Here is a 56,133-nt window from a genome sequence, read left to right on the forward strand (position 1 = left end):
CCACCAGACCGGCGCAGCCGACCAGGACGGCCACCGCGCAGCCCACCAGGACCGCGCAGCCCACCAAGTCAGCACAGCCCACCAGACCGGCGCAGCCGACCAGGACGGCCACCGCGCAGCCCACCAGGACCGCGCAGCCCACCAAGTCAGCACAGCCCACCAGACCGGCGCAGCCCACCACCGCCGCGCCGAAACCGGCGCAGCCGACGAAGACGGCCACCGCCGCGCCGAAGCCGACGAAGTCGACACCGCCGCCCTCGCGTCCCAACCCCTACACCCCGCAGCAGGTGTGCGGAGCCGGCTTCGCCGTCCAGCGCTCCGGCTCCTTCAACGGCGGCACCACCTACCAGCTCTACAACTCCGCCACCGGCTCCAACTGCGTGGTCACCATGAAGACCGCCAGTGTGGGCACCGCCACCTCGGTCTGGGCCACCCTGGAGGTCCAGGGCGGCGGGAGCAGGACCGACCGAGGCAACTTCGAGTACTACGCGGGCCCGGTCATCCTGCCCGCCAAGGGCAAGTGCGTCCGCTTCTCCGGCGGCGGCCCCGGCGGCAGCACCGGCGCCGACTGGGCGAACTGCGGATGAGACCCGGGGGACGGCCGAGTCCTCGGCCGTCCCCCGGGTCCGTCCCGGCTCCCGGCCGGGTCTCTCCGCCCTGCGGGCTCAGCCCTGGCTGTTCAGGTCGCGCAGGGTGCGGGCCAGGTCCTCGCCGATCTCCTCGAACCGCCGGCGGGCGCTGTCCATGTCCAGGGCGACCGGCTCCCCGCCCGTCGCCTCCCTCAGCAGCTCCTCGTTCTGGCGCTGGGCGGCGTCCTGGGCGGCCCGGACGGCCTCGGTCGCGGCCTCGGCGATCGACTGGCTGTCCAGGCGCGTGATGCGCGGGTCGAAGGTGATCTGCTGGATCCGGCCGGTGCCGTCCACCAGGGCCCGGGCCAGGCCGTCGGCGCCGAAGCCCTCTCCCGTGACGGCCGCCAGCTCGCCGTAGACGCCGCCGAGCCGGCCCAGCGTCTCCTCGCTCCGCCGTACGACCTCTTCCAGGTCCTCCAGGCTCTCCAGCTTCAGGTCGTCGGCGTTGAAGTTCGTCACTTGTACTTCTCCGGGAGTTCTTTCTTGGGCGACAGCCATTCGAAGCCCGCGTGCGGCGGGAGCTGGGGCTGCTGGCCGGGCTTCTGGACGGGAGGCTCCTGGAAGGGCGCCAGTCCCTTGATGTCGATCTTGGCCTTGGTGAAGTCGATCTTCGCGCCCTCGGTGGGCTCCAGGTTGAACGCCTGCAGCCACGCCTTGCCGGAGAAGTAGATCGACATGCTGCTGGCCCCCGCGGCGACGACCTTCCCGAGCGCGGCGGTCGAGGCGGCGATGACCTTGCTGGCCATGACGCCGAGCATCCGCAGGTTGAGCGCGGCGTTGCCCGCGTAGGGCGTCGCGAGCATGGCGGCGGCGATCGAGGCGAGGAAGAGCAGGGTCCCGGCGACCTTGGCGATCGCCAGCCAGTAGGCGCGGTAGGAGTCGCCCAGCTCGTCCACGATCCCGGCGATCGTCTTGATGTAGGCGCGCAGGCTCTCCAGCGCCTCCTGGTAGCGCTGGACGGCGTCGTCGAAGGCGTCACGGTCCTCGGCGATCCAGCCGTCCTTGTTCTTGTTCAGCAGGGCGGCGGCGTAGCTCTTGTTGGCGGTGTCCAGGCGCGCGTGGATGGAGTCCCAGTTGTTGTAGATGTCGGCCATCCCCGGCACGTTGGCGACCGCGGTCGTCGCGATCGCCACGCCCGCCCAGACCGTGGGCGCCAGCCGGGCCCCCTTCTCCAGGCTGCTGAGCACCTTCGTGGAGTTGACGAGCACGCCTCTGGCGCTCTTGCCCGCGGTCAGCGGGCTCGGCTTCTTACCCGGTGGTACCGGCATGTCGGCTCTTCCGGGTCACGTGTAGACGACGGTGCTGTTGTCCTCGGCGCGCTGCCAGTTGATCCTGGCGTTGTCCAGCGTCTCCTGCCAGGACTCCAGCACGTCCACGGCCTGCATGAACTTCTCCCTGACGTCCTTCTGCACGTCGCGGTAGCGGAGCCCGACCGCCACCTCCCCGACGAGGCCCCAGCCGAGGCCGTCCAGGTTGGTGCTGTCCACCATCCGGCGCAGCTCCGTGACCTTCGGAAGGACGTCCTCGCCTATCTCCTTGCGGATCCCCTGGATCGCCTTCGACGTGACGTACCTGTCCTGAGTCATGCTGCCTCCCCGATCAACAACCGTTCCGGAATATCTCCTATCACCCCGTCCTGGCTGTCCCGCGCCCCCATCTGGCCTGTTCAGCATGGTTTCGATGATCGGAAACTTCGCGGACAGCCATTGTTCACCCGTCACACCGGTGCGGCCGTCCGGTGATCACGCTTCTATGCTGTGGGCTACCGCGCACCCGGCGAGGCGGAGGTGGGATGCAGACCCGTCGCGATCTTTACCAGGCGTACAAGCTGATGACCCAGCGCCTGGGAATGGCCCTGCTCCAGGGCGAACCGGACCTTCCCGAGTCGCCGATGCGCAGGCACAACGTGGCGATGTTCGGCAGCGTGCTGGTCGCGGTGCTGGTGACGGCCGTCTTCGGCATATTGGGGCTGCTGTGGCCCGGCAACGCGACCAAGCTCACCCAGCCGGGGACCCTGATCGTGGAGGAGGAGTCGGGCGCGACCTTCGTCTACAGCGCCCCGCAGGGGAAGATGATCCCCGTCGACAACGTGACCTCCGCCCGGCTGCTGCTGGGTGAGGGGGAGGTGAAGGTCCGCACGGTCACCGCGGCCTCGCTCGCGGGGTTCCCGCGCGGCGCGCTGGTGGGCATCCCGGGCGCCCCCAAGTCCCTGCCCGCCCACGACCGCCTGGTCCGCACCCCCTGGTCGGCCTGCGTGGTGGAGGGGGTGGACGCCAACGGCGAACGCCGCCCGTACACCTCGCTGGTCGGCGGCCTCGACATCGGCGGCAGGCCGATCGGGGCGGACACGGGCATGGTCGTCGAGGAGGGCGGCCAGGTCTGGCTGCTCTGGTCGGACCAGCGGATGCGGGTGCCGGCCAAGAGCATGCCGGCGCTGACCCAGGAACAGCCCCGCCAGGTCCCCTCCGCCTGGCTCAACGCACTGCCCATCGGACCCGACTTCGAGAGCCCGTCCATCCCGGGTCTCGGCACCGCGGCGCGCGGGCCCGACGGCAGGAGGTCCGCGGTCGGCAGGGTGTTCACCGTGCCGTCGATGACCGGCGGGGCCCCGAAGTGGTACGTCCTGCTCGCCGACGGCCTGGCGGACCTCACGCCCACCCAGGCCGCCCTGCTGCTGGGGGACCCCGCCATCAAGAAGGCGTACGGCCGCACGAAGCCGTTGCCGGCGGACCTGGCCCCCGCGGAAGCGAACGGGATGAAGCGCTCAGCCACCAAGCTGGGCGGCGAGGAGCTCCCCCCGACCATGCCGAAGATCACCACGGCGCCGCCGACGAGCCCGCTCTGCGCTGTCTACGCCAACACCGAGCGTGGTTCGGCCCGGGCGGCGCTGACGGTGGGCAGCACGGCGCGGATCCCTCCGCCCCCGAAGGGCTGGTTCAACCAGGAGGTGGTCGACCAGGTGGTGCTCCCGCCGGGCCGCGGTGCCCTGGTGGGCCTGCTGCCGGGCAACGGCAGGATGGACGCGATCGGGCCGCTCTTCCTGATCAGCGACCAGGGGCGCCGGCACTCCGTCCCGTCCGCGGACGTGCTGTCGATCCTCGGCTACACCCCGCAGGAGGTCGCCCCGCTGCCGGCGCATCTGGTGCGGCTGATCCCCGAGGGCCCGGTGCTCGACCCGGCGGCCGCGAGGGCTCCCATCCAGGTCAGCCAGCCGGCGCCGGTCCGCTCCCCGGGGGCGCAGGGATAGCCCCACCGGGCGGGCACGGACCCGCGGACCGGTGATGGGCGGGCCCGCGTTCCGGCGCCCGCCCCCGGCTCCCCGGTGCCCGCCCCCGGCTCCGTCCCGGACGGGGCGGGGCGGGGCGGGCACCGGATCTCAGGCCGGGCGGCCGCTCAGCCGCGGTCCGACCGTCGCGTGGGCCCGCCCATGCGCTCGTCCATCGACCGGGCGAAGCTCTCGTACGCCTGCGACAACTGATCTTCCGTCTTGGTGAAGTCGATCGGCCCCTGTGGGAGTGGCATGTCCTCCCCCAGCGCACCGCTCAGCAGCTCGCGGGTCTGACGCTCGCCGTCCTCCTGAGCCTGGCGGAAGGCCTTCGTCAGCTCATCGGCCAGCTCATGGCTGTCCAGGCGCATCACGCGCGCGTTGAGCTCGATCTTCTCCACGTGGCCGGACCCATCGATGATCACACTGATCAGGCCGTTGGCGCCCGTTCCCGTGCCGCGGATCTCCCCGAGCTCCTGCTGGACGTCGGCGAGACGCTCCATCGCCTTCTCGGCTTCCTTCCCGATTCTTTCCAGACTTTCCAGATCAAAATTATCGGGATCAAACATCCGCGCCCCCAACCGAACCGTGTGTGATCAAAAGTAACTCAAACCACTCCTGACATGGAAGAAATTAACCGATAGTGTCCCGACAGCGTTAACAACACACCATTAATAAGCAACACCGGGCGAAACGTTCAGTGATACGGACCGGAGGATCGTCACCCCATGGCCCAGGACAAGTACGTCACTTCCTCCGCCATCGCGAACATCCAGCGGAACCTAGGCGAGCGGGTCATCCCGGGACTCCATGAGCTCAAAAAGGACATCGACTCCACCGATGTGGGCTTTCCGGGGTTCGGGCTGCTCGGCATGTTGATGGGCAGTAAATACGCCCAGACGCAGGACGACATCAAGCAGATGGTCGACGACGCCGTCACCACCGTCGACGCCTGGATCTCCGCGCTGGAGACCGTCAAGAAGAACTGGCGCGCCGCCGAGGACGCCAACACCGTCGTCTACCGGTGACGACCGGGAAGAAGGAGGGGACAGATGTCCTTCCCCCTGGCCACAGTGGCCATCGAGAGACTCAAGGCCGCCGCCAAGCTGGACCCCCGGCTCTGGTTCGCGGTGGCCATCGTCACCCCGGCGCTGGCCAACGTCCCGGGCATGGGTGACGCCAAGGCCAACTGGAACGGCCTGGCCAAGGATCTCGAGGTGAAGTACCCCAGCATGGTCGGCAACGCGGTCTTCCTGTCCCGCGGGAACTGGATCGCCGACGACGCCGAGTCCTTCCTGCACGCGACCGCGGTGTTCGGCGGCGAGCTGCAGCGGCTCAGCGGCATCTGTTACAACATGGAGGGCCAGCTCGACAAAGTACGCGGCGCCTACTACGACTACTGGCTGGGAGTCGTCAAGATCGCCGGCGTGGCCCTCCTCTTCGCCCTGACCACCACCGCGCTGGCGGCCACCCCGTGGGGGCTCCAGGCGAGGCTGATGATGACCAAGCTCGCCATCACCGAGAAGATCCTTCTCGCCAAGATGTCGGGGCTCCTGGTGACCCATCTCCAGCTGTCGGGCGACACCCTGGTCAACCTTCTCAAGTCGATGAGCGACCTGTTCAACATCAAGCCCACCGACGGCCTCAAGATCGACTTCAGGCAGGCCGTGATCTCGACGCTTCCGCCCTCCCAGTGGGTGGCCCCCAAGCGCGACGTCCCCGCGCCGTACCAGGTGCCCCCGGCCACGCCTCCGGCCACGCCTCCGAGCACTCCTCCGACCACACCCCCGAGCACGTCCTCGACCACACCTCCGGCCACTCCTCCGACCACGCCCGCCGGCGGCCGCTGACCCCGCCCGCCGACCGGCCCGCGGCCGGCTCGGGGCGGCCACTCGGCGGGCCGCCCCGAGCGGGTGTCACCAGCCGAAGTCCGGCATCAGCGACGGCGTCTCCACCTCGGGCGTCTTGGGCAGGGGGGCGGTCAGCCCTCCGGTGCTCGGATCGTAGTTGAGGGCCTGGGTGAACTCGGGGGTCTTCCCCTGGACGGCGGCCACACCGGGCAGTGACTGGCTCTGCTGGTTGTAGAGGATGGCTATGGCGTTGACGATCCCGGTGATCTTCCAGACGCCCTTCGTGTGCGCGTTCACGATCCGCTGCATGGTGGCCCCGAGCCTGAGCGTGATGCCCAGCGCCTGGCCCTCGGCGGTCGCCGCGAAGGCCGCGGTGGCGCGGGCCAGCGAAACATACGTCGCGAGCCCCGCCAGAACCGTCGCGATGCCCTGGCAGACGACCGCACCCCAGAAGTAGATCTCCGCCGCCACCTCGAGGCTGCCTCCCACGCCCTTGCGGCGGCTCTCGAACAGCGCGAGGTTGGTGTCGAACTCGTTGAAGGCCTTCACGAACGTGTCGTAGGAGGTGCCCACCCACTGCTTGTTGCTGCCGATCTCCCTCACGAGCCGCCCCATCTCCTGCCGGAGGAGGGCGATGTCACCGCCCGCGGCCTGGACCGGGTCGATCATCGGGGGGCGCACCTCCGCGGGCTTGGGATCGGGCTTGGCGCCGGGCTTGAGGAAGAGGGAGGCAGGGCTGGCGAGCGGCTGGACGTGGACGGGCGACCTGTCGTTCCACTGCCCCGCGGCCCGCTCCATCTCGGGCGAGTCGCCGCTCAGCAGCCCCATCTGGAACGTGATGGGCCGCGCGTACGGGATGACGACCGCGGCCATCGCGGCCAGGGCGGTGGCGCCTATGTACATGGCCGGAGCTGAGTCGTACTTCCCCATGGATGTCCCTCCCTACTCGATCACCGCGGGTGCGACGTCGCCGTCGCCGCCCCAGACGCTCTCGTCCTCCGAGAGCCAGGTGGAGCGGTCGCGGTCCTTGTCACCCTCGCCCATTCCGCCGGCCATCGGGGCCATCGGCATCATCGGCATGCCGCCGGCGCCCAGACCGGCCCCCAGACCGCGCCCCAGACCCGCGCCCAGGCCCGCTCCGGCGCCCGCGCCGGTGCCCACCCCCCCGGCGAAGGATCCGACGCCGGCGCGGTTGCCCGTGCCCAGGCCCCCGGTGGACGAGCCGTCCGTCCCCGGCGCCCTCAGGTCCGAGATGTTCGGTGTCCTCGGCGTGTTGAGGGCGTCCGCGATCGACTGCTTGGGGTCGTATCCGGCGAGCTGGGTCTTGAGGGGGTCGTCCAGCCCGTTCCTGCCCTGCGTGCCGTCGTCGAAGTTCGGGGGCTTGGGCAGGTCACCGGCACCTGGAGGCTTCGGCAGATCGTCCTCGCTCGGAGGCTTGGGCAGATCGTCCTCATTCGGAGGCTTCGGCAGATCGTCCTCGCTCGGAGGCTTGGGCAGGTCGTCCTCATTCGGAGGCTTGGGCAGGTCGTCGTCATACGGAGGCTTCTTCAGGTCATCCAGGCCATCGTCATACGGAGGCTTCTTCAGATCATCCAGAGGCTTCAGCAGGTCGTCCTCACTCGGAGACTTCGGAAGATCGCCGAACTTGGGGCCGCCCAGACCCTTCGGATCGAATTTCGGAGTCTTGATGCCCCCGGCGGGGAGCTCGGGGCCGCCCTTCTCCTCCGGCGGCGCCGCGGAACTGGCCTTGTGGGCCTCCTTGGCGTTCGCCACCACACCGTCGAGGGCCCTCTTCCAGGACTCCAGCACATCCTTGGCCTTCGTCAAGGCGTCGGCGGCGCTGTCACGCACCTCGCGGTGCGCCACGTTCAGACCTCCGCCGACGACGCCGAAGGTGAGCACGTGCATGTCGATGGCCCTGGTCCTGCCGCTGAGCTCCGTCATGACCGGAGCGCGTTTACCCATGCTGTCACCGAGACCGATGACCTTGTCGTGCTGCATCTCGAACCCGGAGTCCATCATGCGCGGGTCCACGACACCGGGTTTCGTGTTCGCATTCGGCAGGCCGTAGGAGCCGTAGGGATTGGCTCCGGAGGGGGTGGCTCCCGAGGAGCCGGAGGAGTCGGTCACAGTGCCCTCCACCACGGGGACGGGCCCCGCGAAAGCTGATCGCGTCGATCATGCAGACTACGTCAGCCTTCCGGAGGCCGTACAGGGCGACAAGCCACCAAATAAGGACTTAACGCTCTATATAGGACATAACTCATATGAGTACATGTAAGTTAGCCTCACCTTACGGATTACACATATATCGGATATATATGCAATTGTAATCAAATGTTAACTTGATCAGCCGGTGATGCTGTGACACTTGATCGCTACTGTGGTTTTTCGTCGTCATCGCCTGACCATCCGGGGGCGGGCGAGTGCGAGCAGATCACGTGGAGGTGACCGTGGCGCAGCAGACACAGGTAAGCGAAGCCGACCTGGTGGCGGCCATCAACTGGATCGAGGAGTCCGCAGTGCGGATCCGCGACATCCAGAAGAAGCTTGACACGGCGGGCGCCGAGCTCAAGGTCAACTGGGTGGGCCAGTCGCACGCGGCGTTCGACAAGGTCCACCGGCTGTGGCACCAGCGCATCGACGTCATCCTGGGCAGTCTCCAGACTCTCGCGGAGAACATCGGGTCGAGCAACAAGAACTACGCGGCGTTCAACCAGGAGCGGGAGCAGGCGATCAACCAGATCGAGGCGCTCATCAACGCCGCGGCTCCCGCTCAGTACGGCAAGTGAACACCTCCCCACGCTGCTCTTCGATGACGAACGGAGACCATGATGGTTGATTTCGACGTTACAAAGGTCAACTTCGGCGGCCTGGAGACCGGTGAGGGCGCCTTCCAGTCGGCCTTCAACAGCCTCGTCGGCGAGCTGGAGGACCTGGAGACCAAGCTCCTCCAGAAGACCGCGATCTGGCAGGGCGCCGCGCAGGAGTCCTTCAACGCCACGCGGACGCTCTGGCAGACCGAGGCCAAGGGCCTGTCCGACATCGTGTCGCTGATGGCCAAGAACATCAGCATCACCCGGATGAACATGCAGGACGTCGAGCGGGTCAACGCCGCGATGTTCGACGGCAAGTGATCGAAGGCACATCCGTGCAGCCCTCTCGGCCGCCGAAGGCTGGGAGGGCATGGGGCGTGACCATGAACGGGGAGTTTAGACATGGGTCGCGATGGTGGGATCGAGGTCGCCCACAAGGCCGTCAAGGACGCCAAGATCGACCTCGAGGAAGTACTCAAGATACTCAGCCCCGATCCGAAGGACCGTAAGGCGACCCCCGTCTTCTCCCAGAGCGGGCCCATCCAGCAACTGCTCCAGGACCCCGCGGCGATCGGCGGTTTCTGGCCCGCCGCCCAGGGCTTCCAGACCAGCGTGCGCAACGCCGGGAGCGCGGTCGGCAACTCCTACGTGGAGATCACGACGCAGCTCACGAACGCGATCGGACTGCTCAAGGTGGCGCTCACGCGCCTTGAGACCGCCGAAAAGGCCGGGACCGAGCACGCCGGACAGGCGCAGGTCTGACAGGCGCGGACTGCTCATGCACGACGGGACAGGCAGCATGCCGGTCCGAGGGGACGGGTGAGGCACCGTGGCCGCCAAAGAACTGCCGATCAAGCAGAAGATCGACACATCCGAATTCGACGGCGTCACGCTGGACACGCTGAAGTCCGCGCTCGGCAACGCCAAGCCCGAGCTGATCGAGAGCGCGGCGGGAGAGTTCAGGACGGCGATGGCCAACCTGAAGACCCTCATCGAGTCCCTCGACCGGCACCTCAAGGCCTTCGACGAGCACTGGACCGCCGGCGAGGACGCCAAGGTGGTCAAGGCCCAGCTCCGGCGGATCCGCGAGTCGGCGCAGAACGTGGTCGACACGGTCGTGGCGCCCAATCCCCCCGGGAAGATGGGTCCCTTCGCCCCCCAGGGCATCGCCCCGGCCATGGAGATGTACAGCACCACCCTGAGGGCGTTCAGGGGCGATCACATACCGGATAAAGCGGATAAGGACGTCTCCTTCCTCGAAGGCGCCTTCCAGGGCGGGATGGCCGGCGCCGGCGCCGGCGCCGGCGTGGGGTTCTTCGTCGGCGGGGTCGGCGCCGTGCCCGGGGCGGTCATCGGCGCCGTCGGCGGCACGATCGTCGGTGGCGTCACGTCTCTGTTCACCGACGGGCCCTTCCAGAACATGTTCGGCGAATCGAAGGCCGAGCAGGACCTGAAGGCCGCCAGGGAACACCTGAAGAAGTTGACCGCGGCCACCGCCCAGGTCAACGAGGCCTTCCCGGTCTCGGTCAAGACCGACATCCCGGAGTTCACCCCGCCCGACCTCACCATCCCCCCCGTCCCGCCCACGGGGGACAAGTACGGACCCAACGGCACCGGCTCCTACCCCCCGGGCGGCGGGCAGCCGTACGTCCCGGCCTTCACCATGAACGGCCTCCCGCCGGGCTCCGGGCCGGGCGGGCTGGACGGCGGCCCCGGCGTCCCGGGAGGCGAACTGCCCGGTGGCGGTCTGCCCGGTGGCGGCCTGCCGGGCTGGAACGACCCGGACGGGAACGGCCCCGGCCAGAACGGGCCCGGCTGGGACGACCCCACCGGGAACGGGCCCGGCCAGAACGGACCAGGTCAGAACGGACCAGGCCAGAACGGCCCCGGCGCGGACGGCGGACACCCCGGCGGCCCGGGGACCGGCGGGAACGGCACCCGTCCGGGCGGGGACTCCGGGCAGGACACCAAGCTGGCCGGCTACAACGCGCAGCTCAACGACCTCGCCGGCCAGCAGGGCCACCTGGGCGACACGGGCCGGCAGAACCTGCTGGGCGGCACCGGCCAGCAGGGCTCCTCGGGCAACGGCTCGGCGAACACCGTCACGGGCGTCGGATCCTTCCCGCCGGGGGGCGCCGGCGGTCACGGGGCCGGCGGAGCGGGAGCCGACGCCAGGGGCATGGGCGGCACGCGCGCCCTCGGCGCGGGCACCGGATCGACGGTGCCCGTCGTCCCGCACAGCGCCTCCAAGGCGGACGAGGACAGCGAGGAGCGCTCGCGGACCACCTGGATGCTGGAGGACGAGGACCTCTTCATGAGCGACAAGCCCGTGACGTCGCCCTTCATCAACGGGGCTTCGAAAGGTAAGGCATGAGCAGGAACGACGATTTCGGCGACCCGCCCCCCGAGCTGGAGCTCGCGAAGAGCTGGCCCGGGCTCGTGGAGGCGAGCGGCGCCGACATCAAGGCCGACCACGGGCGGATCAGGCAGATCGCCAAGGCGCTGCGGAGCGAGCTCGACGCGCTGCACGGCCAGAGCCCGGCGTCGATGAGCGCCACCTGGAGCGGCCCCGGCACCCTCGGTGAGATCTCCGGGCTCGGCAACGTGGGCCCCTCCGACACCGGGAAATGGCAGACGGCCGAATACTTCGGCCAGAACGTCGCCCAGAGCTACACGGTGCTGAGCGGCAAGTACTACAAGCTGGTCGAGCACTACGAGGCCCTGGTCGCCGCGGTCGAGAAGGCCGTCGGCAACTACGAGAAGGCCCACGGCGGCGACAGCACGGGAGGCCAGGGCGGCGGTAACGCCGCCGCGGGCGCGCGCGGCTGGGAACCGCTCAGGATCTACTCGGCTCTTTACGGCATCGACGAGGGGCAGCTGACCAGGGCTCAGGTCGAGGCCAAGCTCCAGGCCACCGATCCGGACCGGCTGGAGCGGGCCGGGCAGTCCTTCCGCACCGCCGCGGAGATGCTCGGCTGCAAGTCGGGCGGCAACGGCGGCGGCGAGCTGGGGATCCAGGCCGCGATCAGCAAGAACGCCAAGGAGCTGTCCGAGGCGTGGAACGGCAAGGGCTCGGCCAATGTGCAGGCCGTGCTCCAGAGGCTCCACGGCACGGCGGGAGCGCTCGGCGACGCGATGCTGGGTACCGGCGTGGCGCTGTCCTGGTACGCCGGTCGGCTCAAGCACTACCGCGACACCGTCCCGCCCCTGCTCCTGACTCCCGATCTGAACAGCACCCCCGGCCTGAAGATCGACCCGACCTACACCCTCCCCACGCCGAACACCAGCACCACCCCCTCCGGCACCACCCCCTCCCCGTACGCGCCGCCGTCCCTCCTCCTCCAGCCGGACCCGAACGAGCCGGCCCGGGCCCACCTGCGCAAGTTCAACGAGGAGATCAACACGATCAACCAGTCGATCTCCGAGGGGCTGGCCTTCGATCTCCCCGCCATCGACCCGATCGAGTTCGCCCCGAAGACCCAGCAGAAGCCGATCACCGTGGGCGACGTGAGCCCGACCGACAAGGATTCGGGCGGGGTATGGAACGGCGGCTCCCACAACTCCTCCGGCGGCTCCGGTGGGTCGGGCGGCACCGGCTCCGGCGGCTCGGGCGGGTCGGGCGGCACCGGTGGGTCGGGCGGCTCGGGCGGCCAGGACGGCTCCGGCGGTTCCGGTGGGTCGGGTGGCTCCGGCGGCTCGGGCGGTTCCGGCGGTCAGGACGGCTCCGGCGGCTCGGGCGGTCAGGACGGCTCCGGCGGCTCGGGCGGTCAGGACGGCTCCGGCGGTTCCGGTGGCCAGGACGGCTCGGGCGGCCAGGACGGCTCCGACGACGGCCGGCAGGACGGGACGGCCCCGGAGGCGCCCGCCGTCATCGGCGGCACCGACCAGCAGTCCCAGCAGACCGAGCTGGCCAACGCCCACCAGAACCCCTGGACCGGGCCGAACCCCAACGGCCAGACGGGGCCGAACACGCTGACCAACACCGGGACGGGTCCCAACACGCTGACCAACACCGGGGTGATCCCGCCCATCCGGGAAGGCGGCCCGACCGGTCTCCGCCCCGTCCTCGGCCCCGGCACGATGTTCGGCGGCCAGGGCGGCGGCGCGGCGGCCGCGGCGGAGCTGGGCGTCCTGCGGGCGGGCATGCCCGCGACGGGCTCGCCGTTCATGCCGTTCATGCCGGGGGCCGGCGCCCACGACGAGGGAGCACAGGAGCGCGACCGGACGGTCTACGACCCGGAGGGCGACGTGTGGATCTCCCAGAACCAGACCATCCCTCCCCTGATCTGCTGACCGGGACGAGATGCACCAGGAAGGACAGCGCTTCGGCGACCTGCTGGCCGACAGCGGGCGGCTGCTCTCGGAGCTGGAGAACCTGCAGGATCTGGCGGAACAGCCGCTCCGAGGCAGCGGCCAGGCGGCGGACGGGCAGGTGAGCGCCGTGGCCGGCCCGGACGGACGGCTGTGCGAGCTGAACCTCAACCCGCGGGTCATGCGGATGGCCTCAGAGGATCTCGCGAGGGAGATCCTCACCGCGGTGAACGCCGCTCTCGACGACCTCCGTGCGGGCCTGCCCGACCTGGACGCGGTGACGGCCATGGACCCCGCGGCGCTCGCCGAGAGCCTGGACGGCGTCCACGACGACGTGGTGCGCCGCCTGGAGGAGTTCGCCTCGGGGATCGAGCTCACCGTGCGGCGTCTGGAGGAGCGTTGAGCACCGGCGACGGCGTGATCGTCTCGCACGCCGACCGCCGGAGCGGAGGCATGGGGCTCTCGGCGGCCGGCGCGAGCCAGGCGGAGGGGGTCCGGACCCTGCGCGCCTACCTTGAGGGCGAGGGCGACCCCTGGGGGGACGACGAGCTGGGGAGCATGGTCGGCGCCGCCTACCGCGAGGTGACCCGGCAGGCGCTGGAGGTCTACGACTCACTGGTCGAGCACCGTGTGACGACGGGTGAGAACATCGAGACGACATCGGCGAACTACCGATCGGTCGAGCAGCGGAGCGAGGAGGAGACCGCCCGGCTCCTGCGGGCCGTCCAGCAGGCCTGAGGCCCGCCCACCGCCGGCGGCCGCCGGACCCGCGGGCCGGTCCCACCGATCTGAAAAACGACCACCGCCCGCCAGGGCCGAGGGCCGCCCGCCGCCGACCGCACGGGCCGGTCCCGTAGGTCTGGGCCCGCCTACCGCCGCAGGTCGGCGGAGGACAGCAGCACACCGGCCTGGCTGAAAGGGTTGAGCGCGACACCGACGCCGGGGGGCAGCAGGCCGGCCAGATCGCCGCCGCGGATCCGCTGCCAGCCGGTGGCGCCCTCGGGGAGCTCGCCGGGCAGGTGGGCCTGGGCCGTGTAGACGAACGCCGCCCGTCCCTCACCCGTGTTGAACACGGGGATGCCTCCATCCGGCCCGGCGGCCACGATCACCTGGGCCGCCAGGAGCAGGGGGACGATCTCCTCCCCCGTGGCGTAGCCGGCCGAGCTGAGCTGGACGGCGCCGTCGACGGGGTCGGTCGGCTCGGGGTAGCCCAGCGCCACCGGCGAGGGCCGGTAGTTCGGATTGTGCCGGAACTCTCCGGTGATCTCGCCGCGTTCGTCGGCCCGCCACGCGCCGACGACGCCGTACGGCGGGACCTCGCCCCCGGGGTCGAAGAACGGGTCGACCGCGTAGAGCCACGTCCCGGGGCTGCGCCGGGCCCGTTCGCGCAGTTCGTCGGTGAGCGGCGGGGGCGGTGGGGCGTCGTTCACTCAGATCCTCCTGGTCATGCCCGAGGGTAGCCCGGGTAAGGGTCGTAGTGCGGATTGGGGATGAAGTTCTCCGGCGTTTTGGGCACCCCCTCCGGCCAGGCGCCGGAGATGTATCGCCGGTGCACGCCTCCGGGGAAAGCGATCTCCTGTTCGTGGTGCAGGCGGGCGCCGTTGTTTCCGTAGGTGGAGAAGGTGTCACGGACGTCGATCCCGCCGGGGGCGTCCACCTCGTAGACGTAGCGCCGCGGGAGGACGTTGTCGATGTCCTGGCGCGTGCTGGTGCCCACGAAGGCGGAGGGCCGGTTTCTGTTGACGTAGTCGTCCAGATTGGTCATGGAGGTGTCCCGCGGGAGGAAGCCCTGCTCGAACACCTCCTCCGGCGGCCTGTTGTCGGCCCGGTAGACCGGCTGGCGGTCCCTGCGCCAGATCGGGTACGGGACGATCGACTTCACGTCGACGTTCTTGTCGGCGGCCGACTCCAGATAGTTGTCGGGGCCGCGCAGGGGCGTGGGCGGGCGCTTCGGGGGCTGCGGGCCGGGGGCGGCCTGCTGCCGGGCGGAGGACTTGCGCAGCAGCTTGGAGGCCTGTCCGAACAGCCGGAGCGCGCTCCGTTTCAGCAGGTCGACGATCCGGCGGACGGCCTGCCGTACGGCCAGGCGGGCGCCGCCCACCACGGCGGGGATCGCCGTGAGAGAGGCTCCCGAGGTGGGTCCGGCGGCCGTGACGAGCCGGGACATGTTCACCGCGAACCGGACGATGATGACGATCAGCGCCACTTTCAGGGCGAGCACCGCCATGGCCGTGATCTGCAGGGCGGAGCCGATGAGCATGGCGGCGCTGACCGCGTCGCCGTTGCGGCCCGAGTTCTTCTCCCAGTCCCGCTCGAACGCCCTGACGTCGCCGCCCTCGTTACGGGAGACGGTCCGGACGGCGTGCGCGTCGGCGGCCGCCGAGGCGCGCGCCAATGTCGTCCCGCACGAGATCCACTGCTGCCCGGACTCGTGCATCTTGTCCTCGTCGCACACCGGCCAGGGCACTCCGACGATGTTGGCGAAGGCGGCCAGCTCGGCCGGCGGTTGCAGCGCCAAGTGACGTACGGCCTCAGAGGTCCAGGCGGCGGGCGATGCGGTCGAGCTCGCCCATCGCGTCCTCGAAGGTCCGGTTGTAGGCCGCCTCCGCCTCTCTGACCTGGCCGAGCGCCGCGTCGGGGTCGTTGACGTATCTCATGGGATTGGCCTCCTCCCCGAACGACTCCTCCATGACCTGGCCGATCCGCTCCTGAAGGTCGCGGGCCGCGTCACGGATGACTTCCTTGATCTTCTCGGCGAGCTCGCCCGAGCTCAGGCGCATCGCCTTGGGATTGAGCTCCAGCTCGCGCAGCCCGTCGCCCGTGTACTCCACGGTGACCAGCCCGTCCTCGTCGCGGGCCCGCCCGACCACCGTGGTCAGGGCCTTCTGGACCTCCCCGATCCGGGCGAAGTGCGCCTCGGTGTCCCGCAGGACCTTGTGGATGTCGACGTTCGCGAAATCTCCGAGCTCCGCCACCGGCTGCTCCGTTTCCACCGCGGTCAGGTCGGCCACGTACGTACCGGAAGGCACATTCAGCCACTTCCGCAACAACCTAACCGATTCTTGTACTTCCGGGACACCGACCTGAGGGTCTCTCCGGCCCGCGCTCAGCCCGCCAGACCGCGCACCCAGGAGTAGACGTCCAGCACACCGAGGGCGAGCGGGAACAACGAGACGATCAGCAGGACCTCCAGGATGTCCCCGGCGCGCCCCCAGAAGGGGGAGGGCTTCCCGGACGGCAGCCACAGCCCGATGACCGCCGAGATCACCGCGACGCCCAGCAGCCCCATCACCGCGGCGACCGCCGCCACGCCGCCCGCGCCGGCGACGTGCGAGATCACGAGGGTGACAATCCCGACGAGGCCGGAGGCGATCAGCCAGAGCCGCTGGCCGAGCCCCTGGAAGACCCGGGCCCGCATGATGAGCGTCAGCGACAGCGTCGACGCGGTGGCCACGGCGACCCAGCCGTCGGCCATCGCGAGATACAGCAGGGCGACCAGCGCCACCATGCCGACCCCGGCGACCAGCCCGGTCGCGTAGCGCTGCGCGTGGACGGTGCGCTCCCGGATGGAGGCCCCGTCGATCTGCTGGTTGTCGTTGCGCAGCTCGTCGGCGCTGGTCGGCATCGTGGGCATCGGCAGGCGGGCCAGCCGGAAGGACAGCATCGGGATCAGCGGGCTGAAGGCCAGCAGGATCGCGAGGGTGACCGCGGCGACTCCCGCGGCCGAGGCATCGGAGATCATCACGACGGCGGCGCTCAGCGATCCGGCCATCGAGGCGATCGCGGTGCCGAGGAAGCCCGGCACGCCGTCGGCGATCGCGATCACGCCGATGGTGGCCACGAGGCCGACGGTGGCGAAGGCGGCGAGCATGTTCGGCGCGCCGAAGCCGAACGCGCCCCCGGCGCCCGCCGGCGCCATGAGCCCGGCGAAGAAGCCGTACGGCAGGGCCGCGTAGCCGATCAGCGCGCCCGCGGACGAGTCGCCCACGGCCCGGGACAGCGCGGTGCCCGCGACGATCAGCAGGAACGCGAACACCCCGGCGAGCACCGCGGAGACCGTCCACGGCGGCCCCGTCAGCGCCAGGGCCGCCGAACCGGCGACCAGGACCGCGGTCGCGACCCCCACCCCCACCAGACGGGTGTGCCGGTCGGTCCACTTCCCGTTCCCCTCCGTGACGCCGGTGGCGACCACGTCGGCCACGTCGTCGAACATGGCGGGGGGCAGCACGGCCTCGCGCGGCCTGAGGTAGAGCACCTCGCCGTCGAGCACGCCCAGGGCGCCGAGGCTCTGGCCGATGTCGAGCGGGGGGCCGCCGAGCCGCTGGAGCACCCATCCGGGGGCCGCCGCCGAGTCGCCGCCCACCTCGTCGACCGCGCGCAGCAGGCTCGGCAGCACGTGGGGCAGCGGGATGTCGGCGGGCAGCGCCAGGTCGACCTTCCTGCGGGGGGCCACGATCGTGACGTGGCACAGGGTCGGCAGCGGCGGGGCGAACTGCGCCAGCGCGCTCTGCAGCATCGGCCCCTGAGCGGGCGGTTGAGCCAGCGACCTCACAGTCGTACTCCCTCTCACCACAGGCATCACGGACATCGTGGACATCCACGGATACGGTATCGGGGAGAACGGGGATCATGCGCGACAGCCGCACATAAACGTTTTCTGGTAGGAAAGGACCGCAAACGATCAGGGGGGCGATTCCAGGGTGAGCATCGTCATCGTACGGCGCCCGGAGCGCCGGCCACCGCCCAAGCCGCCGCGGGGCGAGATCCTGCTCGAGTCTCCGCCGGAGATCCCCGAGGTCCAGTCCCAGGGGTTCACCGCGGTGCTCACCTATCTGCCGATGGTCGCCGGCGGCGCCGCGATGGGCCTGATGTTCACCGCCGGCGGCAACTCCAACCCGATCATGTACGTGGCGAGCGGCCTGTTCGCCATATCCATGATGGGCATGACGCTGGGCCAGATCGGCCGCCAGTCCGGTGAGCGCAAGCAGCGGCTCAACGGCCTGCGCCGCGACTACTTCCGCTATCTCTCCCAGGTCCGCAAGAAGGTACGGCGGGCGGCCACGCAGCAGCGCGAGGCCCTCGAATGGAGCGGCCCCGCCCCCGACTCGCTGTGGTGGGTGGCGATGAGCCAGCGCCTGTGGGAGCGGCGGCCCCGCGACGACGACTTCGGCACGGTACGGCTCGGCACGGGTGTGCAGAAGCTCGCCGTCCAGCTGATCCCGCCCGACTCCAAGCCGGTCGAGGACCTGGACGCCCTGTCGGCCGGCGCGCTGCGCAGGTTCGTCCGGGCGCACTCGACGGTCGCCGAGCTGCCGGTGGCCGTGGCCCTGCACTCCTTCGCCCGGATCAGCCTGACCGGCGACCCGGTCGCCGTGCGCGAGCTCGTGCGGGCGATGATCGCCCAGATGACCGTGTTCCACTCCCCCGACGACATGCGGATCATGGTGTGCGCGAGCAAGGAGTGGATGACCCAGTGGGACTGGGTCAAGTGGCTGCCCCACGCGCTGCACCCGGAGGAGACCGACGCCGCCGGCCAGGTGCGGCTGATGGCGGAGAACCTCGGCGAGCTCGACCGGCTGCTCGGCCCGGAGCTGAAGGAGCGCGCGCGGTTCAGGCCCGGCGCCTCCTCCGACGCCCTGCCGTACCACGTGCTGATCATCGACGGCGGCCACGTGCCGCACGACTCCCAGCTCGGCACCGACGCCATCCAGGGCGTCACCGTGATCGACCTGTCCGGGTCGGCGGGACCGATCGAGGAGAAGAACACCCTCCGGCTGGACATCCAGGAGGACGGCTTCTTCATGGTGAAGATCGACCACGCCGGCAAGGAGACCTCGACCCGCCTCGGCGACCCCGACCGGCTGGACTTCCTGCGGGCCGAGGGGCTGGCCCGCCAGCTCGCCCCGCTGCGCGTGTCGACCGCCAAGGGCGGGGAGACGCAGGACGTGCTCTCGATGAACACCTCCCTGACCGACCTGCTCGGCGTCGGCGACCCGACCCGCCTCGACGCGGCGCTGGCGTGGCGGCCCAGGGCCGGGCGCAACCGGCTGCGGGTGCCGATCGGGCTCGGCGTGGACGGGCGCCTGGTCGAACTCGACATCAAGGAGTCGGCGCAGGGCGGCATGGGGCCGCACGGCCTGGTCATCGGCGCCACCGGGTCGGGCAAGAGCGAGCTGCTGCGGACCCTGGTGCTCGGTCTGGCGATCACCCACTCGTCGGAGATCCTGAACTTCGTCCTGGTCGACTTCAAGGGCGGCGCCACCTTCCTGGGCCTCGACACCCTCTCCCACGTCTCGGCGGTCATCACCAACCTCGAAGACGAGCTGCCTCTCGTCGACCGCATGTACGACGCCCTGCACGGGGAGATGGTCCGCCGCCAGGAGCTGTTGCGCGCCGCCGGCAACTACGCCTCCCTGCGCGACTACGAACGCGCCCGCGAGCAGGGCGTCGACCTCAAGCCGATGCCCACGCTGTTCGTCGTGATCGACGAGTTCAGCGAGCTGCTGTCGGCCAAACCCGAGTTCATCGAGTTGTTCGTGATGATCGGCCGGCTCGGCCGATCCCTCGGCGTCCACCTCCTGCTGGCCTCCCAGCGGCTGGAGGAGGGACGGCTGCGCGGCCTGGACACCCACCTGTCCTACCGGGTCGGCCTGCGCACCTTCTCGGCGATGGAGAGCCGGGTCGTGCTCGGCGTCGCCGACGCCTACGAGCTGCCCTCCGCCCCCGGCAACGGCTATCTCAAGTTCGACACCACCGGGATGACCCGGTTCAAGGCCGCCTACGTGTCCGGGTCCTACCAGGTGGACCCCCGTAACGCGGCGGTGCCGGACGGGCAGGGGCCGCTGCGGCAGGTGGTGGAGTACGGCCCGGACTTCGCCCCGGTCCCCGTCGTGGAGGAGCCCAAGAAGGAGCTGACGTCGGCGGACGCGCCCCCCGAGAGGGGCTCGGTCAGCCTGCTCGACATCGTGGTGGAGAGGCTGAACGGCCAGGGACCGCCCGCCCACCGGATCTGGCTGCCCCCGCTGGGCGAGCCCCCGACCCTCGCCCACCTGCTCCCGCCGCTGTCGGCCACGCCGGAGTTCGGGCTCAGCACGACCGGGTGGGGCGGCCGGGGCCAGCTCCACGCCGTCGTGGGCCTCATCGACAAGCCGTTCGAGCAGCGCAGCGACCCGTTCTGGCTGGACATGTCGGGGGCGGCCGGCCACGTCGGCGTCGCCGGAGGCACGCAGAGCGGCAAAAGCACGGTGCTGCGCACGCTGATCACCAGCATGGCGCTCATGCACACCCCGCGCGAGGTGCAGTTCTACTGCCTGGACTTCGGCGGCGGCTCGCTCGTCTCGCTGGAGGGGCTGCCCCACGTGGGCGGGGTCGCCAGCCGTCTCGACGGCGACCGCGTCCGCCGCACGGTCGCCGAGATCTCCGCCCTCCTCGAACAGCGGGAACGCGACTTCACCGAGCAGGGGATCGACTCGATCCTCACCTACCGGCGCCAGGTCGCCGACGGGACGATCGAGGGAGACAAGTTCGGGGACGTCTTCCTGGTGATCGACGGCTGGCTGACCGTCCGGCAGGACTTCGAGTCGCTCGAACCCGTCATCACCGACCTGGCCGGCCGTGGCCTCGGTTACGGCATCCACGTCGTCGCCTCCACCAACAAGTGGTCGGAGTTCCGGGCGGGCATCCGGGACCTGTTCGGCACCCGGGTGGAGCTCAAGCTCGGTGACGCCTACGAGTCCGAGGTCAACCGCAAGTCGGCGCTGGCCGTGCCCGAGGGGGTCCCGGGCCGCGGGCTCACCAGGGAGGGGCTGCACTTCCTGTCCGCGCTCCCCAGGATCGACGGCGTCCAGAAGGCCGAGGACCTGTCCGTCGGCGTGCGCGCGCTCGTCCACGCGGTCAGGGACGCCTGGCAGGGTCCCCCCGCCCCCGGCGTGCGGCTGCTGCCGCCGGTGCTGCCGGCCGAGACGCTGCCCGACCCGGAGCAGACGGGGCCGGGCCGGATCCCAATCGGCATCGACGAGGCCACCCTGGCGCCCGTCATGATCGACTTCGACACCGACCCGCACTTCATCGTGGTGGGCGACACCGAGAGCGGGAAGTCCAACCTGCTCCGCCTGATCACCGAGGGCCTGGTCGCCCGGCGCACGCCGTACGAGGCCAGGATGATCGTGATCGACTACCGGCGGGCGCTGCTGGACTCCGCCGTCACCGAGCACCGCATCGGCTACGCCGCCTCCAGCGCGGCGGCGACGGGGCTGATCAACGACGTGCGCGCCGCGCTGCTCAACCGGCTGCCCCCGGCCGACCTCACCCCCGAGCAGCTCCGGACGAGAAGCTGGTGGCAGGGGGCGGACCTGTACATCGTCGTCGACGACTACGACCTGGTCGCGACCTCGGCGAACCCGCTGCTGCCGCTGGCGGACCTGCTGCCGCAGGCCCGTGACATCGGGCTGCACCTGATCATGTCGCGGGCGATGGGCGGCGTCGGCCGGGCGATGTACGACCCGCTCATCCAGCGGATGAAGGACATGGCCAGCCCCGCGGTGATCCTGTCCGGCAACAAGGACGAGGGCTTCCTGTTCGGCAACGTGCGGCCGCATCCGCTCCCACCGGGCCGGGGCTACTACGTCGACAGGAAGTTCGGCTCCCGGCTCACCCAGACCGCGTACCTGCCGCCGGATGAGCCCCTGCCGCCGGATGCGCCGCAGGAGCCGGAAGGCGAGGCGCAGGAGCCGGAAGGCGAGGCGCGGTAAGGGCGGCGGGCAGCCCGCGCCCGCGGGGGCGTGCGGGCGCGGGCTGCGAGGGCCGGCCTCAGGTCCCGCCGCGGCGGTCGTGACCCGGGGCCGGGGAACCGGTCGTCCACGGCCGCCCGGCCCGTGGCGAGACCGTCCCGGATGGGCGGCCGGTCAGGGCGTGCGCTCGCCGCCCGCGGGGGCGCCGGCGCCGACGGGCGTGGTGGCGCTGGGACGGTCGGACTGGCAGCGCTGCTTCTCGGACGCGGTCATCGGGCCGGTGCGCTGGTAGACCCGGTCGGACAGCTCGACGGAGGGGTGGTCGAGGACGGTGTACAGGCGCCACTCGGTGTGCGGGTCGGCGGGCGCCGGGGTGGAGGTGAACCAGCCCTCGGTGCGCCGGCGGCCGGCCTGGGTCTCGATCCAGGACGCCTCCGAGGGCTGGACGATCTCGGTGACGTTGTGGGTGATGGCGGTGTTCCAGTTGGGGCTGGTCCCGGTGCCGGCGGTGAACTGCTGGGACATGTTGCTGACCGGGGTCCCGGCCGCACCCCCGGGCAGCCCGGCGTTGGCGGGCAGGTCACCGTAGGAGCGTCCGGCGAAGGTGACGGGGCGGTTGCGGGTGAGGGCGTTGCGGGTGCAGTTGATGTAGGTGTCGCCGTTGACCTTCGCGGGCTCGTAGTAGGCGTAGGAGTAGGCCTCCTCCGGGGTGAAGGCGCATCTGTTCGGCGCGCCGGCGCAGTGGTTCACCGCCTCGGCCACCGTCCTGCGGTCATTGCCGTAGAAGGCCTGGGAGGCCGGCAGGGCGGTCTTCGGGGTGGACTTGTCCACCGGGGGCGGGACCTGGACCGCCCGCACGTCGGCGATCATGGGGCCGCAGTATCCGTTGGCGTTGTCGGCGGCGGGCACCTGGGAGGTGAAGGTGAGCAGCGGCTCGTGCTCGCCGGCGGTGAAGGTGTAGGTCTGCCCGGTGCGCCAGACGCCCTTGCCGAGGGTGTTGGTCTTCTTGTCCGGGTCGGGGGCGGTGGTCCGGTTGTCGACCTGACCGCCGGAGCCCTCGACGGTGTAGGACTGGCCCGAGGCGACGGACGCCGGAGTGCAGGCGGTGGCGACGCCCGGACTGTCGTCGAAGGTGACGGTGACCTGGGCGCCGGCGCGCACGCCGCGCAGCCGCTGCTTGAAGGAGTAGGTCGCGGCCGTCGGGAAGCGGAGTATGACGGCCGCCTTGCCGCTCGGGTGCCCGGCGGCCGCGCCGGAGTAGCGCCCGACACCGTACGCGGTGCCGGATCCGTAGGTCGAGCCCACGGACCAGCCCTGGACCGCCGCCCAGTCCGGGCCGGTGCCGGCGAAGGCGGGCAGTGCGAAGTCTCCGTTGATGACGGCGACCTGCCTGCTGTCGAGCCGGGCGGCGTGCGAGGGCTGCGCGACCGCGGGCAGGCCCAGGCACAGGGCACCGGTGACGACGGTGGCCCGGACCGCGCCGGCCCAGACGCGAGTGTGCGGTGTTCTCATGATGATCTCCACGGAAGGGGTGCTCTGGCGGGACGGTCAGGAACGCTCGAAGGCGAGCACGGTGTGCTCCTTCAGCCGTGCGCCCCGCGGCAGCGCGGGCAGGACCGTCGAGAGGTCGGCCATACGGGTGGGGCGGTTGGTGGTGTCGTCCACGGCGGTCCTGCCCGCCGGGCGCAGCCGCTCGCAGGTGTTGCCGGGCACGGTGAAGGTGTCGGCGACGAAGGTGCTGGTGTTGACGGTGGAGGGGCCGTCGACGACGACGTCGCGCACCTCCAGACCGCTGCCGGCGGTGATCTTCCCGGCTACCCGCTGCATGGCGGAGCTGGCCCCGAACACCAGGGCGTCGCCGGAGCGGACGGTGGTGGTGTAGCTGGTGGACTCGGTGTTCTCGGTGGTCCAGCTGCGCTGGTAGTGGAGCTTGAAGGCGCCCTCGAAGGCCCCCTTGGCGCCGAGCGAGCCCGCCAGCTTGCCGCTGCCGGTGGCGCCGCCCTTGGCCCCGAGCGTGGCGTAGGGGCCCTCCTTCGTGTTCGGCGTGGTGAAGGTCCCGCTGCCCTCCCCGGTCACCTGGGCGGAGACCTCGCCGGAGGCGTTGACCTGTCCCTCCACCGTGATGGAGCCGGTGATCTCGCCGCCGAGGTTGTCGGTGCTGCCGGTGCGCAGGGTGACCTGGCGCTCCACCGTGATCGGGTCGTCGGTGCAGTTGATGACCGCGTTGCCGAGCGACTTGACGGCGCTGTAGTACTCGCGGGACGCGCCCGGGTCGATCCGGAAGCGGCAGTTGCCGGGGTCGGCGGCGCACTGCTCGACCGCCCGGCCCGTCGACGGCAGCGGCCTGTCGCCGTCGAACGCCCGCGCGACGGGCACGCCGGGCTGGGGTCCGGCGGACGCGGCCACCGGCGTGAGCGTGACCAGGGTGGCGGCGGACAGCAGTGACATCCTGCGGATACGGGAGTTCATGGCGATCACGGGTTCATCAGCTCGCAGACACCGGTCAGCTGGGAGAAATACTCGGAAGTCTTGAACACGGCGGGCAGATCCGCGCCGAACGCGTCACATGTCGCGTCGATGACCGACGCGGCGTTGTCCGACGGCGCGGGCCGGAAGTCGTCCAGCGTCCGCCGGGTGTCGTCGATGCCCTTCTGCTGCTGGGCGCCGTCGCCGATGAGGCTCTCCATGCACTGCTTCGACCCGGGAGGGCACTGCCCGACCTTCTCCTTGGCCGCGGCGATGTCCTCCTTGGCCGCGGCGACGTCCTTCTTGGCGTCCTGGCGGCCGGAGTCGACGCTGTCCCGTTCCTCCTTCGGTGCGCCGCACGGCTTCGGCTCCCCGCCGGGGCAGGGCTCCTCCGCCGGCTCCTGCGGCGGATCCGGCTGGACGGCGGTGCGGGAGGGCGCGGCGGCCGCCGCCGCGACGGCCGCGGGGGTGAGGGCGCAGACAGTGGTCACCGCCAGTGCCGAGGTGAGCATGACGATGAGGCCAGATATGCGGATGCTGTGCATGTCCTTCTTCCGGCGAAATGGGGAATCAGTTTCCGCGCATCGATGAGACGCATGCATAAAGTAGCGACGCATATGCGCGACGCAAGATCGCCACGCCCGGCGTGCCACCGATTGAAGGACGCCTTATCAGGCTTCCGGCCAGTGCAAACACGGCCCCGAGACTTACTTCCGCCGCAACCGTGGCGATATCCGTTTCGACAGCGAACAGCGCATTTAATGCGGCGAGACATGGCATTCAGAAATGCCGCCGGGATGGGCGCGACGTCAACGGCGCGGAGGGACGGCGGATGGACCCTGACGCCCGGAGGTCGTTTCCGAGGCGCCGGACGGAACCTTACGCGGCATCCCCGCCGGACCGGCGACAGACGGAACAAATCCCCCCAGACGGGCCGCTATCCACTATGATCAACGCTCATCGACCGTGTGTCAGCGCTGGAGGGGGTCGGCTGCGTGGCAGGTGTTGACGTTCACTTCGAGGCACTTGAGACGTGCCGCACGGCGGCGAACAACCGGGCGGTGGACTTCGACGGCCTCGCCGGGGGCTATCCCAATCCCGCCGGCTCGACCAACTCGCTCATCCTCGGAGGGCTGACCGACTCCATAAACCTGGCGCGGGCCATCGACGGCATCGAGAACGAGATCGACAGCGAGCTCGGCTGGGCCGCGACGCGGCTCCGTTCCGTCAGGGACGCCCTACAGGAAGTGGACACCAATCTCCGCACCGCCGACGAGCCTCCGGGGGGCCGCCGATGACCGACAGGGACGGCGACAGGCAACCGCTGACCGACCGGGACGGTGACCGGCAACCGCTGACCCCCGTCGTCCCGGGCAGCTCGGAACTGCTCAACATCGCCATGAAGGTCAACGGCAACCGGGAATCGATCAAGGCGATCGCCACCCGGTGGCGGACCACGGCGGGCAAGGTGAGCGAGCACACCATCACGCTCATCCGCACGGTGAACGGCGTGGACCGGGCCTGGCAGGGCGCTTCGGCGGAGGCGTTCGACAACCACATGCGCAAGTACGGCAAGGCCGGTGACGCGATGCACCTCGCCCTGGCGGACTGCGCGGGCGCCCTCGACACCGCCGCCGACGCCCTCGGCACCGCCGAGACCGAGGTGAACGGCATCATCAACAAGCTCGTGACCGACTGGAACACCTACTGCACCAACAATCCCAACCAGACGGAGCAGCAACGCACCGCCGGGATCAAGCCGACGGTCGACAAGGCCGAAGCCGATGCCCGGGTCCATCTCAACAACGCCGACGGCGCCGTCACCAAGGCGGTGGCCGACCTGAAGAAGCACATGGACAACCGGGCGATCACCTTCTCCGACATCCCGGTGGCCGGTGACGAGAAGTTCACGCCAGGAGACGGCCGCACCCTCGACTGGAAGAAGACCCCGCTGGACGACCCGAGCCGGACGACGCTCGCCGGCGCGAACGGCGGCTCGGGCGGGAGCGGATCGGGCGGAAGCGGTGGCTCCGGCGGGGACACGTCCGGCGTGATCGGCTCCGGCGGCACGTCGCCGGGCGGGACCGTCCCCGCGCCGAAGGAGAAGCTCGTGGAGTGGATCAAGGAGGCGCTCACGATCATCAGGTCGGGAAAGATCGACGGCTTCCTGTCCAGGAAGGGTCTCCTGGAGAAGGTCAAGGACCTGGATCCCAACGACCCGAAGGACATCGAGCGGATCTGGACGATCATCTTCCACGAGTCCGGCGGCAACCCCAACGCGCAGAACAACTGGGACATCAACGCCAGGAACGGCGTCCCGTCCCAGGGCCTGATGCAGACGATCCCGCCCACGTTCGCCGCCTGGAGCCCCGAGGGCCACAAGGTGATCAAGGACCCTGTCGACAACATCATCGCCGGAGTCCTGTACACCTACGGCCGTTACGGATCTCTCGGCGGGCATCCCGGCATCGCCTCCATCGAGCGCGGCGGCGGCTACAAGCCCTACTGAGGCCGGGCGGCCCCGGCCGCCATGCCCCCGTTAGGCTGAGTCGATGAAGCTCACGAAGTATGGACACGCGTGCGTCCGCCTGGAGAAGGGCGACTCGATCCTGGTGATCGACCCGGGATCCTTCAGCGAGGAGTCCGCGCTGGAGGGGGCGCATACCGTTCTCATCACCCACGAGCACTTCGACCACGTGGAGGCCGCCCGGCTGCGCCGGGCCGCCGAGGCCAACCCGGCGTTGGAGATCTGGACCAACGAGGGCGTGGCCGCCACGCTCACCGACGTCCCGGCGAAGATCCAGGTCGTACGGCACGGCGACACCTTCGACACGGCGGGCTTCGCGGTGCGGGTCGTCGGCGAGTGGCACGCCCCCAACCATCCGGACATGCCCACCGTGCGCAATGTCGGGTTCCTGGTGGAGGAGGAGGTCTTCTACCCGGGTGACGCCTTCACCCCGCCCGGGGTCGAGGTCCCCACCCTCATGGTGCCGACCAACGCGCCGTGGATGAGGGCGGCGGAGATGGTGGAATACCTGCGCCAGATCCGCCCGGCCAGGGCCTTCTCCACCCACGACGGGCTGCTCAACGACACCGGTCTCGGCCTGATCGACTCGTGGCTGGGCCTGGAGGCGGACCGGCAGAAGGCCGAGATCCGCCGCCTGAAGCCGGGTGAGTCGGTCACGCTGCCCTAGCGGTCGTGGCCGCCCGGGCCGCCCGTACCGTGCCGGCGTCCCGGATCGACCGCCTCGCGGATCCGGGCCCGGTCAGATCGCGGAGGCGATCGTGGCCGACCCGATCACGGTGTCTCCCAGGTAGAGGACCGCCGCCTGACCGGCGGCGACACCGGTGGCGGGCGCCTCCAGCGTGATGTGGACCTCCGCACCGGAGACCTGGGCGCGGCAGCCGTACACCTCGCCGTGGGCGCGGAGCTGGACCGTGCAGGCCAGCGGCTCGCGCGGCTCGGCCACCGGGCCGTTCCAGACCGGCCGGGTGGCCACGATCTCCGTGACCTCCAGGGCCGAGCGGGGACCGACTGTGACGGTGTTGGAGACCGGCTCGATCGACAGCACGTAACGGGGGCGGCCGTCGGCGGCCGGGCGGTCGATGTGCAGGCCCTTGCGCTGGCCGACGGTGAAGCCGTACGCGCCCTCGTGCCTGCCGACGACCGAGCCGGACTCGTCGACGATCGGGCCCTGCGCCGCGCCGAGGCGGTCGGCGAGGAAGCCCCGGGTGTCGCCGTCGGCGATGAAACAGATGTCGTGGCTGTCGGGCTTGTCGGCCACCATGAGGCCGCGCCGCGCGGCCTCCTCGCGGACCTGTGCCTTGGTCGAGTCGCCCAGCGGGAAGATCGCGTGCTTGAGCTGCTCCCTGGTGAGCACGCCGAGCACGTAGGACTGGTCCTTGCCCTCGTCGGGGCTGCGGCTCAGCACGCCGTCGACGATCCGCGCGTGGTGGCCGGTGGCCACCGCGTCGAAGCCCAGCGCGAGGGCCCGGTCGAGGACCGCCTCGAACTTGATCTTCTCGTTGCAGCGCAGGCAGGGGTTGGGCGTGCGGCCGGCGGCGTATTCGCTGACGAAGTCCTCGACCACGTCGCGGTGGAAGCGCTCGGCCATGTCCCAGATGTAGAAGGGGATGCCGATCACGTCGGCGGCCCTGCGGGCGTCTCGCGAGTCCTCGATCGTGCAGCACCCCCGGGCGCCGGTCCGATACGACTGCGGGTTGGCCGAGAGCGCCAGGTGCACGCCGGTGACGTCATGGCCTGCCTCGGCGATGCGGGCGGCCGCCACGGCGGAGTCGACGCCGCCGGACATGGCGGCAAGCACACGAAGTCTCATAACACCCTGAGCGTACCCGCGTTGGCGTGCACCCCGTCGTGCTGGGAGAATCCGGGGTCATGCGACTGTTCGGGCGCAAGAGCGAATTCACCTCCGATCCGGCCGACGGCATCGGTGAGTTCTGGACGTGGTGGGCCGAGGCGAGGCCGGAGCTCGACGCGATGGTCGCCGCGGGCGAGGCCGACCGGCTGGCCGAGTGGATCGGGCCGGCCGTCCAGGTCGTCCACCCCTCCCTGGTGTGGGAGATCACCCCCGGGCTCGGCTCCGAGCAGGCGCTCGTGGTCACCTCCGCCGGGGATCCGGAGCTGCGCCCCACCGCGCACCGCTGGGCCGCGGCCGCGCCCGCCGCCGACGCCCTGTGGGAGTTCCACCCGTCCCGGCAGGCCAACCCGCACGCCATGGACCTCACGCTCGACGTGGGCGGCTACGAGTTCGCGCTGGACAAGCTCGTGCTCGGCCTGCGGGCCCCCCTGGGCGCCCCCCGCGTCGACGTGGTCGCCCACCACCCGATCTTCGACATCCTCGACGACGACACCAGGACCGAGGCCGCCCTGCTCGCCCTCGACTGGCTGCTCGGCGAGGACGACGTGGCCCGCTGGGTCGGCGACATCTCCGCCGCCGGTTTCCCGCCGATCGACGCGGTGCCCGCCGTGCACCTGCCCAGCGTGGTCTCCGACCTGGCCTCCGGCTTCCAGGACGAGCAGTGGGCGCTCCTGGAGGGGGAGACCGCCACCGGGGCCCGCCTGATCGCCACCGCCCGCTATCCGCTCCGCCCGGTCGACTATCCCCTGTTCGACCAGCACATCGCGATCACCCTGCCCTACCTGCACCGCGATGCCGACGGGCTGCCCGTCGGGCGGTCCCTGGAGGCCCTGCGCGACTTCGAGGAGCGCCTCGCCGGCCGGATCAGCAGGCTGCACGGCAGCGCCGTGTTCGCCGCGCACATGAGCGCCGAGGGCCAGCGGGTGCTGCACGTCTACGCCGACCCCGTGGGCGAGGCGGCCATCCACGCCAAGGAGCTGATCGTGAGCTGGGAGGAGGGCCGGCCCCGGGTCGACGTGGTCGGCGACCCCGGATGGACCGCGGTCTCGCCCTTCCTGACCTGATCCCCCGCACGCCCCGGCACGCCCCGGACACGGCCGCGGACGGCGTGCGCCCGCGGCCGCGACTGTCAGCTCAGACCCGCGCGGCGGGCGCGCTCGACGACCAGGCCGATGACGGCGGCCAGCCGGTCCACGTCGGCCTCGGTCGAGGTGTGACCGAGGGAGAAGCGGAGCGAGCCCCGCGCCCGGACCGCGTCTGCGCCCATGGCGAGCAGGACGTGGGAGGGCTGGGCCACCCCCGCCGAGCACGCCGAGCCGGTGGAGCACTCGACGCCCTTGGCGTCCAGGAGCATGAGCAGCGCGTCGCCCTCGCAGCCGGGGAAGGAGAAGTGCGCGTTGCCGGGCAGCCGGTTCACCGGATCGCCGTTGAGGATCACGTCGGGCACGGCCTGGCGGACCCTGCGGATCAGGTCGTCGCGCAGGCCGGCCAGCCGCGCCGACGTCTCGGCCTGACGGGCCACCGAGGTCTGCACCGCCGCGGCGAACCCGGCCACCGAGGGGGCGTCGAGCGTGCCCGAGCGCACGTCGCGCTCCTGACCGCCGCCGTGCAGCACCGGGACCGGATCCACGCCCCGGGCCAGCAGCAGCGCGCCGACGCCCATCGGCCCGCCGACCTTGTGGCCGGAGATCGTCAGCGCGTCGACGCCGGAGTCGGCGAACGCGACCGGGAGCTGGCCGACGGCCTGCACGGCGTCGGTGTGGAAGGGGATGCCGTGGTCGCGGGCGATCCCGGCGAGCACCCGGACCGGCTGGACGGTGCCGACCTCGTTGTTCGCCCACATCACGCTGACCAGGGCGACGCTGTCGGGGTCGCGTTCGATGGCGGCGCGGAGGGTCTGCGGGTGCACCCGGCCGAACTCGTCGACCTCCAGCAGCTCGACGGTCGCGCCCTGACGGTCGCCCAGCCAGTGCGCGGGGTCCAGCGCGCCGTGGTGCTCCACCGCGCTGATCAGGATCCGGCTCGCCCCGTTGGCCCGGCGTGCCCAGTAGAGGCCCTTGATGGCCAGGTTGTCGGCCTCGGTGCCGCCGGAGGTGAAGACCACCTCGCTGGGCCGGGCGCCGAGCGCGTCGGCGATGGTCTCGCGCGCCTCCTCCACGACCCGGCGGGTGCGGCGGCCCGCCGCGTGCAGCGACGACGCGTTGCCGACCCGGCCGAGTTGGGCGGTCATCGCCTCGATCGCCTCGGGAAGCATCGGCGTGGTCGCCGCGTGATCGAGATAGGCGGACTCCACGGCCGCACTCCCCTCCCCAGCCCTCTATTGCCTTCCAAGCGTATCCGCGCTCCTGAGGCGCGCCATCCCGGGTTTGACCACTGAACCGTCCAGACGGTACAGTAGCTTGCATGAGACGGGAAGAGCTGTTGGACGCGGCAGAGGATCTGCTCTGCGACCAGGGCTCTCAGGCGCTCACCCTGGCAGCCGTCGCCGAGCGCGCCGGATGCAGCAAGGGCGGCCTGCTCTATCACTTCGCCACCAAAGAAGCCCTGATCAAAGGCATGGTCGAGCGGCTGATCGAAGACTTCGACCAGCTCATCGCCGCCCAGGGCCACGACACCTACACCAAGAACTATCTGGCAGCCACGTTCGCCGCCGTGCAGAGCGGCAGGCTGCGACGCTGGGCAGTGGTCACCGGCGCCTCCGGCAACCTCTATCTGCTCGCCCCCCTGCGACTGGCGATGGCCCGCTGGCACCGCGAGGGGCTCGCCACCGAGCCCGACCCCGCCGCCGCGCAGATCGTGCGCCTGGCCTGCGAGGGTCTGTGGGACGTGGCCAGCCACGACCCCGACCTCTACGACGACGACCACTACGCCGAGTTGAAACGGCGTCTGCTGGACCTGCTGCCCGCCTAGGCGGGATCACTCTCCGCACGCATTGGTGGTCGCTTCCGCTCTGCGGAAGCGACCGTTTTGTGTGTGCCCAATTTTCAGCGACTGAAACTTCATTGAAGGGACTGAGCCATGACCCGCGACCTGAGGACCGCTCGCACCGGGGCGGTTCTCACATTCGTGCTTGCCGGCCTCATGTGTGGATCGATGACCGTGCGCATCCCGGCGCTCTCCGACAAACTCGGCCTGTCCGAGGGGTCGATCGGCGTCACCCTCCTCGTGTGGGGTCTGGGAGCGCTGGTCACCATGCAGTCGATGCGCGGGGTGATGACGCGCTTCGGCAGCCGGAGCATCCTGCGGGTCGGCGCCCCCCTCTGCGCGGCCGCCCTGGCCCTGCTGGCCTGGGCCCCCACGTTCCCGTCGCTGCTGGTGGCCGCCGGGCTCTTCGGCATGGCGTTCGGCGCGGTGGACGTCGCGATGAACGCACAGGGCTCGACGGTCGAGCGCGCCTACGGCCGCCCGCTGATGAACGGCATGCACGCCGGCTGGTGCGTGGGCGCGATCTCGGCGGGCCTGCTGGGCACCGCGGCCATCGCGGCGGGCCTGTCCTTCACCGCCCACCTGACCCTGGTCGCCCTGCTCTCGCTGCCCCTGCTGGCCTTCGTCAGCCGCGCCTACCTGCCCGACCCCGTCGTCGCCGTCGGCGGCGAGGCGCGGGCCCGCCGGCACCGGATGCCCCCGATGGTCTACCTGCTCGGCGTGATCGCGTTCTGCGCGTTCATGGTCGAGGGCACGGTCGCCGACTGGAACGGGCTCTACCTGCGCGACGTCCTCGGCGCCCCCGAGGCCCTGGCCGCGCTGGGATACCCGATCCTGGAGGCGGGCATGCTGCTCGGCCGGCTCGCCGGCGACCGCGTTCGGGCCCGCTTCGGCGCCCGCGGCATGATCATCACCTCCGGCCTGGTCACCGCCGTCACCTTCGCCGTGGTCCTCACGGCCTCGACGCCCCTGGTCGCCATCGCCGCCATGCTGTTCGTGGGCGTCGGGGTGGCCACGGTCTCCCCGATGGCCATGTCCCTGGCGGGCGCCGCGGTCGACAACCCCGGCCCGGCCATCGCCCAGACCGGCGCGATGGGCTACGCGGGGCTGCTGCTCGGCCCGGTGATCATCGGCTTCCTCTCGGACGTGGCGACGCTCAGGACCGCACTCGCCATCGCCGTCCTGCTCGGTGTCCTGATCGCCCTGGCCGCCCGGTTCCTGCCCCGCCCCGGCAGGACCGCCGCCCCGGCCGAGACCTCCGAGCGCGAGCTCTCGATGGCCGCCTGACCCGCCACCCGGACAGCGCTCGCACCCACGCGTCCGCGACCGGGAAACGGAAACGGCGCCGCACACATGTGCGGCGCCGTTCTCGCGTGCGGTGCCTACTTGCGCTTGGCGATCTCGTCGGTCAGCTGCGGGACGACCTGGTGCAGGTCGCCCACGACGCCGAAGTCGGCGAGCTCGAAGATCGGCGCCTCGGGGTCCTTGTTGATCGCGACGATCGTCTTGGCGGTCTGCATGCCGGCCCGGTGCTGGATGGCACCGGAGATGCCCGCCGCGATGTAGAGCTGCGGCGAGACGGTCTTGCCGGTCTGGCCGACCTGGAACTGGTGCGGGTACCAGCCGGCGTCGGTGGCGGCGCGGGAGGCGCCGACGGCCGCGCCGAGCGAGTCGGCCAGCTTCTCGATGATGGAGAAGTTCTCCGCGGAGCCCACTCCGCGGCCGCCGGAGACCACGATCGCGGCCTCGGTGAGCTCGGGGCGGGCGCCCTTCTCCTCCTTGACGCGCTCGACGATCCTGGCGCCCTTGGCGGCCGCGGAGACGGCCACGGAGACCTGCTCCTCGGCGCCGGCGCCGGCGGCGGCCTCGATCGGCGTCGCGTTGGGACGGACCGCGACGATCGGGGTGCCCTTGGTCACGCGCGACTGGACGTTGACACCGCCACCGAAGATCGACTGGTCGGCGACCAGGCCGTCCTGGAGGCCCACGACGTCGGTGAGCACACCAGAGTCGATCTTGATGGCCAGCCGGCCCGCGATCTCCTTCGCCTCGGCCGTCGCGGCGACGAGCACCGCGGCCGGGGACTTGTCGGAGACGAGCTGGGCCAGCAGCTCCGCCTTGGGCGCGACGACGTAGTCGCCGATCTCGGCGGAGTCGGCCACGTAGATCGTCTCGGCGCCGTATTCGGCCAGCTTGGCCTTGGCGTCGGGAGAGTATCCCGGCCCCGCCCACACGGCCGACGGCGTGCCCAGCTTGCGGGCGAGCGTCAGCAGCTCCAGCGTGACCTTCTTGACCTGACCTTCGACCTGCTCGACCAGAACGAGAATCTCAGACATGTTCAGCTAACCCCCGTTCTCAGACGAACTTCTTCGACGCGAGGAAGTCGGCGGTCTTCGCGCCGCCGTCGCCCTCGTCCTTGACGACCGTGCCGGCCGCGCGCGCCGGGGCGACGGCGAAGTCGGCGACCTCGCTCCAGGAGTTGGCGAGGCCGACCTGGGAGGCGTCGATCTCGGCGTCGGCGACGCCGAGCTTCTCGACCGGCTTCTTCTTGGCGGCCATGATGCCCTTGAAGGACGGGTAGCGCGGCTCGTTGATCTTCTCGACCACGGAGACGACGGCGGGCAGCGTGGCCTCCACCTTGTCGTAGCCGTAGTCGGTGACGCGCTGGATGGTGATCGTGCCCTTGCCGGCCACCTCGACCTTGTTGGCGAAGGTGAGCTGCGGCACGTCCAGGCGCTCGGCCAGCATGGCGGCGAGCACGCCGGTGCGGGCGTCGGTCGACTCGGAGCCGAGCACGACCAGATCGAAACCGATCTTCTTGAGCGTCTGCGCCAGGGCGTAGGAGGTGCCCAGCGCGTCCGAGCCGTGCAGCGCGTCGTCCACCAGGTGGACCGCCTTGTCGGCGCCCATCGCCAGGGCCTTGCGGATGGTGTCGCTGGCCTTGTCGGGACCCATGGTGAGGACGGTCACCTCACCGCCGTGCGCCTCCTTCAGGCGCAGCGCCTCTTCGACCGCGTATTCACACAGCTCGTTGATGACGCCGTCGGCGGCATCGCGGTCGAGCGTCTTGTCATCGGACCTCAGCTTGCGCTCGGTCGCCGTGTCGGGGACCTGCTTCACGCAGACGACGATGTTCATGGCCGGTGGCCGACCTCCCGTGTTCGCGTGCGCCACCGCGTCGTTGCGGTTGGCGCCGGATGCTCGGTACGCACACGCGGGGCACGTGCACGTGGTGCCAAGACTGCCAGGTGCCCGAGGGCGGCGTGACAGCGGGTGGCCGGGCGGGGCTCGCCCGTCCTGGCCTCCGACATCATGTTACCCATCAGTAGTTTAGGTGCAAACCACCAGGTCGAACGGCTCGCGCCAGACGACCGGCCGGCTGCCCGCCCGGCTGACTCCCCCACCATACCGAACTATATTCCGGAATCCGCGCGCGGGATCCGTGTCGGATCCGTGACCGTCGGGCCCTCTCGGCCGCCGGGCGGGCCGGCCCGGAGCGCGGGCCGCCCCGGCCCTCAGCTGGCCATCAGGATCGCGACCAGGACGAAGACGACGGTGCCCAGGGCCAGGGCGAGGGTGAGCGTGCTGAAGAACGCGCCGAGGACGGCCCACAGCGCGACGGCGCCGGCGCCGCAGGCCAGGTCCACGACCGCCCGCGAGCGGTTGCGGCGGGCGAACAGGGCGATCCCCCCGTCGACCAGCGTCGCCAGGCCGTAGGTGGTCAGCAGCAGCAGCGACACCTCAGGGAGCGGCTCCCCGGCCGTCGCGGCCGCCAGCGACACCAGCAGGCCGGTGCCGATGACCCAGCGGCGGTGCAGGACCGCCCGGCGGCGCTCGCGGGCCTCCTCGGCCGAGGGCCTGCCGGGGGCCTGCCGGCGTCCCGGACGCCACTCCCGGGTGCTGAGCTCCTGCACCGCGCCCCCCGCCGCCCCCGCCTCGTGCAGCGCGGTCTCCTGGACGTCGGCGCCCTCCCGGGCCAGGGTGGCCCGGTGGGCCCCGACGGCCTCCTGCGCCCCCGTGGACTCCCGCATCCTGGCGGCCTCCTGCGCCCTCACGGACTCCCGCGCCCTGCCGGGCTGCCGGGTCCCGGGATCCCGGGCGCCGGCGGCGTCATGGACCTCCGTGGCGGCCGAGGAGGGCGGGCGCGACCGCGGGATCACCGCGTGGACGGCCGGCCCCGCGGCGCCCAGGCGCTCCAGGAGCTCGGCGGCGGACGGCCGGGCCGGCGGATCCCGGCGCAGGCACTCCTGGAGCAGCGGCTCCAGCCAGCCGGGCACGCCCTCCAGGTCGGGGTCGTGGTGGACGACGCGGTAGCCCACCGCCGAGGGCGGCCCCATGCCGTAGGGGTGCCGCCCCGTGGCCGCGTAGGCCAGCGTGGCGCCGAAGGAGAACAGGTCGGCCTCCTCCCCCGAGCCCGTGCCCTCCAGCACCTCCGGCGCCAGGTAGCCGGGGGTGCCGAGGACCGCGCCGGAGACCGTGACCGAGGCCGAGTCGAGCGCGCAGGCGATGCCGAAGTCGATCACGACCGGCCCGCCGTCGGTCAGGATCACGTTGGCCGGCTTCAGGTCGCGGTGGACGACCCCGGCGGCGTGAATGGCGGCCAGGGCCTCGGCCAGGCCGCGTGCCAGCCGTACGAGGTCGCCGCCCCCGACCGGGCCGTCCGCGGCGACCACCGCGCTGAGCGGGCGGCCCTGCACGTAGCGGGTGACCAGGTAGGGGTGGGCGCCCTCCAGCGAGGCGTCCAGGACCTCGGCGACGTGCGGCCCCTGGACCAGCCGCATGGTCTCCACCTCGCGGGCCAGCCTGGCCAGGGCCGTGGCGTCGGCCGCGACGTGCGGGTGCAGGATCTTGACGGCCACCGTGCGCCCCTCGGGGTCGAGGGCGAGGTGGACCTCGCCGAAGCCCCCCGCCCCGAGCGTCGACAGCAGGTGGTACGGGCCTAGACGCTCACCGTCCGGCGCTCCCATGCGACTCCCTCCGGCCTGTCCCCCTCAATCGTGCATCAGCGGGGCCGATCGCGCACGGATCACTTTCCGAAGGTGAGGAACCCGAGACCGAGGCTCGTCATCAGGTCCTTGACCAGACCGCCGATGAGGTCGAGCACGCCCATCTTGCCGTTCGCCACCTGGGCCTGCCACTCCCTGGTGAGCTGCTTGACCACGTCGGTCGGCTCGTCCCACGGCGCGAAGGACGGCGCCGCCCCCAGCACCGCCATCACCGAGAAGAACGCCAGCGTGCCCAGGACGATCGTGGTCACCATGGCCGCCCCCGGGCTGCGGATCACGCCGGTCAGCGCACGGGAGACGGCCCTGCGCGGCTTGCCGCCGCCGGGCAGCACGAACAGCCCGGCCACGAACGCGCCCGCCGCGTAGGCGGCGGCCGGGTCGGTCTCCATCTTCCCGATGTAGACCAGGCCGCCCCACGCGCACATGCCGAACATCGCGGCCAGCGGGGCCGTGATCAGCGTCGCGAGCAGCGCCTTGATCAGTGCCCATGGAGTGCCGAGGACCAGGAGCAGCGGGTCGGTGGCGCTGTTGCCCCGCACCGAGCGGCGCTGGGCCAGGTCTCCGAAGAGGTATTCGCCGACCCGCAGGCAGAGCGCCGCGACCAGCGCGAACGCGCTCACCATGACCGGCCGCACGCAGGCCAGCGCGACGAGGATCGTCAGCAGCAGCACCGCGGCCAGCGGGTGGCCGGTGCGGTAGCGCGGCCGGTTCTGCGGCTCGGTGTGCGGGCGCTCCTGCGGCGGCGTGTGCGGCCGGGGCTGGACGGCCGGCGGCGCGTACGGCTGCGCCTGACCGGTCGGCGGGGGCGGCGGATAGCCGGCGACCCGCTGGTCGGCGTAGGGCGGCGGGGCGGGCCTCTGCTGCCGCGCCGAGGGCGGTGCCGGGACGTAGGGCGGCGGGGTGGCCGGGACGTAGGGCGGCGGGGCCGCCTCGGAGGGGCGGGTCGGCTCGGAGCGCGGCCTGCGCTCGCGCCGCTCGGGCTTGGCGTATTCCACCGGCGTCAGCAGGTCGGCGTAGGTGCCGTCCTGCGGCAGCGCCCGGGTGCCGTTCGGCGGGGCGGCGGGGGGCGCGCTCTGACCGCCCAGCATCTTGGTGCCGTCGGTGTTGAGCACCTTCGTGCCGTCGCCGGCGTCGAACACCCGGGTGCCGCCGTCGGCGGGGGCGGGGGGCGGCGTCTCCTGGAAGACCGTCACCGAGGGATCGAGGGCGCGCGCCATCCGGTGCAGCGCCTGCGCGCTCGGCCGGTCGGCGGGGTCGACCGCCAGGGCCTGGCGGAGCCAGCCGCGCAGCCAGACCGGGGCCAGGTCGATGTTGGCCCGGCCCTCCATGATGTTGAAGCAGACGACCTCGAAGCTGCCCGTGCCGAACGGCGGCTTGCCGGTCGCCCCGAAGAAGACCGTCGAGGCCAGCGCGTGCACGTCGGCCGCCTGGGTGATCTCGGTATCCCGGATGATCTCCGGTGCGAGATAGCCGGGCGTGCCGACGAACATGCCGGTCTGGGTCAGCCGGGTGGCGTTGACCAGGTGCGCGATGCCGAAGTCGATGACCAGCGGCTCACCGTTGACGATCATCACGTTGGACGGCTTGAAGTCGCGGTGGATGACGTCGGCGGCGTGGATCGCCACGAGCGCCGCGCACATGCCCTGGGCGAGCTTGATCACCTCGTCGGCCGGGAGCGGCCCGTCGGCGAGGACGGTCTCCTCCAGCGTGCGGCCCGGGGCGAAGCGGGTCACGATGTAGGGCTGCGCGCCGGTCAGCTCGGCGTCGAGAACCTCCGCGACCTGCGAGCTGCGCACCCGCCGCATGGTCTCCACCTCGCGGGTGAGCCGGTCGCGGGCCTTGAGGTCGGCGGCCACGTGCGGGTGCAGGACCTTGACGGCCACCTCCCGGCCGTCCTCGTCGAGCCCCAGGTGGACGACCCCCATGCCACCTTCGCCGATCTTTCTGAGCAGGCGGTACGGTCCCAACCGCTCAGGCGCCTGCGTCTCCCCCGTCATCGCGCCGCCTTCCGTAGATCCGTCAGTTCCGTCACCACCGTTCCGACATCGACAGGCGCCCACTGCGCCGGCCGTGCCCTGTCCCCCACGGTGCCGATCGCGACAAGGATCATGAGTGCGGCCACCGCGCCCAGTATCGAGGCCACGATCATGGCCGCGCTGCGCGAAGGCAGCAGTGATGCCAGAGTACGTCGCATCTGCCGGCCGGGGCCCTCCACCCCGGGCCCGGCACAGACCGTCCAGAGCGCGACCGCCATGCCCCAGCTCAGCGCGTTGGCCGGAGGCATCCGCACGGCGAGCACGGTGAGCAGCAGCGTCACCGGCAGGCCGAGGATCAGCGCGTAGGGGACGAGCGCGGCGGTGATGCCCGCCGACTTCAGCAGCGCGGCCGGCTGGCCCAGCACCCGGAACACGTCGGCGGCGGCCGCGCCCACCAGGCGGCGGGCGTTGAGGGCGGGCTGGGCGATGTCGGCGGCCCGCAGCAGGATCGCCACCGGGATCGCCACGGCGGCGACGACGACCGGCGCGAGGACGGCCGCGACCACCATGAGGATCAGCATCATCGCGCTCGCCACGCCGTACGCCTTGGAGCGCTGCAGCGTGTGCCCCGGGCGCTGCCCGAGGTGCGGCGGCTGCGGCTGGGACGGCTGCGGATAGGGGTAGGACGGCGGCGCGGACCGGCGGACGTGCGGTGTCTGCTCGAAGGCGGCCTGCTGCGGCGGATACGGCTGCGGGGCTGGGCCGGGCTGCGGAGGGTAGCCGGGCTGCGGGGCGGGGCCGGGCTGCTGGAGGTGACCGGGCTGCGAGGTGTAGCCGCGGACGTATTCGGCCAGGTCCTGGGGGCGGACCCGCTGGGTCGGGATCTCCCCGTCGGGCACCGGCGCCGTGGCCTCCAGCAGGCTCGCCGGGTCGGCCCCGGGCCGGCCGCCGTCGAAACGCCCCCGGGTGGGGATGTCCTCGGAGCTGAGCAGGCCGGTCGGCAGGTCGTGCGAGGCCTGCTGGGCCGCCGCCTGGCGCAGCTCCTCGGCCGTCACCCTGCGGGTGGAGGCCGGGTCGTAGGGCTGCTCCCCGAGCAGCGAGACGTATTCGCGCGACTGCGGCTGCGGCGCCGGGGGCCACGGCGTGGACTGCGGCGGACCCGCCGGACGGGAGGCCGCCGGGGTCGGCACGTCACCCGGGTCACCCGTGCGGCCCGGCACGCCGGGTCCGGTGACGGGGCCCTGACCCCCCGGGACGCCCGGCCCGGTGGGGAGGCCCTGACCGCCCGTACCCTGGCCCGCCGGGCGGCCGGAGCCGTCGAGGTGCGGGAGCGTGGTGATCTCGTCGGGCACCCGGGGCCGGGCGGCCCTGGGCAGCAGGCGCTCCACCTGCGCGGCGAGCTCGGCGGCGCTGGGCCGCCTGGCCGGGTCGCGCTGGAGCGCGGCCCGCAGCACCGGCTGGAGCGGCTGCGGGACGGCGTCCACGTTCGCCTTGCCCGCGGTGATGTTGTAGAAGATCATCTCCAGCGTGCCCTTGCCGAAGGGCGGCTGGCCGGTGGCCGCGAAGACCAGCGTGCCCGCCCAGGCGTGCACGTCCACCTCGGGACCCGCCTCGTGACCCTCGATGATCTCCGGGGCGAGGTAGCCGGGCGTGCCGATGAACATGCCGGTCTGGGTGAGCCGGGTGGCGTCCACGGCCTGCGCGATGCCGAAGTCGATGAGGACGGGCTGGCCGTCCAGGATGAGGACGTTGCCCGGCTTGAGGTCACGGTGGATCACTCCGACGGAGTGCACGGCGGCCAGCGCCGACGCCACCCCGTGCGCGACCTTGAGCAGCGCGGGCAGCTCCATGGGGCCGTCCTGCTTGACCTGCTCGTCCAGCGGCTGGCCCGGGACGTATCGGGTCACGATGTAGGGGCGGTGGCCGGTCACGTCGGCGTCGAGCACCTCGGCGATGTGCTCGGTGCGCACCCGCCGCATGGTCTCCACCTCGCGCGAGAGCCGGCGGCGCGCGACGTCGTCGCCCGCCACCTCCGCCCGCAGGACCTTCACCGCCACCTGCCGGCCCTGGGGGTCGACCGCGAGATGGACCACACCCATGCCGCCTTCACCGAGCCGCCGGAGCAGTCGGTAGGGGCCCAGTCGGTCGTCCTGATTCATGGCATGAAGAACCATACCGGCTTAAACACCGCCCATGAGATGAACCATCAGGCCATATTCTTCGATTGAACAACGTCTGCCGGGCTCCAACGGTTTCCCAAAGCGCGGTAACACTCAATCTCTTTTCGGCGTCAGTTCGCCAGCCGGAGCACCTCGGCCGTTTTCAGACCGGCCAGCACGGCGCCCGGCAGCGCCAGCTTCGAGTGGCGGACGCCACTGCCGATCACGACTCCCGGGTGGGCCGCCACGGCCTCGTCCACGAGCACCGGCCACTCCTCGGGCAGCCCCAGCGGGGTGATCCCGCCGTACTCCATCCCGGTCAGGCCGACCGCGTCGTCCTGCGGCGCGAACGAGATCTTCCGCGCGTCCAGATGACGCCGGACCACCCCGTTGACGTCCGCCCTCATCGTGGCGAGCACCAGGCAGGCGGCGTAGCGGACCTCCCCGGCCCGCTTGGCCGCCACGATGACGCAGTTGGCCGACTCTTCAAGCCCCACGCCGTAGCGCTCGCAGAAGGCCGCCGTGTCCGCCAGCGCCGGATCGATCTCCGCCACCTCGACCCCGTCGAGCCCCGCCACCGCCCGCGCCACCGGCTCGGCCAGCAGGTCCGGCCGCGCGGCGGCCTCCACCCAGTCAAGTGTCCCGATCGCCATCGTCGTCTCCTTCAGGGTCGTGCCTGATTGCCCGCTCCAGAGACTGTACGGCCGCGCGAGGGGCTCAGGAGGAGGTCTGGAGGACCCGCCCGTGGAGTTCGGTGACGGCCTTCCTGGCCGACTCCATGGCCCCGGCCTGCCAGGCGATCAGATGGGTGAGCCAGTCGCCGGCGAAGTAGACCCGGCCGGCCGGGCGCTGCAGGAGGGTGAACGCCCCCTGGTGGGAGGGCCAGTAGACCCAGCCGCCCTCGATGTGCGGCTGGCGCTGCCAGGCGATCGAGACGCTGGAGCGGAGCTCGGTGCGGTATTTCTCACCGTGGATCTTCTTGCCCTGGGTGAGCGCGCGGCTGCGGCGGTCGCGGTGGGACAGCTCGCCGTACAGGTGGGCGTTCTCCTCGGTGTTGTAGTAGCCGACGACCAGGCCGCTGCCGGAGTGGTAGCCGTGGGAGGGGTACCAGATGTGGGTGATGTCCAGGTCGGTCTCGGTGATCCCGCCGTAGATGCGGTCGTCGATCTCCCACCAGCGCCTGCCGTACTCCAGGCCGATCTTGCCGGCGGCGACCGGGACGGGGGTGCGGAGCGCGGCGGTGATCGGGGCGCCCAGGTTGTGCGGGAGGCGGGCGAGCAGGTGGGGCGGGAGGGTGGCGACGCAGTAGTCGGCGCGGACCGTGCCGCCCTGGTAGGCGACCTCGACGCCGTCGGGCAGGTTCTTGAGACCGGTGACCCGGGCGCCCGTCCTGATCCGGTCGCGGCCGACCGCCCGGACGAGGGCGGTCACGATCGCGTCCATCCCTCCCACCGGCTGGAACATGGGCATGGCCTGCTCGTAGCCGAAGTCCATCGTCAGCGCCCGGCCCGTGCCGGCGGCGAGCACGTCGCTCAGGGAGGGCGGCGCGCCGACCGGGACGCCGCCGGTGACCCCGGGGTAGGTCTCGAAGCCGCGGCGGGTGGAGCCCCGGTAGGTCAGGTCGGGGCCGATGTCGCCGAAGCGCCGCAGGAACTCCGCCAGCCGCTCGCGGTCGTCCTTGGTGAGGCGGCGGTTCAGCGCGCCGGCGTCGGTCGCCTTGGCCAGCAGCTCCGCGACGTATCCGTAGAGATCGGCGCGGGCGGTGCGCGCCCGGGCCGGGGCGGTCATGCCCCGCGTGTAGACGTACGCCGAGGCGTTGTTGTTGACGAACGTCTCGATCGGCACGCCCAGCTCTCGGCAGTAGTCCATGGTGACCATCCACTGCGCGATCCGCCCGGGCCCGGCGTTGAAGTAGGTCCCCTCGCCGAACTCCGCAGTCTGGGTCTCGCCGTCCTTCTCGGTCAGCCGGTCCCCGGCGCGCAGCGTCAGGTTCCTGCCGCCCACCCGGTCGGCGGCCTCCAGGACCGTGCAGTCGTATCCGGCCTTGCCCAGCTCGTAGGCGCAGGTCAGCCCGGCGACCCCGGCCCCGAGGACCACCACCTTCGCCGCGCCCCGGCCGCGCAGGGCGAAGTCGGAGGGCTGCGGGGGGACGAACGCCTTCTCCTGGGCGTCGGGGGCCAGGCCCAGCGCCCCCATGGCCGCGAACATGGCCCCGGCGCCGCCGGCCGCGCCCACACCGACCAGCAGCGCCCTGCGGGTCATCGCAGTGGAATCACTCATGACGTGTCAGCCGTAGACGCCGCTGCCGCAGGCGATCTGGCCGCCGATCATGGAGAAGATGCCCATCAACGCCATGATCTGGGAGAAGTCGCCGGTGGTGAACTCGGTGTGGCGGGGACCGGCCGATCTCACGCCGGGGATGAGCGCGCATCCGGCGGCGATCGCGGTGGAGTTCCACTCCACGCCCAGGGTGAACGGGGGCTCGGGGGCGCAGGGACGGAAGTCCGCGACCCGGTTGAGCGCGCGGGCGGCGGCCTCGCGGATGCGGGCCTGGGCGACGGCCGGCGGCAGGAGCTCGGCGGAGAACTTGTCGACGCCCTTCTTGACCGCGACGGTCTCGACGTCGCCGAGCAGCTCGCGGGCCTCCTCGCAGACGGCCTCGTCCCCCGTCACCAGGGCCACCGGCACGCCGAGCGACCCGGCGAACGACGCCACCAGCCGGGTCTCGCCGCAGACCTCGCCGTTGAGGTAGACGTTCTGGATCTCCTTGCCCATCCAGGTGTGGTTGAGGACCCCGTGCTGGACCCCGGCCCGCGCGTGGTAGCCGGCGAAGCAGGCCGCCCGGTAGCTGGCGTCGAGCCCCTGTCCCATCCGCAGCGGCTTGCCGGGCCCCCGGATCAGCGTGGCCCGCTCGTCGAGCAGGTCGATCCTGAGGTTCTTGACCGACCCGTGCGCGTCGTTGACGCGCACGGCCTCGGCCCCGGCGTCGAAGGCGCCCTGGATGACCGCGTTGGCGTCGCCGGTCATCAGCTCGCAGCCGCGCTCGTAGCCCCGGCCCCCGGCGTGCATCTCCTCGGGGTCCGTCAGCCCCGTGACGCCTTCCATGTCCACCGAGAGGTATACCTTCACGACATCCCCCATGTCTCGACGCGGCGTGCCTCGTCGTCGCTCATGAACCCGACCTCTCCGGTGATGAAGTCACGGACCCGCTCCCGCCACGGCTCGGGGATCTCCTCGATCGCCGGCGGGTAGCAGCGCTCCAGCCAGGACGTCGACGCCTCGGTCGCGCCCAGGAACTCCGCGGCCCTGCCGAAGACCGTGTCCTCGACGCCGGGCACCCGCGCGCAGCCGTACTCGATCATCTCCTGCCCGCCGTACGGCGGGGGCTCCTGCCACTTGCGCGCGACCGGGCGGCCCGGGGTGACGGTGGTGCGCAGCGGGCGGCGTTCGACGGCGGCCTGGATGAGCTCCTTGTACAGGCACTTGCCGCAGGTGCCGCAGGGACCGTCCACCCCGCGCAGGCACCAGCGGACCTGCTCGCGCAGGTCCGACTCCAGGGCCAGGCGCATGGTGACGGCCTCGCTCACCCCGCCCACCGGGAGCACGATGTGCACGCCCGCCGCGGCGAAGGCCCGGCCCCAGGCGCCGTGCGGGGACCACATCGGGTTGTCGGGGGTGTAGCGGAGCAGGTAGCGGTCTCCGCCCAGCCAGCGCGAGCCCAGCTCGTAGCCGAAGGCCAGCCCGCCCAGGTCGAGCTCGTCGGCCAGCAGCAGCGCCCCGGCGGCCACCGCGTGGTGCTCGGGGTAGCCGGGCCGGGGCTCGGCGAGCGTGAACTCCAGGTCGGAACGGACGACGGTGAGCTCGCGGCCGGTCCGCGCCGCCAGCGAGGCCAGGACGTCGGCGCGGTAGTGGGTCCAGCGGTTGGGCACGCGCGGGTGGGAGACCCGCTGGAAGTGGACGAACGGCGCGTCGGGCAGCATCGCGGCCACCGCCGCCGAGTCGGCGCCGCCGCTGTAGGAGATCGCCAGTCTGCCGCCGGAGCGCGGCGTCCCGCCGACGGGCCCCGCCTCGATCCCCCAGCCCGACCGGATCGCCGCGGCGAACTCCGGCGAGACCGGCCGGTCGAAGACGATCGCGCGCCGGGTCCACGGCGCGACGACGGTCCACGCGGCCAGGGCCGACAGGTCGGGGTGGACGTCGTACGGCGCGCGCGGCAGCTCGACCCGGAAGGAGTTGGTGGCCAGCTTCAGCGGCTGGCCGTCGGCGCAGAACCCGGTGATGGCGTCCTCGGGATCGAGCCGGAAGGTGAGATGCCAGACGCCGCCGTCCGCGGCCCAGGTCGCCCTCATGCGGGGCTCCCGGAGGACCGGTCCGCGCCGGTCCCGGAGGACCCGTCCGCGCCGGTCCCGGCGAGACGGTCCGGGGCGCCCCCGGAGGGCGCGGCCGCGGCGGGCGGGCCGCCCGGGAGGCGGTCCACGGCCTGCCAGAGCAGCACCTCGTTCTGGAGCACCCGGTCCATCGCGACCGCGGTCTCCCGGGCCAGCCGGTGAGCGTCGTCCCAGCGGGCGGCCCGGGCCTCCTCGACACCGGCCCTGGCCACCTGCGCCCGGAGCCTGTCGATCTCGGCCCGCAGCGCGGTCACCTCCCGGCCCAGTGTCTGGACCTCCCAGAGCGCGTCCCGGATGTCCTGGCGGTGATCGGCCAGGGAGATGTATCGGGAGTCGAACCAGCCGCGCACCGCGCGCCGTAGGCGGGCGGGCACCAGAGCGTGCTTCACCAACCGAACCATAGTCCGGCACGATACCGGCAAAGCTTGATCTACCCGGATGGTCCTGCCGACATCGGGAGCACCGCCCGGACCGGCGCCCGCGCCGTCCCGCCCGGGAACGCCTCAGCGGCCGGTGAACTTGGCCTGGGACTTCTCCGCGAAGGCGCGCATGCCGGCCTTGGCGTCATCGGTGGCGAACAGGGCCGAGAACTGCAGGCGCTCGATCTCCAGGCCGCTGTCCAGGTCGACCTCCAGGCCGCGGTCGACGGCCTGCTTGGCGGCGCGCAGGGCCAGGGTGGGGCCGCCGGCGAACCTGGCGGCGTAGGCCAGCGCCTCGGTGTAGACGTCGGCGTCGGGGACGACCCTGTCGACCAGCCCGATCTCCAGCGCTTCGGCGGCGGGCACGTGGCGGCCGGTGAAGATGAGGTCCTTGGCCCTGGCGGGGCCGACCAGGCGGGGCAGCCGCTGGGTGCCGCCCGCCCCGGGGATGATGCCCAGCAGGATCTCCGGCTGGCCGAGCTTGGCCGACTCGCCGGCGATCCGGATGTCGGCGCACAGGGCCAGCTCACAGCCGCCGCCCAGGGCGTAGCCGGTCACGGCGGCGATGACCGGCTTGCCGATCTCCGCCACGGCGGTGAAGCAGTTCTGCAGCACCGCGGAGTGCGCCGACATGTCCGCGTAGGACATGTCGGCCATCTCCTTGATGTCGGCGCCCGCCGCGAAGACCCGCTCCCCGCCGTAGAGGACGACGGCGTGAACGCCGGGGTCGGCGTCCACCTGCCGGGCGCAGGCCGCGATCTCCTCCTGCACCTGCCGGTTGAGCGCGTTCATCTTCGGCCGGTCCAGCCTGATCGTCGCGATCCCCTCGGCCGTCTCCACCCGCACGAACTCACCCATGGCCGTCCCTCCGCCGAAAATTCCGTCACCCCAACATAGAGGCGCGGCCTAGTTGGCGGGCAGTGCCAGGCTCATGGGCTCCTCCGCGGGGCCGGCGGGGCCGGCGATCACCCGGCGATAGACCTTCTCGTACTCCTCCGTCATCACCTCGACGTCGAAGCGGTCCGCGACGTGGGCCCGGCAGGCGTGCGGATCGAGCCCGCCGGCCGCCTCGACGGCCTCGGGCAGCTCCCCGGCGTCGCCGCGGACGAACCCGGTGACCCCGTCCACCACCACCTCGGGCACGGCCCCCCGGCCGAGCGCGACCACGGGCGTCCCGCAGGCCATGGCCTCGATCATGACCATGCCGAACGGCTCCTCCCACAGGACCGGGAAGAGCAGGCAGCGGGCCGCCGCCAGCAGCTCGCGCTTGCCGACGGCGTCGGCCTCGCCGATGTACTCGGCGTCGGCGCCGAGCCGGGGCCTGACCTGCTCCTCGAAGTAGTGGTGCTCCACCTGCTCGGTGAGCTTGCCGGCCAGCAGGATGCGCCGCCCGGCGGCGCGGGCCGCGTCGATGGCCAGGTGCGCGCCCTTGTCCCCGTTGAACCGGCCGAGCCACAGCACCCAGTCCTCCTTGTCCTCCCGGAAGGGGAAGGAGGACGTCTCGACGGCGTTGTGAACGGTCCCGGCCCAGTTCAGGTCCGGGGCGGACCGCCGCTGGGCAGCGGAGATGCCGACCATCGACACGGTCTCGCCGAGCGCCCGGTAATACTCGCCGAACTCGCCCTCCACGTCGTAGTGGCAGGTGACCACGGTCGGCACGGGCCGCGTGTCGGCGGTCAGCGGCCCCGCCAGCGAGTGGTCGTGGACGATGTCGGCGTCGAGCCCGGCGACGAGGGACTGCACCCTGGCCGCGTGCAGCACCTCGGGCATCGCCTCACCGATCCGCTCGGAGGGCGGCGTGTCGCAGGTGGCCAGGAAACGCGCGGACGTCCCCGGCCGGCCGGCCCCGATCAAGGTGACGTCGTGCCCGCGCCGGGACAGCCCGGCGACCAGCTCGGCGATCATCGACTCGATGCCCCCGTAACCGTGGGGCGGTACGTCGTACCACGGCGGGGCGATCATCACGATGCGCAGCCCGTCGGGCCATTCCGAAAAACCTGTCTCAGAGATCATGCCAACCTCGCCTACGGCCTTCCGGCCGGTCAGAAGCATCCGGATTCAACTGATCGAGCTACCGGGGGCGTGCGGGTCGGGGGCTGAGGAGGGGGCGTCAGGGGACGTGGTGGAGGACCGCCGTCGTGGGACGGCGTGGTTCACGGTGCACGGTGATCCCCTCGGGCAGGCCGGTGACGGAGATCTCGCCGCCGGCGACCTCGACGTCGATCCGGGTGCCCGCGATCGGGATCCCGGTGATCCGCAGGTTGTCCAGCCCGACGGGGGCCAGCCAGATGTGGCCGTAGGGGATCCACGGGTCGAACCGGAGCAGGCAGCGGACGAGCTGGATGGGGGTGGCGGCGGCCCAGGCCTGCGGGGAGCAGGAGGAGGGGAAGGGCACCGGCCAGGCGAAGTCGTCCCGGCCGAAGCCGCAGAACAGCTCCGGAAGCTGCCAGCCGAAGACCTCGGCCGCGTCCAGCAGGCCGAACGCGATCCGCTGTGCCTCCTCGGTGAAGCCGTACCGCATCAGGCCCGCGGCGATGACGGCGTTGTCGTGCGGCCAGACCGAGCCGTTGTGGTAGCTCATCGGGTTGTAGGCGCCCATGGTGGAGGCCAGCGTGCGCACGCCGTACCCGGTGAACATCTCCGGGGAGAGCAGGTGCCCGGCGACGGAGGCCGCCCTGTCCTCGTCGATGATGCCGGTCCACAGGCAGTGCCCCATGTTGGAGGCGAGGCTGTCGATGGGACGTCCCGTGGCGTCGAGTCCGATGGCGTAGTAGCCCCGGTCCGGCAGCCAGAACCGCTCGTTGAACGCCTCCCGGAGCAGCGTCGCGCGGTCGCTCCAGTGCCGCTTGAGGGCCTGGTCGCCGACCTCCTGGGCGAAGTGGGCGCGCGCGGTGTAGGCGGCGTAGACGTATCCCTGGACCTCGGCCAGGGCGATGGGCGGGCGGGCCAGGGTACCGTCGGCGAAGTTGACGCCGTCGACGGAGTCCTTCCAGCCCTGGTTGAGCAGGCCGTGGTCGGTCTTGCGGCGGTAGGACAGGAAGGGGTCGGCCGACTTGGTGATCCATTCGAGGGCGGCGTCGGCGCTCGGCAGCAGCTCGTCGACCGCCTCCCGGTACACGCCCCACCGGCGCAGCTCGCCCAGGAGCATCACGAACAGCGGGGTGGAGTCGACCGAGCCGTAGTAGGCGAGGCCGCCGTCCGCCGTGACGCCCGGCTGCGCGCCGAAGCGGAGCTCGTGCAGGATCTTGCCGGGCTCCTCCTCGGTGAGCGGGTCGTCGATCCTGCCCTGCAGCCGGGCCAGCCGCCGCACGGTGCCGAGCGCCAGGGACTGGTCCAGCGGGAGCGCCATCCACGAGGTCAGCAGCGAGTCGCGGCCGAACAGGGTCATGTACCACGGCGCGCCCGCGGCGATGCTCGGCGGCTCGTCGGGCCGGTCGGGCTCGAACAGCCGCAGCGACCCCAGGTCCTCCCTGGAGCGGCGCAGGATCTGGGCGAGGGCCCGGTCGGGGGTGCTGACGGAGGGGCTCAGGCGCCTCCAGTCGGCGCGGCGCCTGGCCGGTTCGGCGTGCTCCACCGGATGACGGGTGGAGAACCAGGCGGGCGACTCCTCCCCCTCCAGAACCGGGTTGACCTGGAGGCTGACGGTCCATTCGCCCCGGGCGGGGACGACGGTCCGGAAGATGAGCATGCCCGGGACGGCGAACGGCGCCGGGTCGGCCACCACCCTGGCCCCGCGCGAGCGGCTGGTGGAGAAGACCAGCAGCCCCGACCTGTCGGGGGTCATCTCCACGTCGGGCACGTAACGGATCCGGCCGGCCTTCACCTCGAACAGGTCTGCCACGTCGGAGCTGAGGTGGATGTCGACCACGCATCCGGCCGGCTCGTCGGACAGGTTGCGCAGGGTCAGGTCCTCGCGGAGGCCCCCGCCGACGTAGCGGTCCCTGATCACCAGCAGCGTGCTCTCCGCGTGTCCCGGCCGCGGCCCCGCCCGGCCGATGAACGTCGCGTGGTACGGCTCGTCCGTGAGCACCCGGAGGGCCTCCACCGGCATGTCGTCCACCCTCAGCTCCCAGCGCGACAGCAGCCGGGTGTCGGCGTGGTAGACGCCCTGCGCCCCTCCTTGCACGATGTCGCCGCCGCGCGTGCACACGCAGAAGGACCCGCCTTCGACCAGCGTCACCGTGGTGTCGCCCAGCGCGCCGGGCTGGCCTTCGAACGTCCATCCGTTCACTGTCGTCTCCGGGCTGTGAGTGAGGTCTCGGCTCTGTAGCCATTCCCACCCCGGGAGGCGGACAATACTTCGCGCGCGCCCGGAACCGCCCGCATGGATCGATGAAGTCGCTGGTCACAGCCCTCCGCGAGGCGCGGCCGGCCCGCGGGCGACGGGGTCAGCCGCGGTAGGCGCCGGCGCGCGCCGCGGCCGCGGCCGCCTCGGCGGCGCGGTCGGCGCACGCCTCGTCGAGGGGGCCGCCGCTGGCCAGCAGCCGGTAGTACAGGGGGGCGGAGACGGCGCGGATCACCTCCTGCGCGTCGGTGCCCGGGGGCAGCTCGCCGCGGGCCACGGCCTGCTCGACGCAGACGGCCCACTCCTTGACGCGGGTCTCGTAGAAGCGGTGCAGGGCCTCGGCCGTGCGCTCGTCACAGGTGGCGGCGGCGATCATGGCCTTGAAGAGGGCGCCCTGGCGCGGGTCGGTCAGCGTGCGCTGGACGAGGCGGGCGTTGGCCTTCAGGTCGCCGATGAGCGAGCCGGTGTCGGTGCGCGGCAGCGACTGCTCGGCCATGTCCACCAGCAGGTCGGCCACCAGGCCGGTGGTGGTGCCCCAGCGGCGGTAGACCGTCGTCTTGCCGACGTCCGCGCGGCGTGCGACGTCGGCGAGGTCGAGATGGGCGAAGCCCCGCTCCGCGAGGCAGTCCCCGGCTGCCCGCAGGACCGCCTCCCGCACCCGGGCCGTCCTGCCGCCGGGCCGTACGGTCCCCGGCTCCGCGCCTTCAACGGTCATAACGGTTCTCCAGTTCCATTTAAGTGCCCACCGGTGCTATGGTCGTCTCATCTTAACGGAACCACAGCCCCGTTAGAACTTCCCCTTTTTCAGGAGGGACTCCCATGTCCGTGCTCGATCACGCTCCACACGCCCCGGAGGCCGGACCGGCGTCCGCGGCCGACCACCGGCGGAAGGCCCACATGACAGGGCGGCAGAAGCTGGTGCTGACCTTGCTCCTCGGAGCCCAGTTCATGATCGCGGTGGACTTCTCCATCCTGAACGTGGCACTGCCCGTCGTCGGCGCCGGCCTCGGATTCGCCCTGTCGGACCTGCAGTGGATCGCCACCGCCTTCGCCCTGGCCGCGGCCGGCTTCACCCTGTTGTTCGGCCGGGTGGCCGACCTGTTCGGCCGCAAGCGCCTGTTCCTGGGCGGCATGGCCGTGCTCGGCCTGGCCTCCGTCCTCGGCGGCCTGGCCACCTCGCCCGAGATGCTGCTGGCCGCGCGCGTGCTGCAGGGCCTGGCCACCGCGGCCGTCACCCCGGCCGGGCTCTCCCTGCTGACCACCGCCTTCAAGGAGGGGCCGCTGCGGGAGAGGGCCCTGGGCCTGAACGGCGCGCTCATGTCCGCGGGCTTCACCGCCGGCGCCATCCTCGGCGGCTTGCTCACCGACCTGCTCTCATGGCGCTGGGCGTTCTTCGTCAACGTGCCGGTCGCGGCTCTCGTCCTGGCCCTCGCCCCGTCCGTCATCACCGACTCCCGCCCCGCCGAGCGCCCCAAGCTGGACGTCCCCGGCGCGATCGCCGTCACCGGCGGCCTGCTCGCCCTGGTCTACGGCCTCACCCAGGCCGGAGAGGGCGGCTGGACCGCCCCCGCCACCCTGGCCGCGCTGGCCGCCGGGGCCGTGCTGCTGGTCGGCTTCTGGTTCATCGAGAAGCGCTCGGCCGCCCCGCTCGTCCCCGTCCGCATCATGAAGCGCCGCAGCGTGATCTGGGGCAACACCACCGGTCTGATCGCCTTCGTCACCGAGACCTCGCTGGTCTTCCTGCTCACCCTCTACCTGCAGGAGGTGCTGGGCTACTCCCCGCTGGCCACCGGGCTCGCCTTCGGCGTCCTGGGCGTCGGCACCGTCATCGGCGGCACCCTGGGCGGCAAGGCCGTCGGCCGGTTCGGCAACCGCGCCACCATCGTCGCCGGCGGCGCCGTCCAGGCCGCCGCCACCCTCGCCCTGGTCGCGCTGGGCACCTCCGGCGCCTGGATCTGGCTGCTGCTGGCCGCCACCTTCATCGGCGGCGTCGGCAACATGCTGATGATCGTCGGCTTCATGGTCACCGCCACCTCCGGTCTGCCCGACTCCGAGCAGGGGCTGGCCACCGGCCTGGCCACGATGACCCAGCAGGTCGGCATCACCATGGGTATCCCGATCATGAGCGCCATCGCCACCGCCCGCATGACCGGCCTGGGCACCACCGGCCCCGACGCCGTCCTGTCCGGTGTCAGCCTCGCCGTCCTGGTCAACTCCGCCCTGGTCCTGGCCGGCACGCTGCTCGCCGGGGCCTTCCTCTCCCCCCGCCGTGACAGGCGCGCGGCGGTCAAGTGACCCGCCCCGGGACGTACCGGACCCCCGGCGACGCCGGGGGCGCCGGCGCCCGCCCCGCCGCCCGAAGGGAACAGCGCCATGACAGCGGAGAACGCCGTGCCGGTGAACAGCGCCGTGCCAGTGCCGGTGAACGGCACCGTGTCAGTGAACAGCGCCAGGTCGGTGAACAGCGCCGTGCCGGCGGAGCCCGCCCGCGGCACCGGCGACCGCTGGTGGCCGGTCACCCTGCCCGGCCCCGGCCACGACGTGCCCGCCCGGGTCTACCGGCCCGGGCACGCCCCGCACGGCTGGCTGGTGTGGGCCCACGGCGGTAGCTGGCGCGCCGGGTCGGCGGCCGGCTGGCACGCCGCCACCGCCGATCTCGCCCGCGCCGCCGGGGCCACCGTCGTCAGCGTCGACTACCGGCTGGCCCCCGCCCACCGCCACCCCGCCGCCCTCACCGACCTGCTGGCCGCTATGGACTGGGCCCAGGAGCGCGGCGCGGGCCCGGTCGCGGTCGGCGGTGACAGCGCCGGAGCCACCCTGGCCGCCTCCGCCGCCCTCGTCTGGCGCGACCGGCACCGGCCACTCGCCGCGCAGGTCCTGGCCTACCCGCCGATCGACCCCGGCTGCCGCGCCCCCTCCTATCACCGCCGCCCCCACGCCTTCCCCGGCCCGGCCGAGCTGGCGGCGGCCTGGCGCGACTACCGGGGCGGCGCCGGACGCCATCCGGCCGCCGCCGCCCCCACCCCGCTCTACAGCACCCCGGCCGAGGCCGGCGACCTCACCGGGGCGGCCCCCGCCGTCCTCGCCGTCGGCACCCTCGATCCCGTGGCCGACGACGTGCGCGCCTACGCCCGCCGCCTGCGCGCCGCCGGGACCCCCACCCGCCTCCTCCGATTCCCCGGCGGCCGGCACGGCGCCTTCCTCACCGACCCCGCTTTCCGTCACCGGCTCGGCACCGCCTACGCCGCCGTCCACTCCCGGGAGACCACATGACCACCGGCGCCCCCGACCACGCCGCGGCGCTCCTGCGCCACTTCGCCGACCTCCGCGACGGCACCCACGGCCACGCCGCTTCCCGCCAGGGCAAGGAGCGGCACTTCCGCGAGGCCGTCGCCCTCCTCGACCCGTACGCCCGCCAGGCGCTCGGCGAGATCGACTCCGGGCTGCTCCTGGGCACCGGCGAGATCATCGCCACCGGCGTACGCCGCACGGCCGACGGCGGGCTTGACGCCCTCTGGGCCCTGGCCTGGCCCGAGCAGCGCGCCGCCGGCATCGAGCCGATCGTCCTGCACGCCTTCTACGGCGCCGGATTCCACCACCCGCACCTGCAGGGCGGCACCGTCGGCCAGTGGCCCATGAACGTCTTCACCCCCGGCGAGGCCGCCGCCGAGCTGCCCACTCTGCGCGCCATCGCCGCCGCGGACCTGCACAACCTCGTCTTCCGGCGTGACTACCGCATCATCCCCGCCACCGTGCGGGAGGCCGACCGGTGACCTCGCGCGCGCTCACCGCCACGAGGCGGGCGACCGGCGTCGCCGCCGCGGGGCGGGCGGCCGTCGGCGCCCGCCCCGGTCACCGGCGCCGCCCGCCCCGGGCCCCGGCCACCCGCTGGGAGACGGTCCGCCGCAGGATCTCCTAGGCTGTTCGACGGAGGTCGATCACATGAGCGCACAGCCAGAACCGGCCGGCCCGCCCAGCTCCGCCCGGGCCCGGAGCCTGACCCACGTCCACCCGGCGGACGTCTCCCTGCAGACCGCGCTGGACGCGGTCGCCGACCCGGTGCGCCGGGCGATCCTGCGCGAGCTGGCCGGGGAGCCCGACTGGGCGCGCGCCTGCGGCACCTTCGACCTGCCGGTCAGCAAGGCGACCCGCAGCCACCACTTCACGGTGCTGCGCCAGGCCGGCCTGCTCGAACAGCGCGACGCCGGTCCGCGCCGGGTCAACCGGCTGCGCCGGCCGGAGTTCGACGAGGCCTTCCCCGGCCTGCTGGAGCTCGTGCTGAGGGAGCGGCCGGCGGCGCCGTAGGCAATCGTTCGGCCAGTTCTCCGGCTTTCCACGGGAAGCCGGCATGGCGTTCTGCGATCCTCAGGCGTCCGTCGCGGAGCCGCCGCCGGAGGCCGTCGCCGAGGAGCCCGCGGAGCCGTTCCCCGGGCGGCCGCCTGACCGGCGGCCCGGCGCCCATCGTGAGCAGAGCGGTCCGGCGCCCGGCGCGAGGAGATCCGCGCGCGTCCAGACGGTTCACACCCTGCCGGACCCACGCGGTGAAGAAACTCTTCTCCAAGTGTCACAAATATGAAGAAACTTATTGACATCGCGATCTTAACTTCGCAGTCTGACTTGCATCGGATCCCCCAGCCGAGGAGCACCCCCATGCAACGATCCACACCGCTCCGCATGGCGGCCGCAGCCGTCATGGCCGTCGGCGGTCTTGCCCTCATACAGCCGGCGTCGGCCGCCCAGGCGGCCCCCGACGACCGGCAGGCGGCCTTCACCGAGGCCGCCAAGGCCTACGACGTCCCCGAGAGCATCCTGCTCGGCGTGTCCTACCTGGAGTCACGCTGGGACGCCAACGCGGGCCGGCCGAGCAACTCCGCGGGCTTCGGGCCCATGCACCTCACCGACGCCGCCGCGCTCGTCACCGAGGGCGCCGCCGAGCACCACGGCCAGGGCGAGGAGGACCCCCGCGGCGACGAGAGCCGGCCGCTCACGGTCACCGGGAAGGCCCCGGCCCCGGCCGAGATCCCCGCCTCGCTCAAGACCCTGGAGAAGGCCGCCGAGCTCACCGGCGCGAGCCGCGAGCAGCTCCGCGCCGACCCGGCCGCGAACATCCGCGGCGGCGCGGCCCTGCTGGCCGACTACCAGAAGCAGCTCGGCGCGCCGCTCAGCGCCGACCCCGCCGAGTGGTACGGCGCGGTGGCCCGCTACTCGGGCGCGGAGGAGGCCGAGGCGGCGAAGTTCTTCGCCGACGAGGTGTACACCACGATCCAGAGCGGCGCCGAGCGGGTCACCGACGACGGGCAGAAGGTCGGCCTGGCGGCGGTTCCCGGCCTGAAGAAGTTCGAGAAGTGGCTGGACAAGCTCGGGCTGCACCGGCCTCGCCGGGACGGCGTCGAGTGCCCGCCCACGGTCTCCTGCGAGTGGGTCCCGGCGCCCTACCAGGCCCTGCCGGACGACGACTACGGCAACCACGACCTGTCCGACCGGCCGCGGAACCAGAAGGTCGACTACATCGTCATCCACGACATGGAGGGCTACTTCGGTCCCTCCCTGAAGCTGGTGCAGGACCCCACCTATGTGAGCTGGCACTACTCGCTGCGCTCCAGCGACGGTCACATCGCCCAGCATGTCAAGACCAAGGACGTCGCCTGGCACGCCGGCAACTGGTACGTCAACGCCAAGTCGATCGGCCTGGAGCACGAGGGCTTCCTCGGCGAGGGCGGCGCCTGGTACACCGAGGCGATGTACCGCACCTCGGCCAAGCTGGTGCGCTACCTGGCCCTGCGGCACGGCGTCCCGCTGGACCGCGCGCACATCATCGGCCACGACAACGTGCCGGGCACCCTGCCGAGCACCGTGCGCGGCATGCACGAGGACCCGGGCCCCTTCTGGAACTGGGCGCACTACTTCGACCTGCTCGGCAAGCCGCTGCACGGCTCGGGCGGCCCGAAGGCGGAGTCGGTCATGATCCTGCCCGACTACGACAAGAACCAGCCCTACTACTACGGCTGCGACCGCAAGAACCCCACGGCCGACTGCGCGCCGCACGGCTCGTCGTCGATCTGGCTGCGCACCGAGCCCCGCGGGGACGCCCCGCTGGTCAAGGACATCGGCAAGCACCCGACCGGTGACTCGCTCTACAGCGTCTACGACCACAGCGCCCGCGCCAACACCGGTCAGCGCTACGCCGTGGCCGAGCGCCAGGGCGACTGGACGGCGATCTGGTATCTCGGCCAGAAGGCCTGGTTCCACAACCCCGCCGCCCAGCCCACCGCGGTCCCCTCGCGCGGCCTGGTGGTGACGCCCAAGCCGGGCCTGGCCGGCGTCCCGGTGTACGGCAGGGCCTATCCGGAGGCGGAGGCCTACCCGGCGAACGTGCCGGTCCAGGCGATCACACCGCTGCAGTACACCTTCGCCGCCGGCCAGCGCTACACCCTCGGCCTCGCCACCCAGGGCGAGTATTACCGGGCGGTGACCTTCGACGCCTCCCAGCACGTGGTGGTCCGCGGGAAGCAGAAGTACTACCAGATCCA

The 56,133-nt window shown here is 71.9% G+C and carries 54 protein-coding genes (1 of these 54 cut by a window edge); 24 read left to right on the forward strand and 30 right to left on the reverse strand.

Going from position 1 to position 56,133, the window contains the following annotated elements:
• A partial coding sequence (locus ACZ6R6_RS29920; protein WP_470098873.1) for a hypothetical protein occupies positions 1-268 on the reverse strand: 268 nt, incomplete at its 3' end.
• A gap of 19 nt (positions 269-287) precedes the next feature.
• Between ACZ6R6_RS29920 and ACZ6R6_RS29925 the strand changes: the two genes are divergently transcribed.
• Positions 288-587: a hypothetical protein gene (locus ACZ6R6_RS29925; RefSeq protein WP_470098875.1), complete on the forward strand. Its 300-nt coding sequence runs from the start codon at positions 288-290 to the stop codon at positions 585-587.
• Positions 588-665: 78 nt separating this feature from the next.
• Here ACZ6R6_RS29925 and ACZ6R6_RS29930 read toward each other — a convergent pair whose 3' ends face one another.
• From ACZ6R6_RS29930 to ACZ6R6_RS29940, 3 genes are read right to left on the reverse strand one after another with little or no spacing between them, the layout of a single operon-like run.
• Positions 666-1,088 (reverse strand): YbaB/EbfC family nucleoid-associated protein, encoded by a 423-nt coding sequence (locus ACZ6R6_RS29930; protein WP_306864858.1) that lies wholly within the window; start codon positions 1,086-1,088, stop codon positions 666-668.
• Entirely contained in the window at positions 1,085-1,897 is an 813-nt protein-coding gene (locus ACZ6R6_RS29935) for a hypothetical protein (RefSeq protein WP_470098877.1), read from the reverse strand. The genes ACZ6R6_RS29930 and ACZ6R6_RS29935 overlap by 4 nt, the downstream gene beginning before the upstream one ends.
• A 15-nt stretch (positions 1,898-1,912) precedes the next feature.
• The gene (locus ACZ6R6_RS29940; RefSeq protein ID WP_470098879.1) at positions 1,913-2,215 is read right to left on the reverse strand and encodes a hypothetical protein; all 303 of its coding nucleotides are present in this window, start codon (positions 2,213-2,215) and stop codon (positions 1,913-1,915) included.
• A 206-nt stretch (positions 2,216-2,421) separates the two neighbouring features.
• Between ACZ6R6_RS29940 and eccB the strand changes: the two genes are divergently transcribed.
• Entirely contained in the window at positions 2,422-3,876 is a 1,455-nt protein-coding gene (gene eccB, locus ACZ6R6_RS29945) for a type VII secretion protein EccB (RefSeq protein WP_470098881.1), read from the forward strand.
• Between the two features lie 146 nt (positions 3,877-4,022).
• Here eccB and ACZ6R6_RS29950 read toward each other — a convergent pair whose 3' ends face one another.
• Entirely contained in the window at positions 4,023-4,463 is a 441-nt protein-coding gene (locus tag ACZ6R6_RS29950) for a YbaB/EbfC family nucleoid-associated protein (RefSeq protein ID WP_451929485.1), read from the reverse strand.
• Positions 4,464-4,622: 159 nt separating this feature from the next.
• Between ACZ6R6_RS29950 and ACZ6R6_RS29955 the strand changes: the two genes are divergently transcribed.
• Positions 4,623-4,922, forward strand: coding sequence for a hypothetical protein (locus ACZ6R6_RS29955; RefSeq protein ID WP_470098884.1), 300 nt, complete (start codon positions 4,623-4,625; stop codon positions 4,920-4,922).
• 24 nt (positions 4,923-4,946) lie between these two features.
• Complete coding sequence (locus ACZ6R6_RS29960; RefSeq protein WP_470098886.1) at positions 4,947-5,744, forward strand: hypothetical protein; 798 nt, start codon at positions 4,947-4,949, stop codon at positions 5,742-5,744.
• Between the two features lie 66 nt (positions 5,745-5,810).
• Here ACZ6R6_RS29960 and ACZ6R6_RS29965 read toward each other — a convergent pair whose 3' ends face one another.
• Together ACZ6R6_RS29965 and ACZ6R6_RS29970 are read right to left on the reverse strand one after the other, a co-directional pair.
• Positions 5,811-6,674, reverse strand: coding sequence for a hypothetical protein (locus tag ACZ6R6_RS29965; protein ID WP_470098888.1), 864 nt, complete (start codon positions 6,672-6,674; stop codon positions 5,811-5,813).
• A 12-nt stretch (positions 6,675-6,686) separates the two neighbouring features.
• Positions 6,687-7,874: a hypothetical protein gene (locus tag ACZ6R6_RS29970; protein WP_470098890.1), complete on the reverse strand. Its 1,188-nt coding sequence runs from the start codon at positions 7,872-7,874 to the stop codon at positions 6,687-6,689.
• 323 nt (positions 7,875-8,197) lie between these two features.
• Between ACZ6R6_RS29970 and ACZ6R6_RS29975 the strand changes: the two genes are divergently transcribed.
• From ACZ6R6_RS29975 to ACZ6R6_RS30005, 7 genes are all read left to right on the forward strand, one after another.
• A complete protein-coding gene (locus ACZ6R6_RS29975; RefSeq protein WP_306864839.1) occupies positions 8,198-8,536 on the forward strand; it encodes a WXG100 family type VII secretion target in 339 nt (112 codons plus the stop codon).
• A 39-nt stretch (positions 8,537-8,575) separates the two neighbouring features.
• Complete coding sequence (locus tag ACZ6R6_RS29980; RefSeq protein ID WP_470098892.1) at positions 8,576-8,881, forward strand: WXG100 family type VII secretion target; 306 nt, start codon at positions 8,576-8,578, stop codon at positions 8,879-8,881.
• Positions 8,882-8,962: 81 nt separating this feature from the next.
• Positions 8,963-9,322, forward strand: coding sequence for a hypothetical protein (locus ACZ6R6_RS29985; RefSeq protein WP_470098894.1), 360 nt, complete (start codon positions 8,963-8,965; stop codon positions 9,320-9,322).
• A 67-nt stretch (positions 9,323-9,389) separates the two neighbouring features.
• The gene (locus tag ACZ6R6_RS29990) at positions 9,390-10,934 is read left to right on the forward strand and encodes a WXG100 family type VII secretion target (protein WP_470098896.1); all 1,545 of its coding nucleotides are present in this window, start codon (positions 9,390-9,392) and stop codon (positions 10,932-10,934) included.
• Positions 10,931-12,853: a hypothetical protein gene (locus ACZ6R6_RS29995; RefSeq protein ID WP_470098898.1), complete on the forward strand. Its 1,923-nt coding sequence runs from the start codon at positions 10,931-10,933 to the stop codon at positions 12,851-12,853. Before ACZ6R6_RS29990 ends, ACZ6R6_RS29995 begins: the two co-directional genes overlap by 4 nt.
• A 10-nt stretch (positions 12,854-12,863) precedes the next feature.
• The gene (locus ACZ6R6_RS30000) at positions 12,864-13,274 is read left to right on the forward strand and encodes a YbaB/EbfC family nucleoid-associated protein (protein ID WP_470098900.1); all 411 of its coding nucleotides are present in this window, start codon (positions 12,864-12,866) and stop codon (positions 13,272-13,274) included.
• A complete protein-coding gene (locus ACZ6R6_RS30005) occupies positions 13,271-13,609 on the forward strand; it encodes a hypothetical protein (protein WP_470098902.1) in 339 nt (112 codons plus the stop codon). Before ACZ6R6_RS30000 ends, ACZ6R6_RS30005 begins: the two co-directional genes overlap by 4 nt.
• A gap of 131 nt (positions 13,610-13,740) precedes the next feature.
• On the opposite strand, the gene ACZ6R6_RS30010 is transcribed toward ACZ6R6_RS30005, so the two are convergent.
• From ACZ6R6_RS30010 to eccD, 4 genes are all read right to left on the reverse strand, one after another.
• The gene (locus ACZ6R6_RS30010) at positions 13,741-14,301 is read right to left on the reverse strand and encodes a type VII secretion system-associated protein (protein ID WP_470098904.1); all 561 of its coding nucleotides are present in this window, start codon (positions 14,299-14,301) and stop codon (positions 13,741-13,743) included.
• Positions 14,302-14,315: 14 nt separating this feature from the next.
• On the reverse strand, positions 14,316-15,389 hold the full coding sequence (locus ACZ6R6_RS30015) for a scabin-related ADP-ribosyltransferase (RefSeq protein WP_470098906.1): 1,074 nt from the start codon (positions 15,387-15,389) through the stop codon (positions 14,316-14,318).
• A gap of 13 nt (positions 15,390-15,402) precedes the next feature.
• Positions 15,403-15,882 (reverse strand): YbaB/EbfC family nucleoid-associated protein, encoded by a 480-nt coding sequence (locus ACZ6R6_RS30020; protein ID WP_470098908.1) that lies wholly within the window; start codon positions 15,880-15,882, stop codon positions 15,403-15,405.
• Positions 15,883-15,977: 95 nt separating this feature from the next.
• Complete coding sequence (gene eccD, locus ACZ6R6_RS30025; protein WP_470098910.1) at positions 15,978-17,423, reverse strand: type VII secretion integral membrane protein EccD; 1,446 nt, start codon at positions 17,421-17,423, stop codon at positions 15,978-15,980.
• Positions 17,424-17,571: 148 nt separating this feature from the next.
• On the opposite strand from eccD, the gene eccCa reads away from it, so the two are divergent.
• Entirely contained in the window at positions 17,572-21,621 is a 4,050-nt protein-coding gene (gene eccCa, locus ACZ6R6_RS30030) for a type VII secretion protein EccCa (RefSeq protein WP_470098912.1), read from the forward strand.
• Between the two features lie 153 nt (positions 21,622-21,774).
• On the opposite strand, the gene ACZ6R6_RS30035 is transcribed toward eccCa, so the two are convergent.
• Genes ACZ6R6_RS30035 through ACZ6R6_RS30045 form a run of 3 tightly spaced genes read right to left on the reverse strand, consistent with a single transcriptional unit; the run spans position 21,775 to position 24,611 of the window.
• Positions 21,775-23,112 carry a hypothetical protein gene (locus tag ACZ6R6_RS30035; protein WP_470098914.1) on the reverse strand — a complete coding sequence of 446 codons (1,338 nt, stop codon included), beginning with the start codon at positions 23,110-23,112 and terminating at the stop codon, positions 21,775-21,777.
• A gap of 36 nt (positions 23,113-23,148) precedes the next feature.
• Positions 23,149-24,069, reverse strand: a complete 921-nt coding sequence (locus ACZ6R6_RS30040; protein WP_470098916.1) for a hypothetical protein — start codon at positions 24,067-24,069, stop codon at positions 23,149-23,151.
• A 5-nt stretch (positions 24,070-24,074) separates the two neighbouring features.
• Positions 24,075-24,611 (reverse strand): hypothetical protein, encoded by a 537-nt coding sequence (locus ACZ6R6_RS30045; RefSeq protein ID WP_470098918.1) that lies wholly within the window; start codon positions 24,609-24,611, stop codon positions 24,075-24,077.
• A gap of 423 nt (positions 24,612-25,034) precedes the next feature.
• On the opposite strand from ACZ6R6_RS30045, the gene ACZ6R6_RS30050 reads away from it, so the two are divergent.
• The 3 genes from ACZ6R6_RS30050 to ACZ6R6_RS30060 are packed head-to-tail and all read left to right on the forward strand — an operon-like array spanning position 25,035 to position 27,260.
• On the forward strand, positions 25,035-25,364 hold the full coding sequence (locus ACZ6R6_RS30050) for a hypothetical protein (protein WP_470098920.1): 330 nt from the start codon (positions 25,035-25,037) through the stop codon (positions 25,362-25,364).
• Entirely contained in the window at positions 25,361-26,575 is a 1,215-nt protein-coding gene (locus ACZ6R6_RS30055; protein ID WP_470098922.1) for a transglycosylase SLT domain-containing protein, read from the forward strand. Before ACZ6R6_RS30050 ends, ACZ6R6_RS30055 begins: the two co-directional genes overlap by 4 nt.
• Positions 26,576-26,618: 43 nt before the next feature.
• On the forward strand, positions 26,619-27,260 hold the full coding sequence (locus ACZ6R6_RS30060) for an MBL fold metallo-hydrolase (protein WP_470098924.1): 642 nt from the start codon (positions 26,619-26,621) through the stop codon (positions 27,258-27,260).
• Between the two features lie 72 nt (positions 27,261-27,332).
• Here the strand turns inward: ACZ6R6_RS30060 and mnmA are convergent, their stop codons facing one another.
• Positions 27,333-28,403: a tRNA 2-thiouridine(34) synthase MnmA gene (gene mnmA, locus ACZ6R6_RS30065; protein ID WP_306864775.1), complete on the reverse strand. Its 1,071-nt coding sequence runs from the start codon at positions 28,401-28,403 to the stop codon at positions 27,333-27,335.
• Positions 28,404-28,462: 59 nt separating this feature from the next.
• Here mnmA and ACZ6R6_RS30070 point away from each other — a divergent pair, with 59 nt between their 5' ends.
• Positions 28,463-29,509, forward strand: coding sequence for a DUF695 domain-containing protein (locus ACZ6R6_RS30070; protein ID WP_470098926.1), 1,047 nt, complete (start codon positions 28,463-28,465; stop codon positions 29,507-29,509).
• Between the two features lie 65 nt (positions 29,510-29,574).
• Here the strand turns inward: ACZ6R6_RS30070 and ACZ6R6_RS30075 are convergent, their stop codons facing one another.
• Positions 29,575-30,738, reverse strand: coding sequence for a cysteine desulfurase family protein (locus tag ACZ6R6_RS30075; RefSeq protein WP_470098928.1), 1,164 nt, complete (start codon positions 30,736-30,738; stop codon positions 29,575-29,577).
• A 110-nt stretch (positions 30,739-30,848) separates the two neighbouring features.
• Here ACZ6R6_RS30075 and ACZ6R6_RS30080 point away from each other — a divergent pair, with 110 nt between their 5' ends.
• Complete coding sequence (locus tag ACZ6R6_RS30080) at positions 30,849-31,355, forward strand: TetR/AcrR family transcriptional regulator (RefSeq protein ID WP_470098930.1); 507 nt, start codon at positions 30,849-30,851, stop codon at positions 31,353-31,355.
• Positions 31,356-31,463: 108 nt separating this feature from the next.
• A complete protein-coding gene (locus ACZ6R6_RS30085; protein WP_470098931.1) occupies positions 31,464-32,657 on the forward strand; it encodes an MFS transporter in 1,194 nt (397 codons plus the stop codon).
• A 95-nt stretch (positions 32,658-32,752) separates the two neighbouring features.
• On the opposite strand, the gene ACZ6R6_RS30090 is transcribed toward ACZ6R6_RS30085, so the two are convergent.
• The 14 genes from ACZ6R6_RS30090 to ACZ6R6_RS30155 all read right to left on the reverse strand — a co-directional run bounded on the left by ACZ6R6_RS30090 (position 32,753) and on the right by ACZ6R6_RS30155 (position 50,318).
• Entirely contained in the window at positions 32,753-33,706 is a 954-nt protein-coding gene (locus tag ACZ6R6_RS30090) for an electron transfer flavoprotein subunit alpha/FixB family protein (RefSeq protein WP_470098933.1), read from the reverse strand.
• A 19-nt stretch (positions 33,707-33,725) separates the two neighbouring features.
• Positions 33,726-34,508 (reverse strand): electron transfer flavoprotein subunit beta/FixA family protein, encoded by a 783-nt coding sequence (locus ACZ6R6_RS30095; RefSeq protein WP_470098935.1) that lies wholly within the window; start codon positions 34,506-34,508, stop codon positions 33,726-33,728.
• Between the two features lie 377 nt (positions 34,509-34,885).
• Entirely contained in the window at positions 34,886-36,337 is a 1,452-nt protein-coding gene (locus ACZ6R6_RS30100) for a serine/threonine-protein kinase (RefSeq protein ID WP_470098937.1), read from the reverse strand.
• Between the two features lie 59 nt (positions 36,338-36,396).
• Positions 36,397-38,373, reverse strand: coding sequence for a serine/threonine-protein kinase (locus ACZ6R6_RS30105; protein ID WP_470098939.1), 1,977 nt, complete (start codon positions 38,371-38,373; stop codon positions 36,397-36,399).
• Positions 38,370-40,511: a serine/threonine-protein kinase gene (locus tag ACZ6R6_RS30110; protein ID WP_470098941.1), complete on the reverse strand. Its 2,142-nt coding sequence runs from the start codon at positions 40,509-40,511 to the stop codon at positions 38,370-38,372. Before ACZ6R6_RS30110 ends, ACZ6R6_RS30105 begins: the two co-directional genes overlap by 4 nt.
• A gap of 131 nt (positions 40,512-40,642) precedes the next feature.
• The gene (locus tag ACZ6R6_RS30115) at positions 40,643-41,164 is read right to left on the reverse strand and encodes a YbaK/EbsC family protein (RefSeq protein ID WP_470098944.1); all 522 of its coding nucleotides are present in this window, start codon (positions 41,162-41,164) and stop codon (positions 40,643-40,645) included.
• 64 nt (positions 41,165-41,228) lie between these two features.
• Positions 41,229-42,791 carry a flavin monoamine oxidase family protein gene (locus ACZ6R6_RS30120; protein ID WP_470098946.1) on the reverse strand — a complete coding sequence of 521 codons (1,563 nt, stop codon included), beginning with the start codon at positions 42,789-42,791 and terminating at the stop codon, positions 41,229-41,231.
• A gap of 6 nt (positions 42,792-42,797) precedes the next feature.
• Positions 42,798-43,640, reverse strand: a complete 843-nt coding sequence (locus ACZ6R6_RS30125) for a M55 family metallopeptidase (protein ID WP_470098948.1) — start codon at positions 43,638-43,640, stop codon at positions 42,798-42,800.
• Positions 43,637-44,860 (reverse strand): DUF6395 domain-containing protein, encoded by a 1,224-nt coding sequence (locus ACZ6R6_RS30130; RefSeq protein WP_470098950.1) that lies wholly within the window; start codon positions 44,858-44,860, stop codon positions 43,637-43,639. The genes ACZ6R6_RS30125 and ACZ6R6_RS30130 overlap by 4 nt, the downstream gene beginning before the upstream one ends.
• Positions 44,857-45,288 carry a hypothetical protein gene (locus ACZ6R6_RS30135; RefSeq protein ID WP_470098952.1) on the reverse strand — a complete coding sequence of 144 codons (432 nt, stop codon included), beginning with the start codon at positions 45,286-45,288 and terminating at the stop codon, positions 44,857-44,859. The genes ACZ6R6_RS30130 and ACZ6R6_RS30135 overlap by 4 nt, the downstream gene beginning before the upstream one ends.
• A 114-nt stretch (positions 45,289-45,402) precedes the next feature.
• Positions 45,403-46,176, reverse strand: coding sequence for an enoyl-CoA hydratase/isomerase family protein (locus tag ACZ6R6_RS30140; RefSeq protein WP_470098954.1), 774 nt, complete (start codon positions 46,174-46,176; stop codon positions 45,403-45,405).
• Between the two features lie 48 nt (positions 46,177-46,224).
• Complete coding sequence (locus tag ACZ6R6_RS30145; RefSeq protein ID WP_470098956.1) at positions 46,225-47,331, reverse strand: glycosyltransferase family 4 protein; 1,107 nt, start codon at positions 47,329-47,331, stop codon at positions 46,225-46,227.
• Between the two features lie 97 nt (positions 47,332-47,428).
• A complete protein-coding gene (locus tag ACZ6R6_RS30150) occupies positions 47,429-49,549 on the reverse strand; it encodes an amylo-alpha-1,6-glucosidase (protein ID WP_470098958.1) in 2,121 nt (706 codons plus the stop codon).
• A 157-nt stretch (positions 49,550-49,706) separates the two neighbouring features.
• Positions 49,707-50,318, reverse strand: coding sequence for a TetR/AcrR family transcriptional regulator (locus tag ACZ6R6_RS30155; RefSeq protein ID WP_470098960.1), 612 nt, complete (start codon positions 50,316-50,318; stop codon positions 49,707-49,709).
• Positions 50,319-50,422: 104 nt separating this feature from the next.
• Here ACZ6R6_RS30155 and ACZ6R6_RS30160 point away from each other — a divergent pair, with 104 nt between their 5' ends.
• The 6 genes from ACZ6R6_RS30160 to ACZ6R6_RS30185 form a co-directional block, all read left to right on the forward strand.
• Positions 50,423-51,898 carry an MFS transporter gene (locus ACZ6R6_RS30160; RefSeq protein WP_470098962.1) on the forward strand — a complete coding sequence of 492 codons (1,476 nt, stop codon included), beginning with the start codon at positions 50,423-50,425 and terminating at the stop codon, positions 51,896-51,898.
• 78 nt (positions 51,899-51,976) lie between these two features.
• Positions 51,977-52,876 carry an alpha/beta hydrolase fold domain-containing protein gene (locus ACZ6R6_RS30165; protein WP_470098964.1) on the forward strand — a complete coding sequence of 300 codons (900 nt, stop codon included), beginning with the start codon at positions 51,977-51,979 and terminating at the stop codon, positions 52,874-52,876.
• Positions 52,873-53,376, forward strand: coding sequence for a hypothetical protein (locus ACZ6R6_RS30170; RefSeq protein WP_470098966.1), 504 nt, complete (start codon positions 52,873-52,875; stop codon positions 53,374-53,376). Before ACZ6R6_RS30165 ends, ACZ6R6_RS30170 begins: the two co-directional genes overlap by 4 nt.
• Positions 53,373-53,522, forward strand: coding sequence for a hypothetical protein (locus tag ACZ6R6_RS30175; protein ID WP_470098968.1), 150 nt, complete (start codon positions 53,373-53,375; stop codon positions 53,520-53,522). The genes ACZ6R6_RS30170 and ACZ6R6_RS30175 overlap by 4 nt, the downstream gene beginning before the upstream one ends.
• Positions 53,523-53,545: 23 nt before the next feature.
• Positions 53,546-53,908: an ArsR/SmtB family transcription factor gene (locus tag ACZ6R6_RS30180; RefSeq protein ID WP_470098970.1), complete on the forward strand. Its 363-nt coding sequence runs from the start codon at positions 53,546-53,548 to the stop codon at positions 53,906-53,908.
• Between the two features lie 345 nt (positions 53,909-54,253).
• On the forward strand, positions 54,254-56,133 hold the 5' portion of the coding sequence (locus ACZ6R6_RS30185; protein WP_470098972.1) for an N-acetylmuramoyl-L-alanine amidase. It continues 58 nt past the right edge of the window; 1,880 of the gene's 1,938 nt are visible here — the first part of the coding sequence; the start codon lies at positions 54,254-54,256; its stop codon lies beyond the right edge, outside the window.

This window comes from Streptosporangium sp. NPDC048886, assembly GCF_055586905.1.

Coding starts and splice junctions, on each gene's coding strand:
- ACZ6R6_RS30180 (WP_470098970.1), top strand. CDS start 53,546: ATGAGCGCACAGCCAGAACCGGCCGGCCCGCCCAGCTCCGCCCGGGCC.
- ACZ6R6_RS30120 (WP_470098946.1), bottom strand. CDS start 42,791: ATGAGTGATTCCACTGCGATGACCCGCAGGGCGCTGCTGGTCGGTGTG.
- ACZ6R6_RS30165 (WP_470098964.1), top strand. CDS start 51,977: ATGACAGCGGAGAACGCCGTGCCGGTGAACAGCGCCGTGCCAGTGCCG.
- ACZ6R6_RS30145 (WP_470098956.1), bottom strand. CDS start 47,331: ATGATCTCTGAGACAGGTTTTTCGGAATGGCCCGACGGGCTGCGCATC.
- ACZ6R6_RS29960 (WP_470098886.1), top strand. CDS start 4,947: ATGTCCTTCCCCCTGGCCACAGTGGCCATCGAGAGACTCAAGGCCGCC.
- mnmA (WP_306864775.1), bottom strand. CDS start 28,403: ATGAGACTTCGTGTGCTTGCCGCCATGTCCGGCGGCGTCGACTCCGCC.
- ACZ6R6_RS30095 (WP_470098935.1), bottom strand. CDS start 34,508: ATGAACATCGTCGTCTGCGTGAAGCAGGTCCCCGACACGGCGACCGAG.
- ACZ6R6_RS30105 (WP_470098939.1), bottom strand. CDS start 38,373: ATGACGGGGGAGACGCAGGCGCCTGAGCGGTTGGGACCGTACCGCCTG.
- ACZ6R6_RS29995 (WP_470098898.1), top strand. CDS start 10,931: ATGAGCAGGAACGACGATTTCGGCGACCCGCCCCCCGAGCTGGAGCTC.
- eccB (WP_470098881.1), top strand. CDS start 2,422: ATGCAGACCCGTCGCGATCTTTACCAGGCGTACAAGCTGATGACCCAG.
- ACZ6R6_RS30100 (WP_470098937.1), bottom strand. CDS start 36,337: ATGGGAGCGCCGGACGGTGAGCGTCTAGGCCCGTACCACCTGCTGTCG.
- ACZ6R6_RS29955 (WP_470098884.1), top strand. CDS start 4,623: ATGGCCCAGGACAAGTACGTCACTTCCTCCGCCATCGCGAACATCCAG.
- ACZ6R6_RS30160 (WP_470098962.1), top strand. CDS start 50,423: ATGTCCGTGCTCGATCACGCTCCACACGCCCCGGAGGCCGGACCGGCG.
- ACZ6R6_RS29980 (WP_470098892.1), top strand. CDS start 8,576: ATGATGGTTGATTTCGACGTTACAAAGGTCAACTTCGGCGGCCTGGAG.
- ACZ6R6_RS29985 (WP_470098894.1), top strand. CDS start 8,963: ATGGGTCGCGATGGTGGGATCGAGGTCGCCCACAAGGCCGTCAAGGAC.
- ACZ6R6_RS30040 (WP_470098916.1), bottom strand. CDS start 24,069: ATGAACTCCCGTATCCGCAGGATGTCACTGCTGTCCGCCGCCACCCTG.
- ACZ6R6_RS30170 (WP_470098966.1), top strand. CDS start 52,873: ATGACCACCGGCGCCCCCGACCACGCCGCGGCGCTCCTGCGCCACTTC.
- ACZ6R6_RS30055 (WP_470098922.1), top strand. CDS start 25,361: ATGACCGACAGGGACGGCGACAGGCAACCGCTGACCGACCGGGACGGT.
- ACZ6R6_RS30070 (WP_470098926.1), top strand. CDS start 28,463: ATGCGACTGTTCGGGCGCAAGAGCGAATTCACCTCCGATCCGGCCGAC.
- ACZ6R6_RS30140 (WP_470098954.1), bottom strand. CDS start 46,176: ATGGGTGAGTTCGTGCGGGTGGAGACGGCCGAGGGGATCGCGACGATC.
- ACZ6R6_RS30115 (WP_470098944.1), bottom strand. CDS start 41,164: ATGGCGATCGGGACACTTGACTGGGTGGAGGCCGCCGCGCGGCCGGAC.
- ACZ6R6_RS29965 (WP_470098888.1), bottom strand. CDS start 6,674: ATGGGGAAGTACGACTCAGCTCCGGCCATGTACATAGGCGCCACCGCC.
- ACZ6R6_RS30130 (WP_470098950.1), bottom strand. CDS start 44,860: ATGAGGGCGACCTGGGCCGCGGACGGCGGCGTCTGGCATCTCACCTTC.
- ACZ6R6_RS30110 (WP_470098941.1), bottom strand. CDS start 40,511: ATGAATCAGGACGACCGACTGGGCCCCTACCGACTGCTCCGGCGGCTC.
- ACZ6R6_RS30060 (WP_470098924.1), top strand. CDS start 26,619: ATGAAGCTCACGAAGTATGGACACGCGTGCGTCCGCCTGGAGAAGGGC.
- ACZ6R6_RS29940 (WP_470098879.1), bottom strand. CDS start 2,215: ATGACTCAGGACAGGTACGTCACGTCGAAGGCGATCCAGGGGATCCGC.
- ACZ6R6_RS29950 (WP_451929485.1), bottom strand. CDS start 4,463: ATGTTTGATCCCGATAATTTTGATCTGGAAAGTCTGGAAAGAATCGGG.
- ACZ6R6_RS30090 (WP_470098933.1), bottom strand. CDS start 33,706: ATGTCTGAGATTCTCGTTCTGGTCGAGCAGGTCGAAGGTCAGGTCAAG.
- ACZ6R6_RS30035 (WP_470098914.1), bottom strand. CDS start 23,112: ATGAGAACACCGCACACTCGCGTCTGGGCCGGCGCGGTCCGGGCCACC.
- ACZ6R6_RS30085 (WP_470098931.1), top strand. CDS start 31,464: ATGACCCGCGACCTGAGGACCGCTCGCACCGGGGCGGTTCTCACATTC.
- ACZ6R6_RS30045 (WP_470098918.1), bottom strand. CDS start 24,611: ATGCACAGCATCCGCATATCTGGCCTCATCGTCATGCTCACCTCGGCA.
- ACZ6R6_RS30080 (WP_470098930.1), top strand. CDS start 30,849: ATGAGACGGGAAGAGCTGTTGGACGCGGCAGAGGATCTGCTCTGCGAC.
- ACZ6R6_RS30155 (WP_470098960.1), bottom strand. CDS start 50,318: ATGACCGTTGAAGGCGCGGAGCCGGGGACCGTACGGCCCGGCGGCAGG.
- ACZ6R6_RS30000 (WP_470098900.1), top strand. CDS start 12,864: ATGCACCAGGAAGGACAGCGCTTCGGCGACCTGCTGGCCGACAGCGGG.
- ACZ6R6_RS29935 (WP_470098877.1), bottom strand. CDS start 1,897: ATGCCGGTACCACCGGGTAAGAAGCCGAGCCCGCTGACCGCGGGCAAG.